A 43772-nucleotide genomic window follows, 5' to 3' on the forward strand; every position below is an offset into this window, starting at 1 on the left:
TTTTCTGCGGACTAAAGTCCGATGCTGCGAACCTTTATGCGTTCGGGATTGAATATCGTAGGGTGTGTCGCCATTTTCGATCTCTAGCATTCAATCGTAGATATCATGGCGACGCACCTTACTTTAGTCCTTCTTTTTCTGCGGACTAAAGTCCGATGCTGCGAACCTTTATGCGTTCGGGATTGAATATCGTAGGGTGTGTCGCCATTTTTGATCTCTAGCATTCAATCGTAGATATCATGGCGACGCACCTTACACATGAGTGGAGCAAGCAAGCCCAAAAATTATATCAATTTAAAAAATCCTTGCTACAATACTCTTAGTTTAGTTTGTTTACTCAACTATTATCCCTGGTGCGTCGCTAGCTCAATTTTCGGTCTTTTTTTTGGTACGAGGGATGGCGACACACCCTACCAATTTCTAAAGTCCTAACTACGAACCTTTCTGCTGACTAAAGTCCTCACTACAAACCAGGAGATTATGCAATAGCATCCGAACTGACAAGATTCTCGAATTGCGCCAGTAGCGTTCCATCAGTATTGTTTGCAAATCCAAAAATTATAGGTAACTGACCTGTTTGGGCGAGAACTTGTCTCACTTCTCGGTTAGAAATATCGGCTAGATTTTTGTTATTTAGAATGGCATTAATGGCAGCGATACCGACACCTTGACCAACTGCGGCGTTGAATTCAACAATTCTGCCGACAGAACAGGCAAACCCTTCAAATCCAGAACACGGACTGACCACTGCCAGGTTAGGAACGTTTTTAATTAATGCGTGGCGGATGCCAATATTGAAGGTAGGCTGTTTAAAACTCACACTTTTAAACCATCCTAGACTGTTTGCTTTCTCGCCAATACCCGGGATGCCTCCGCGTACATCAAAATGATAGCTAAATGTTGCCAGTGCCTCATTAGCCGGTACGCCACCAAGCAGCATTTGTGCGCCGGTTAGAGGTTCTACAACTCCCGTCACATTGCCGGCGTGTCTGATATACAATTCTGAGGCAGAAGTAACCGAAGTAGCCCCCAAACTCCTCAGCCAAGCTGCAAGAAATAACATTTCTCTTTGCATATTAGCCGTGGGTTTGCTCCCGCTTCTCGCTAAGGCTTCTGCTTCGCTGGCGGTGACTGCAAATAAAAGCGCATTCCACGAAAGTCTTTCATTTGGAAGTATTGCTATATTTCCCTCATCTAAAATTATGCCGGTTTCAGGAAAAGATAGCTTTGTTCCTCTAAAGGAGTGATAAGCTACAGACAGAGCCGGCGATCGCACATCGATGTAATCGCGGCCCGCCCACAGAGTTCTGAGATTGCCTCTGGTGTCGAGCATTTCCAGCCGGAGTTGTTCTGCTAGTTTGGCATCCTTCCCAGCCGCGTACAGCAAAAATTTTTGACTCTCTGAATCGGCGAGGTTTGTGAAGCGTTTTAGATAATTGTAATCGAGTTCTTTCAGTCTTCGGACACTGAGTCCTTGAGTTTCAAAAACGAGGGTGACTGGAAGTTCTGAGTTAGGCAGACCAAATGTTTCAAATCCCTTCAGCTTTCTCACACCTGCTGCTTGGGCTAATTCGCCATTGACGGTGGCATCAATAAATTGCTTACCTGCATAAACTATGCCTCTAGATGTGGTTATGCTGGCAATTCTTTGGCGTTCTTTATTTACTGATTGAATTTCTACTTTGCTGAGGAGATCGACCCCTGCTTGTGACAGCATTTCTTTCAGCGCTGCACTGGCTTTGCGGGGGTCAAGCGCGATCGCACTGACACCGGATTTTTGCAGGAACTCTTTATAGATTGCCGCCGGTGAACCAAAGGTATCTAATTTTAAAGATTGTTGAAGTTCTTGACCGATCTGACTTCTATCTAAATAAGCAAGACCGCCTCTTACCAAATGCCCGCCAATTCCTTCTTGCAAGTTTCCTTTAGACATCAGCAGAACTCGCGGATAACGTTTTGTCAGGCGGCGGTATTCTCTGGCCGCTGAGATAACAGCTAGAACTCCAGGAACTTCGTCACCAAATCCGATGACATCGTAAAAACGCAGATCCGTGACCATTATTTAATAACCTCTCCCGTCATTTTTTCGAGCTGGATCTCAATGTTTGCCGTCAAACTCTCTGTTTTTTCCAAATCTATCTCCATCTTTCCTGATTTTTGCGATAAATATTCACACATTCTTGGATGCAGCAACCGGGGTTTTTGCCGGAAATCCTTCGTTGAGGGCGATCGATCGGGCGTTGAAAAACCAGGTTCCTGAACGTCAAGAGTGCGTCAGTCTTGCACTCTTGACTGCAATCAGCTCAGATTATCAGGATCTATCCCCAACTCCCGCAATCGCTGAGCTAATTGTTCGGAACGTTCAGCTAGTCGATCGGCACGCTGGGATTCCTGTTGGGCGCGCTGGGATTCCTGTTGGGCGCGCTGGGATTCCTGTTGGGCGCGCTGGGATTCCTGTTGGGCGCGCTGGGCTTCCTGTTGGGCGCGCTGGGATTCCTGTTGGGCGCGCTGGGATTCCTGTTGGGCGAGTTGCGCTGATTCTTTCACCTTTTCTTCAGGAGTCAGATAACGTTTTCCATCGGCATCATACCAATACAACCACTCCCTTGTCACCCCAGAATAATTTCCCCTTTCACAACCAATTCCTAAACCAATCTCTGGCATCCAAACTGGATTTCCTGACTGTAACTCGTACTTTCCATTGACTAACTTGTGTACTTCCAAATGAGGTTTGCGACGGCGGCGGGAAGAATAAATGACGTAATAAAGTACGCCTAAAGCTTGATAAGTGTCTAATTTTGTGCTGTATTCCTTGCGATAAGTTGGGGAAACAACTTCTAGCACGAAAAGTGGCATGACATTTTCATCCCACAGCACGTAACTGGGGCGCAATTCTTCGTCGTAAAATCGTTCTACTCCTAAACTTAAGAAAGCATCGGGGACAATAGCCGGTTCGTCAGGATGATGATACACACCCATATCTATCCCAAAAAACCAGTCCATGCGTTCGGCCCAAAGTATGAGCAATATTGCTTTTAACAACCCTGGTATTAGTTCTTGCAGTTCGTTATCCACAGGCGTTTCATCCGAGTCGGGTAGTTCATCGGCGGAGGGCAAGTTCCTCGGCAAGTTGTACTGTAACATTGCGGCTTTCCTCAAAACTTACTAAGATTATAACCTTGATTTGTTTGGTTGTATTTGTGTGTTTGGTTGAGATTTTAATGAACCGCGAATACGCGTTAGGCGAAGCCGCGCGTAAGCGCTAGGACGCGAAGGAAGAAAAGGAATAGAAGGAAGAAGATAGGTAATCTTGACTTACTTACTTAATCTGAAATAATTTTTGTAAAATATCCGCTGAGACTTACGCGATCGACTATACTAAGCTAACGATTCGGTTCTAATGGGGAGCAGCCATTAGAGGAAACGGGGAAAGTTCGGTGCAAGTCCGGCGCTGTCCCGCAACTGTAATGAAGGTGATGTCGCTTTCTGAGTCAGGATGCCCGCCGATGTGTTGGTTTATATTGTCTCATCTGCGAGGTTCAGAATGAAGGCCGGAAATCGGAAATTGGTCAGCTTGGGATTGATGGCTGGCTTGAGTTGTTATATTGTCCTGGGCTCGGCAACGCCCGCCGCAGCTATGCACATTTCGGAAGGTTTTTTGCCGGTGCAATGGGCTGCGTTTTGGTGGATTGTGGCGCTGCCTTTTTTTGCCTTTGGGTTGCGTGCGATTACTCGCATTACAAAAGAACACCCGGAACTTAAACTGCTGCTAGCTTTAGCCGGTGCGTTTACTTTTGTACTTTCTGCTTTAAAAATTCCATCGGTAACGGGGAGTTGTTCTCACCCGACGGGTACGGGTTTGGGTGCGATTTTGTTCGGCCCTTCGGTGATGGCTGTACTGGGGGCTTTAGTGCTGCTTTTTCAAACGTTACTGTTAGCGCACGGCGGGCTGACAACGCTGGGAGCTAATATGTTTTCGATGGCGATTGTCGGCCCGTTTGCTGCGTATTTTATCTATCATTTGCTGTTGCGAACTGGTAGCCAGCGGGCGGCAATTTTTTGTGCGGCGGCGATCGCAGATTTGCTGACTTATGTGGTGACTTCGATTCAATTAGCGTTAGCTTTTCCCGCAGCAAGCGGCGGCTTTATGGCTTCGTTTCTCAAGTTTGCTGGTATCTTTGCAATTACTCAAGTACCGCTGGCGATTAGTGAAGGATTGCTGACAGTATTGGTCTGGAATTGGCTGCATTCTTACGGGAAGCCGGAGTTGGAAACTTTGAAATTATTGAGACAGGAGTCATAAGCCATGAGTCAAAAACACACAAGCAGTCAGCAAGCTACTTCAAAACAAAATTGGATGTTGGCGATCGCAGTTGTTGTACTTGCTGTCATTCCCCTAGCTTTTGTGCGCGGTGAATACGGCGGCTCGGATGACCAAGCCGAAAAGGCAATTACCGAGATTCAACCGGGTTATGAACCTTGGTTCAAGCACTTTTTTGAGCCGGCTAGCGGCGAAATTGAAAGTCTCTTATTTGCCACTCAAGCGGCGCTGGGGGCGGGTGTGATTGGATATGCGATCGGGCTGTACAAGGGACGATCGCAATCTCAGAAATCTGATGATAAATCGCCGTTGGAATGAACCATCAGATTGATAGTCTGGCTTATACCAATCGTTTGCGCGGGTTGCCGCCATCTCACAAGTTATCCTTTGCGATCGCCCTTTTAATTCTGTCTCTGGTTTCTGGGGCGATCGTCCAATTGTCGATCGCCCTTTGGTTAGCAGTCTGGATTGTCATCTATGCGGGCATTCCGGGGAAACTTTATCTGCGGTTGCTGTCGCTACCGTTGATGTTTTTGCTGACGAGTTTGCCTGCTTTGGCGCTGGGTGCGGTTGCGGGCGATCGTCTCCCCGCAATTGAGTGGGATATTTGGCAAGGTTGGGGCATTAGCACCGGCACTTTTTATCTGTATCTGAGCCGCACCGGAATTCATCAAGTGAGTCTCTTGTTTTCCCGTACATTGGCATCGACAAGCTGTATGTATTTCATCCTCTTGACGGTTCCATTTACAGAAGTCTTGCAAATTATCAGACAATTACGCTGTCCAGGGTTAGTCACAGAACTGCTATTACTAATGTATCGGTTTATTTTTAGCTTGTTGGCGATCGCCGATGAACTTTGGATAGCCCAAAACTCGCGCTGCGGCTATCGCACTTGGAAACTGGGAATGCGCAGTTTAGGCATTTTAATCGGACAATTGCTTCAGCGAACTTTGATAAACTACCGTCAAGTTTCCTTGAGTTTAGCATCGCGCGGCTTTAATGGAGAACTGCGCGTCTGGCATTCTTACCCTTATAAACCTTCGCCAAGATATACATTTGAAGCTGTGTTTGGCTGCACGGTTTTAACTTTGGTAAGCGCGGTATTTCAACGCTAAATTTATTGTTAGTCCTAGACGAATGGGCGCCCAGAAACCGGTTTTTTTTACCGAATCTGCTAGCTGTAACGCGTCTTTTCGTAAAAAACCCGGTTTCTTTGGTGGGAGTGGGTAAGTCCTGCATTATATTCACGATTAGTGGCGGTGGCGGTGGTGGCGATGCTGGCGGCGGTTAATATCAAGGAGACTTACGCATCACAAGCAAAGAAACCGGGTTTTTACCGAATCTGTGGGCTGTAAAGAAGTATTCTCGCAAAAAACCCGGTTTCTGAGCACCCGCGCGTCCAGGACTATTGTTGATAATTCTCGTATTCTCGTTAGTTTAGCGGGCCGGATTTGCATAAGGTCGATCGCACTTCCTGCAACAGCTATTACAAATATGACTTTTATGAACTTAATTAATGAATTATATGAATTGACGCGAACAGTAGTTGAATGAATAATTGCATTATCAACATACCGAAAAAAAAATTATGTATCAAGATACTAACAAAAAAAACAGCCCCCCGCCCATTGTTTTTATTATCGCCCTCGGCTTAATAGGGTTTGGCGCATACAAGTTTCTTCCCGGTTTATTGAAGGCCCAAACTTCAAATACACCTACATCTACATCTACATCTACACCGGGAACGATCGCACCCGGAGCGATCGCAACTCGCATCAGTTTAGGAAATCAGATATTGGTGACATCCCAAACCACAGCAGACAAACAAGCAGGTATTGAAGCTTTTGGCAAAGGAGATTATCCAGTCGCCATCCAGAAGTTTCAGGCTTCGCTGAAACAAAATCGCAACGATCCAGAAACCGTTATTTATTTGAATAATGCCACAGCCAGCAGTGGTTCTCCCTTAAAAATAGCTGTCAGCGTCCCCATTGGTAGTAACCCCAATGTCGCCCAAGAAATCCTCCGAGGTGTTGCCCAAGCTCAGGATGAAATCAATACTAGCGGTGGCATCAATGGCGCAAAACTGCAAGTAGAAATTGTCAACGACGACAACAGTCCAGAAGTTGTCAGAGAAGTTGCAAAGACATTGACAAAAGATCCAAGTATACTAGCAGTAATTGGACACAATGCTAGCAACGCATCTCTCGAAGCTGCTCCAATCTATCAGCAAGAAAAATTGGTAATGGTAACGCCAACTAGCTTTGCCAATAATCTATCAGGATTTGGCAGTTACATCTTTCGGACAGTTCCCGCTATTAGCGTAATGGCCGCTCCATTAGCAGAATATGCAGTCAAAACAGCAGGCAAAACTAATATTGCCATTTGTTATGATTCCCAAGCACCCGATAACATATCATTCAAAGATGAATTTGTGGCATCTCTTACTGCTGCTGGTGGCAAATTAGTTCCCACTATTTGCGACTTTTCATTACCCTCTTTTAATCCCGACAATGCCCTCGCCGATGCTGTCAGCAAAGGTGCACAAGGATTGATGGTAGCGCCCCACGTCGATCGCATCGATCGCGCCATCTCTCTGGCTCGCATCAATCAAGGCAAATTGCCACTCTACGGCAGCACTACAATGTACACCTTTCAAACGCTAAAAGACGGGCAAAAGAGCGTTGATGGCTTAGTTTTGCCCGTTCCCTGGCATCCTGAAACTAATCCCGGTAGCCGTTTCCCAGAAAATGCCCGCCAGCGTTGGGGAGGCATTGTGAATTGGCGAACAGCAACGAGTTTTGACGCGACTCAAGCTGCGATCGCTGGCTTGCGGCAAAGCAATACGCGGGAAGGATTGCAACAAGCACTCAGAAATGCGAGTTTTTCGGCAGCAGGATCGAGCGAGGATGTGAAGTTTTTACCCACGGGCGATCGGGCTGGTAAGCCGATTTTAGTGCAAGTTAAACCAGGAGGAAATACTGGCTACAACTTTGTCCCGCTGCGGTAAGTATGTTAAGTGCGATCTGGTTCATTCTTTGTGAAACAGGCATCTTGCCTGTTTATTAACGATTTTTAAGATAAACTGAAATGAGTAGATTAAAGGAGAGCCTTGTATATGATCGCGCAAGTTGAAACCAAAACCTACACGGCTGAGGAATATCTAGAAGCTGAAGTTAATTCTCAGGAGCGGCATGAATTTATCAATGGGGAGATTATTCTGATGGCTGGCGGCACACCGAATCACAATGAAATCACCAGCATCTTAAACGCTATTTTGAGGGTGAGCCTTAAGGGTAAACCTTACAGTATTTTTGCATCAGATCAGCGGCTTTGGGTTCCTCAGCTTAATAATTATACTTACCCAGATGTGATGGTGGTAGCGAAACCAGTCGAGTTGCAATCGGGACGGACGGATACAATTACCAATCCTCTGCTGATTGCTGAGGTGCTGTCTAAAGGTACTAGAGCTTACGATCGCGATGACAAGTTTGCGGCTTATCGTAGTATTCCGAGTTTTCAGGAATATTTGTTAATCGATCAATATCGGTTGCGGGTGGAGCAATACTCGAAAACTGATGCGAATAAGTGGATTTTTTCAGAATATGGTGTTATTGGCGATCGGCTGATGTTAAGCTCTATTTCTGTGGAGGTTTCACTGGCAGATTTATATGAAAATATTGAATTTACTGAATAGTCATATCATGTCCGGTCAATTGACCGCAATTTCTGTAGGGGCGGGTTTTACAAACAATCATTGCCTCAAACTAATAAGCTCATAAACCCGCCCTGCCATACATTTATGATGCTAGAGGACACGATCTTATTCAGCGATCGCCCCTGAATTCCTTCCCCTAACTAATAACCCGTGTTTCGGGGCAAAAATCATCGCCAACACAAACAGCAGCGTTTGCAGCACCACAATACATCCGCCAGTCGAACCATCAATGTGATAGCTGATATAAGTTCCCATGACGCTAGAAAATACGCCCGAAGCCATCGCAATTAGCATCATGCGGTCAAAGTTATCGCTCAATAAATATGCAGTTGCTCCCGGAGTTACCAACATTGCTACTACTAAAATAATGCCGACCGTCTGAAGTCCCGCAACTGCTGTGAGGGATAGCAGGGACAGCAGAACGTAATAAAGAAAGGTGATATTTAAACCGATCGATCGCGCGTGAGTTGAGTCAAAACAAAACAGGATCAAATCTTTGCGTAAAATTGCCAGCGTTACCAGAGTGATGACACTAATAATTACCGTTTGAAGAATGTCTGCATCCGAAATACCTAAGACATTGCCAAACAAAATATGCGTTAAATCGATCGAGCTTTTGACTTTAGAAACTAACACTAAACCTAACGCAAAAAATCCAGTAAACACTAAGCCGATTACCGTATCTTCTTTAACGCGAGTTTTCGCTTTGATGAAGCCGATCGCAATTACCGAACCCACCCCAAACACAAACGCACCCACCGCCAAAGGAATATTTAACACGTAAGCAATCACAACTCCCGGCATCACCGCATGGGAAACCGCATCGCCCATCAAAGCCCATCCTTTCAAAGTCATGTAGCAGGAAAGCGCAGAACAAACAATCCCTACTAAGGCGCTGACTAAAATTGCCTTCACCATGAATTCATGCTGCAACGGTGCCGCAAACCACTGAATTAAATCCATTACTGTTCCTCCCGATCGACTTGAGTTAACCGACTTTTGGCCGACGAAAAATCTCCAACAGAACCGCCAAAGGTGCGAGAAAGATTTTCCTCTGTAAACACTTCTGAGGTATTTCCATAGGCCAGAATACTGCGGTTAATTAATACTACTTGGTCGCAAAATGTGGTAATGGACGCTAAATCATGGGTTGAAACGAGAATTGTATGTCCTGCTTGACGCAGTTCTATTAACAGGTTAACCATCATTTTCTCAGTTTTGATATCGACTCCGGCAAACGGTTCATCTAATAATAAAACCGTTCCCTGTTGCGCCAATGCCCGCGCAAAAAAGGTGCGTTTTTTTTGTCCCCCCGATAACTCTCCGATTTGCCGATCGCGCATATGCCACATTTCCACCCGTTCCAAACTTTCTCGCACGGCTTGTCGATCGGTCGATCGGGGAATTCGCAACAGATTCATGTACCCGTAGCGTCCCATCATCACCACATCATAAACGTTCACCGGGAAATTCCAGTCTACCTCTTCCGACTGAGGTACATAGGCAACCAGATTGCTTTTTTGCACTTTGCGAATCGGCAACCCATTAATCAAAACTCGTCCGGTGTTTGGCTTCACAAACCCCATAATAGCCTTGAATAATGTCGATTTTCCCGCGCCATTCATCCCCACCAATCCACAAATTGTCCCCGGTTGGAGTTGCAGCGAGGCGCTGTGCAAGGCTACTTTGCCGTGATAAGCAACCGTCACATTCTCAATATCAATGCCGATTTCATTCATGTTCTTTTCTCCTTTACTTGCTTTGTAGTCCTTTTATCAGAGTATTGACGTTGTATTCAAGTAACTTAAGATAGGTTGATGCCGGCCCGTCGGAGGGAGATAGGGAATCGACATAAAACACCCCGGCAAATTTTGCGCCTGTTTCCTTTGCTACCTGAATCTGTGCCTCATTGCTGACGGTACTCTCACAGAATACAGCCGGAATTTGGTTTGCCTTCACCGTATTAATCACCCGTTCAACTTGTTTTGGTGTGGCTTGCTGTTCGGCATTGACCGACCAAATGTAAACTTCCTTTAAGCCGTAATCGCGGGCAATGTAGGAAAAGGCACCTTCACAACTTACTATGTAGCGTTTGTCCGGGGGAATGGCAGAGATAGCTTGTTTGAGTTTTGCATCGATCGCCCTAATTTGCTGGCTGTATTTTGCCGCATTCGCATCATAGTTTGAAGCATTAGCCTGGTCGAGATTTCCTAATGCCTTGCGAATATTTTCGACGTAAATCAAAGCATTTTGCGGCGACATCCAAGCATGGGGATTCGGCTTGCCTTGATAGGCATCTTCCGCAATATCGATCGGTTGAACTCCTTCACTTAGGGTAATGTGAGAAACTTTGGGAAGGCTGTTGTAAAATCGGGTTGCCCAGCGCTCTAAGTTCAAGCCGTTTTCCAAAATCAAATTAGCATCTTTCCCGCGTTTTAGGTCGCTGGGCGTAACTTCATAGCCGTGAATTTCCGCACCCGGTTTGGTAATAGATTCGACGATCGCCCGATCGCCCGCAACGTTCTGAGCCATGTCTGCCAGCACCGTGAACGTGGTGAGAATGACTTTTTTGTCTTGGGGTGTCACATTCCCGGCGATCGGGCTAGGAGTTCCGTTTTGCTCGGTCTCAGACCCAGCCGTCTGAGCGCTGCATCCGCTGAGCCAAATTCCTAGTAATAGCCCGAATATACCAATTTGATAGGGTTTCCATGCCGTCGAGTCACTGGGCCGATCGGTCTCACTCATTGTTGTTTTTTATAATTCTTTCATTGTTTTAATTTACCATAAAACCAGAAATAATGAAAACATTATGAAAAAGGGGAGAAATTGGCGATCGGACTAGCAGAATAGACATAGAAGTGAAAAGCCAGTCAAGGACAGGCATCCTACCTGCCCCACTTTTGAATGCGATAAACTTAAGCAGATAGCTTACTTAGAAGCGTGTAGTTGTTGGAGTATTAAAATTGGTTGCGGCAAAAGATTGCGAAAGGATGATTCAATCGCTGCAACGGTCAGTCTGTACGTGAAACAGCAAACGCTGTATGAAGCCTTGATACTAAATCCGGTTCTATTTTTTTTTGTCAAATATCCAAAATAGTGGTAATATCCAGTATATCGATCGGCTCTGATGGAGAACAGCCATCAGACGTAAGGGGGAAAGTTCGGTGCGAATCCGGCGCTGTCCCGCAACTGTAAGGAGATTCTTGCTTCTCTGAGTCAGGATGCCCGCCGATTTGTTTACAATCATGTTTTTCATCTGCGAGGTATGGATGATGGTGAGTTCAGTATTTTTACCAATAATCTGCTGTTGTGTTCCGTTTGCCGATCGTAGACAATAACGAAATTTTAGGCAGCGGGAAACAAAAAAAATGCGAATCGAAGATACTGTTTGGCAGGGTAGTTTTGGCTACTGGCAAAACTTGTTTATTCACCAGAATATTTTGCCGATCGGACATATTGCTTGGAATGGCTTTTTGCATCAAGGACGAGGCTTGGTTGCTTGCAAAATAAATACTCTCATTAACGGCTCAGTGAATTGGAGTGTAGATACTATAAAGTACGACCTGCTATTTATTTCCCAATTGTACGCAACTGCTTATTTGCAACAACTAAAAGTAGAGGAAAATACTGTTTCAAATCTGCTGCAAATCATTGCTAGCTACGAACCCAAGGAAGCAATTATATTTTTGTCGATCGCCAACGGTCAGATTGATATCAATTTGTTGCAAAACTTGGCAATTTCTCCTGTTGAGTGCTATGAACAGGTATGCAAGCGCTGGGAAGAATTTCAACTCTGCCCGAAATCCTAAAACTTACTAAATTTTCCGAATGTCGCAGCCAAAATCAATCGAAATTTCCAAAGTAACTCGCTACCAAAATGCAGCACTTAATTACTATTTGGGCTTGACAGATTCGCCCTACCTTCACTACGGCTATTGGGAAACCCTACCGGTGCCCGCTGATGAACTAACACTCGCGCGGCTGCGCGTCGCTCAGCAAGCTTATACTGTAAAACTGTTGGATGCGATCCCCAAAGGCACTCATACGATACTAGATGTGGGCTGCGGGATTGGCGGAAATGCGGCTTATTTGCTCGATCGAGGTTTTGCAGTCGAAGGGCTCGCACCCGATCCGTTCCAACAACAGCGATTTCTTAAGTGTACGCGCGATCGGACAATCTTCCACCTCACCAGGTTTGAAGACTTCAAAGCAACCCATTTCTACGATCTGATTCTCTTTAGCGAAAGTAGCCAGTATATGTCGGCTGTTGATATTGCTTCTGGTGCCGCCAAAATCCTCAATCCTGGTGGCTACGTGCTGCTTGCCGATATGCTGCGTTCTGATGCTAATTATCAAGAGGGAATGTTCTCTAATTGTCATGTTGTTACTGAACTTCATACAGCATTAAATCAGGCTGGATTCACTTTAGTCAAAACTGAAGATATTTCGGCCCATATTTTGCCGACAATCGATTTGTATGTCGATACTTTCCGCAGGTATGGACTGAATACGATGATCTATGTTGCAGATTTAATTGCGATCGCAGTTCCGCCAGTCCATAAATTCCTGCGCTGGATATTTCGTCGCTGGTTCAAGAAGCTGGTGGTTGAAGGATTGGAGGCTGGCAAACTTTTTGAGCAGCATTTGTGTTATGAAATTCAACTTTGGCAGTTGTCAAAAACCAATAAAAACTGACACAAATACAATGGAAATTGGTAATCGGTAATCGGTAATTGGAGGCACGGCCTCCGGGTATTTATTCCCAGGCAGAGCCTGGGAATAAGGCTATAAAAAATAAAAAATAACGAATATGTCTGAATGGATTCTCGAATTCGATCGCACTTCCTACTCATATCCCTGCGGTTCGCGAGTGGCAATTCAGGGTTTAAACCTCAAAGTCCCCGCCGGGAAACGCTGCGGGCTAATCGGTCAAAACGGCTGCGGCAAAACTACCTTTTTTTTGTTAGCAAATGGCTTATATCAACCGCAACATGGCTTCATTCGCTGGCAAGGTGAACCATTCCGCTACGATCGCAAATCGTTGATGCAACTGCGCCAACAAATCGGACTCGTCTTTCAAAATCCCGAACATCAATTAGTAGCTTCCACGGTAGAAGAAGATATCTCCTACGGATTGTACAATTTGGGTTTGGCAGAATCCGAAGTTGCTAGAATGGTGCAAGAGGCGATCGAGCAATTCGATCTAAGCGAACTCGCCTGCGAACCAATTCACAATCTCAGTTTGGGGCAAAAAAAGCGGGTGTCGATCGCCGATATCATGGTTCTCAAGCCCAAACTGCTGCTGCTAGATGAACCTACCGCCTATCTCGACCCGCGTCACACCCGACAACTGATCGGTTTACTCGAACAAATTCACGCCACTGGAACCACCATCCTTTTAGCAAGTCACGACCTCGATTTCATCTACCGCTGGGCTGATTGGGTGTTTGTAATGGATCGGGGAAAATTGATTTTAGAAGGAACACCGGAAAGTGTTTTTGCTCAGCGGGAGACTTTGGAACAATTGCAGCTTGGCGTACCGCTGGCGATCGAGCTTATGGAGCAAATAAGGGCAATGTTTCCCACAGACGATCGCTCAAAAATGCCCGCTTTCGAGGAATTGCAACAACAAATTTTACAAAGCCGCAGACTTTAGTTATTTGTTATTTGTTATGTCTTATTTATTATTTATTATTTGTTATTTGGTGAATTAAACTCTTGTGGAACAGGCATCTTGCCTGTTCCTAAAAATCGTGCAAGATGTAAGTTCCTATTATTTACCAGAAAGAATTGGTTTAAAGCCCAAAGCCCGATCGGGAAAAATTAAAAGAAGACTATTCATTACTCCAATCCTCTTCATTCCAGGTAGAGGTCGCTATCTGGCGGTCAACTGTCAACTGTCAACTGTCAACTGTCAACTGAATAACTTAGGTCGTACCAACTTTGCAGCGCCAAGCGGTGAACTTCGCGCCAACTAATATTTTTAAGTCTGGCAATTTCCGCGCAATCTTCGTATTCCGGCTGCACGTTAACAATTGTTTGTCCAGACTTCGCAACTTTTATCTTGACTTCGCCGTATTCTGTTTGAACTGTCTGGATTTCTCGGTGCAGAATAGTTCTCTGTTGAGTCGATCGCCTAATTCCCAGAGTAGTAGTTTCCCGAAAGATAACTGCTTCGCAATCATCCTGAAATTCGGGATGACAAATCGCAGTTAACAAAACCCCCAACCGCGACTTTTTCATCACAATTGGCGCAGTAAAAACATCCAGAGCTCCGGCCGCAAACAAAGCATCAAAAACATAGCCGATCGCCTGCGGACTCAAATCATCAATTTGCGTTTCCAAAACCGCAATAGTTTCTATAGAATTGGGCATTGGGAATTGGGCATTGGGCATCGGGAATGGAGAATTAGTAGCCGTCTTTCTCCCACTCTCCCACTCTCCCCCTCTCCCCCTCTCCCCCTCTTCCTTCTCCCCAATCCAGAGGCGCAAAATATTAGGAATTGCCAGATTGCGAGAACCTGCACCCAAACCGATCGCCTGAATTTGCATCGCTGGCGGCGGGCCGAAAGCAGAGGCGAGAGTACAGGCGATCGCAGTTCCCGTAGGAGTGCACAATTCGCGATCGATCCCGTTGCTGTAAACCGGCACTCGGTGCGTTTCCCACAACCGCATCACCGCCGGCGTCGGCACCGCTAACTTACCGTGTGCCGCCTTCACCGTACCGCCACCAGTCGGCATTGCCGAAAAGTAAAACTCATCAATATCCAACCAATCCAAACCCAAACAAGTACCGACAATATCAATAATTGCATCCGTCGCCCCCACCTCGTGAAAGTGAACCTCGCTTGCGGGGATACCGTGTACGGCAGCCTCTGCATCTGCTAATTTGCGAAATACCGCCAAACTCCACGCTTCCACGCGCGGAGGCAATTTTGCAGAGACAATGATCTGCTCAATTTCTGGCAAATGGCGGTGATGAGTGTGGCTAATTTCGGCATCTGCTTCGCCGTGACTGTGAGAATGTTCTTCACCGTGATGGTGGTGGTGGCGGGCGTCAAAAGTCGGGGATTCCGTTTCCGAGGGATCGAGTGTGGAATCAGCGGGATTTTCGGGTTTTAACGACAAATCCGCAGCTAAATCGACATGAAATTTAGTTGCTTGTTGAGTATTCCGGTGGACTAATTCCGTCCGCAACTGGTACTCTGTCGAAATGCCGAGCAAATTGAGTTTTTCGATCAGGTAATCTAAAGGAACGCCGGCGTGGACGAGAGCCCCAAGGCACATATCGCCAGCAATGCCGGTGGGACAGTCAAAATAAGCTATTTTATTCATTATTAACAATTAATTTTTAGCATTGATTGTTTCATCTTACGCCTTGCACCATTGTCAATAAGTCTTGGACTGGCGGGCAGGATGCCCACCCCACAAGAAAATTTACTCTTTGTGGAACAGGCATCTTGCCTGTTCTTGACAATGCTGCAAGATATCGGTTTCACTCGATATTTCGATCGCCCACTTAGCCTGCAATATCTTAACATGGCAACTATTTACCAAGTGCATCCAGTTGCACCCCAAAAAGACAGGATCGAAAAAATTAAAAAAGCTCTGAAAGATGGGGCCGTGATGCTTTATCCGACAGATACAGTTTACGCGATCGGCTGCGATCTCAACTCCAAATCTGCCGTAGAACGAGTCAGGCAGATCAAGCAACTATCCAATGATAAGCCTTTAACGTTCCTGTGTTCTTCTTTGTCAAATATCGCAGAGTATGCTGCCGTCAGCGATGAAGCGTACCGAATTATCAAACGATTAATACCTGGGCCTTACACGTTTCTGCTACCAGCTACAAAGTTAGTGCCGCGGTTGGTAATGAACCCAAAACGCAAAACCACGGGAATTCGCGTTCCCGATCGCCCGCTTTGCTTTACACTTGTGGAAGCTTTGGGAAATCCGATTATTTCAACATCCGCTCATATCACGACAGACGATGAAGGTGCAGCATCCGTGCCGGCAGCAAAAGCAGAAAGCTTTGGCAAAGCCGAACTATTTGACTGTTTTTCAAAGTTAGTAGATGTCATTGTTGATGACGGTTCCGATCCGGGTTATCAAGTTTCTACCATTCTCGATTTGACAGAAAGCGAACCGATTGTTGTTCGCCGCGGTTTGGGTTCGGAAGCTGTCGCCGTTTGGGAAAAAGATTAAAATTGCAGCGTCAACTTAAGAAGACTGGGCGGTTGAAACCGCGCCTATACAAACAAAACCCTAGAAGAGCGGGTTGAAGAACTGCCTGTTAAAATTACGGTATTATCTTCAGTCCGCGGAGGCGGACTTCGTTTGTGTAGACGCGGTTTCAACCGCCGAGTCTTATCTTCTTCGTTTGTGTAGACGCGGTTTCAACCGCCGTCTTATTTTGTCCAAATCGCGGCTGACAAACTTGCGAGTAAAACTTAAGCCTCTACCTTAACTCCTTTCCAAAAAGCAATATATCCTGCAATATTTTTAGCAGCATCTTTCGGAGTAGGATAGTACCAAGCAGCATCTTTATTAACTTGTCCGCCGACTTCGACACTGTAGTAACTAGCGACACCTTTCCAACCGCAAGTAGTGTGAGTGCTGCTATCCTTGAAAAACTCGCGTTTGATGGCATCCGGGGGGAAGTAATAGTTGTTTTCTACGACTTCGCATTTGTCGCTTTCGGCCAGGACGGCACCATTCCAAATTGCTTTCGGCATCAGTTTCTCTGCTTAAATTGAGATTCTCAATTATTGTAACTGTATTTGTGCTCAAAAGGCATAGAATAGTTGAGAAGCCAACAACCAACTACTGCAAATGTCACGGTCGAATCCGCCAATATCTTCTGTGCCGCTGTCCCTCGAACAAGCTCTTAAACATTTTTTTGGCTATGACTCTTTCCGCCCGGGGCAGCAGGAAATTGTCGAAGCTGCTTTACAAAAACGGGATATGATGATTGTCATGCCGACTGGCGGTGGCAAGTCTTTGTGTTTTCAATTACCAGCTTTGTTGAAACCGGGATTGACTGTGGTTGTTTCGCCGTTAATTGCTCTGATGCAAGACCAGGTGGAAGCTTTGCAGGATAATGGAATTGGGGCGACTTTTCTCAACAGCACTTTGAGCGGGATGGAAGCGCGATCGCGCGAAACAGCGATTCTCGAAGGTAAGATTAAATTGCTCTACGTTGCACCCGAACGCTTGCTCGGCGAGAGATTTTTACCGTTTTTAGATATAGTAGCAAATAAGTTAGGAATTTCGGCATTTGCGATCGACGAAGCCCACTGCGTTTCGGAATGGGGACACGACTTTCGTCCAGAATACAGGCAAATGCAGCGAGTGCGCGATCGATATCCCGACATTCCCATTATGGGGCTAACCGCCACCGCCACCGAGCGCGTCCGCCAAGACATCATCCAGCAGCTAACTCTGCGAAATCCCTACATCCACGTCGCCAGCTTCAACCGCCCCAATTTATACTACGAAGTCCGCCAAAAAACCAAGCACAGTTTTGCCGAAGTTTTGCAAATCATCCAAAAAAAAGGCGGTTCTGGAATTATCTATTGCCTCAGCCGCAAAAAAGTTGACGAAGTTGCCTATAAATTGCAGCAAAGCGGCATCCAAGCCTTACCTTACCACGCCGGCATGAACGATGGCGATCGCGCCACCAATCAAACCCGCTTCATTCGCGACGACGTGCAAGTAATGGTAGCAACAGTTGCCTTTGGAATGGGAATTAACAAACCCGACGTGCGGTTTGTCATTCACTACGACTTGCCCAAGAATTTAGAAGGATACTATCAAGAATCCGGCCGGGCTGGCAGAGATAACGAACCATCCCATTGCACCTTATTTTTTGGATTCGGCGATGTCAAAACCATCGAATATATCATCGAGCAAAAACCAGATCCGCAAGAACAGCGAATTGCCCGCCAACAGTTGCGCCGAGTAATTAACTATGCAGACTCCAGCGATTGCCGCCGCACAGTTCAGTTAAGTTATTTTGGCGATTCATTTCCCGGAAATTGTGGCAATTGCGATAACTGTTGCAACAAAAAACCAGTAGAAGACTGGACGCTTGAGGCAATGAAATTTCTTTCTTGCGTCGCGAGATGCCAAGAAAAATTCGGCATGAATCATATTATTGACGTGCTGCGCGGATCGAGAAGTCAAAAAGTATTGCAATATCAGCACAACCAACTTTCTACCTACGGAATAGGCAAAGATAGAAGTGCCGACGATTGGAAAAAATTGAGTCGTTCGCTGTTAAATCAAGGTTTGTTAGACGAAAGAACGGATGGGTTTCCAATTTTGAAACTGAACGAGAAAAGTTGGGAAATCATGAAACGTCAGCGCACAGTTGAAATCGCCATTGAACCGCAGCGAGAAATACAGGGGAAAGTTCGTTCTTTGGCAGTAGAAGTCGAAGGTTTATTTGCCATACTGCGGACGCTACGCAAGCAAATTGCCGACGAACAATTTGTGCCGCCTTACGTAGTTTTTGCTGATAAAAGCTTGCGAGACATGGCCGAAAAACGCCCGCAAAATCTCACAGAATTCGAGGAGGTTTACGGCGTTGGCAGCAACAAACGAGATAAGTACGGCAAGGTTTTCTTAGAGGCGATTCGCGCTTTTTGCCAAGAACAAGGATTGCCAACTAATGCTGCATCTTCTAATGTTACTAATCTTCCAAATATTTCCAACGTTGCCTCTTATTCCCAGATGCAAACCTGGGAATTATACCGACAAGGTTTGACAGTTCAAGCCATAGCCAATGCGCGGGGGATGAGTCCTAATACTATTTCTGGGCATCTCGTAGAATTGATGGATATGGGATTGGAAGTTGATATAAATTTATTAGTTGAATCGGAACGCCAGCAGGCGATAGTGTACGCAATTGAAGTTATGGGGGATGAGAAACTGAGAGCAATTTATGAGTTTTTGGAAGAACGTTATACCTTTGAGGAGATTAAGTTTGTCCGCGCTTGGTGGCGGCAAAATTATGTCGGTTTTTAACCGCAGATGTAGGCTGATAAACGCTGATGGACGCAGATAATTAATAGATAGGAGGGGGAAATGAGAATTAAGAAAGTAGCTTTTTGGGATAATTTACGAGAGTGGCGTTTTGAACCGATCGATTTTTCCAATTTAGCTTTATTAGTTGGCGTATCTGGTGTCGGCAAAACACAAATTTTGAAAGGAATTTTGAGTTTACAACAGATAGCTAATGGTGCTTCATTAAACGGTTTAGGATGGGACATTACATTTTCGACAGTAAACAATGTAGAGTACCGCTGGCAAGGCGAATTTGAAACAAAAGAAAATCTGCCCTTCATTCTTAATGATGACGGCGAAACTAATGAATTTAGAATTGTTAGTGAAAATTTATTCAGAGAGGGAAATGCAGTTGTACAAAGAACACCTAATGAAATTATATTTAAAGGCAAGACAACGCCCAAATTGTCTCCGTTCCAAAGCGTAGTTAAAATTTTAAATCAAGAAGAAGATATTTCACCTGTTCACCAGGGTTTTAATAAAATAACTAGCAATAATTCGAGTCCAATAGATTATTACGATATAAACTATACAATGATATCAAGGATACAAAAAGGTGATATTTTATTAGATGATATTAAGGAAAGCGATATGCCGATCCAGATAAAATTAGCTTTTATTTGTCGCCTTTTTTTGGATATTTTTCATAAAATAAAAGGCATATTTATACAAGGTTTTCCTCAAGTGGAAGACATAAAAATAGAACCAGTACAAGATGAGGAATCATCATTTATTACTTTTCCAATTCAAATAAAAGAAAAAGGTGTTAACAATTGGATTTTCCAAAACAATATTTCTTCAGGAATGCTGAAAACTCTCATTCATATTAGCGAACTGTACTTGTCGCCCGAAGGCACGGTAATCCTGATTGATGAATTTGAAAACAGCTTGGGAATTAACTGCATTGATGTTGTGACAGATTTGATTGTGGAAAATAGAAATATCCAATTCATTCTTACCAGCCACCATCCCTACATAATCAATAATATTGGGATGGAACACTGGAAAATAGTCACTCGCAAAGGTGGGATCGTAACTGTCATAGATGCTAAAGATTTGAACTTGGGAAAATCGAGGCATCAAGCTTTTATGCAACTGATTAATCTTGAAGAATACAGCGAAGGAATTAAAGTTTAATGAATCTGTATTTTTTAGTTGAAGGGAAGCAATCGGAGAGAAAAGTTTATCCCGCTTGGTTGGCTCATCTTTTACCGGAATTGCAGCGAGTTGACAATTGCGATGATGTGAATGAGAAAAATTATTACCTGATTAGCGGGGAAGGATATCCTTCATTAATATATGATTTTATTCCGCGTTCGATCGCCGAAATCAACTCAAACGGAAAATACAGCTATTTTGTAGTATGTCTCGATGCAGAAGAAAATACTGTTGCCGAACTCACAACTGAAATTTATGATTTTTTAACTCAACAAAAATTGAAATTAAACAAGGCAGAACTTGTGCTGATATTTCAGAATCGCTGCTTGGAAAGTTTGCTGTTGGGCAATCGCAAGATTTATTCCCGAAATCCTCAAAACAAACCTTTGCTAGATTATACTAAATATTACGATGTTTCAGTTAACTGTCCCGAAAATATGGGCAGATATCAAGATTTTAATACTCACGCTCAGTTTCACGGAGCTTATTTGAGAGCGTTATTTGAAGCTAAAAATATTACCTATTCAAAAAAACGACCGGGAGATGTACTCAAGCCATTTTATTTGGAACAGCTATTGACAAGGATTCAAGTTCACCCAGAACAACTGACTACTTTCCGTCAGTTCATCGATTTTTGTAATAAAATTAAAACCAAATTGCAAAATTAAACGATCGCACTTAAAAGCCAATAAAAACCTAAAACTACCATAAATCATGCAAATTACGATCGACCTTCCCGACAATCTCCCCCTGACTGAAGCCGATGTGCGACTCGAACTCGCGATCGTACTTTATCAGCAGCACAGCCTCAGTCTCGATCGATCGGCTCAACTCGCTGTAATGTCTGTGGACGGCTTTTACCAACTATTAATCGATCGCCATATTGTCACCCCGCCCGCAGATCCCGATGACGATCCTGCCGAACTCGTCCTAGCCAGCCTCCGTAACTCCCTCCAGCAAATTAAAGAAGGCAAATTACATCCAATTTCCGAACTGTGGGATGGCATTATCGATCGCGTTTGAAAAAGCAACCAAATTCATAATAATGCTAGACCGATCGCACTCAAAGCAACTACTATCAACCTTGGTAAATTCATCTGTTTCTGTGCAACTATAATTTTCATCATTTTGTATCCCTAAGTTTCTAAATAGACAATGGCAGGTTGGCAAACTGTCACGATACTGCCATAAAGTTGTAAAATAGCTGCGATCTTAAACTTATAGTCAATAATTTTATCTGGATAAACTGAGGAAAATACCCTATGAACGGCACAGCATCTTACACATTGTCTCAACTGACCGATCGCGATCGCGCTAACCTCAGCAAGCTAATCGATTACACTTCCATCCAATCAGTACCCGAAATTTGGGCGATCGTCAAACAGCGATTTCCTCAAACCGTCGCCCTTCACGATCCCCATACCCAGCCCGAAATCAAACTGACCTACACCGACCTCTACCAACAAATACAGCAATTCGCCGCCGGCCTCCAAGCCCTCGGCATCGAACCAAACCCAGGAGAAGCCATCCCTCTCCGCGTCGCCCTCTTCGCCGACAACAGCCCCCGCTGGCTGATAGCCGACCAAGGCATCATGATGGCTGGGGCCGCCAACGCCGTTCGAGGCGCCACCGCCGACCCCGAAGAACTTTTGTACATCATCCAAGACAGCGGTAGCAGCGCCTTGGTAGTCGAAAACCGGGCATTACTCAAAAAACTGCAACACCGCCTCCCGGATTTGCCCATCCAACTCGTCGTCCTCCTCTCCGATGAAGAACCCGAAGCCAGCCCAACCCTAAACACAGTCAAATTTTCCCAAGTCATGACCACAGGGGCAAACCGCCCCCTCAAACCCTCCAACCATACGCCTCAAACCCTCGCCACCCTCCTCTACACCAGCGGCACCACTGGCAAACCCAAAGGCGTTATGCTGACTCACGGGAACCTGCTGCACCAAATCACCACCTTCGGGACAATTCTCCAGCCAGAAGCCGGCGAATCTGCCCTCAGCATCCTGCCCAGTTGGCACGCCTACGAACGCACTGTCGAATACTTCCTGCTTTCCCAAGGATGCACGCAAATTTACACCAGCATTCGCTATTTCAAACAAGACTTGAAAACTTGCAAACCCCAGTACATGGTCAGCGTTCCGCGCATCTGGGAATCGATTTACGAGGCAGTACAAAAGCAATTTCGGGAACAGCCTCCCAACAAACAAAAATTGGTGAATTTCCTGTTATCTGCCAGCCAAAAATACATAGAAGCCCGCCGGATTGTCGAAGGATTAACTCTCAATTTACAACCTGCCTCAGTTGCTGAAAAATTCATCGCCCGGATCAAAACCATTCTGTTGTCGCCCGTTTACGCCCTTGCCGAAAAACTCGTTTACCAAAAAGTCCGGGAAGCTACGGGAGGACGTTTTAAGTGGGCAATCAGCGGCGGCGGTTCTTTGGCCGCGCATTTAGACAATTTCTTTGAAATTGCGAATATCGGTTTGTTGGTGGGATACGGTTTGACCGAAACATCCCCGGTTTTAACCGTCCGCCGCCCTTGGCACAACCTCAAAGGTTCAGCAGGACAGCCTATTCCAGGTACGGAAATTAAAATAGTAGACTCGGAGACTCGGCAACAACTGCTTCCGGGCCAGCGCGGCTTGGTATTGGCAAAAGGGCCGCAAATCATGGCGGGCTATTATCTCAATCCCCAAGCTACCTCAAAGGCGACCGACTCGATGGGCTGGTTCGACACCGGCGATTTGGGCTGGCTGACACCGGGAAACGACTTAATCTTGACCGGGCGGGCCAAAGATACGATCGTCCTCAACAACGGCGAAAACATCGAACCCCAGCCCATAGAAGACGCCTGCGTCCGCAGCCCCTACATCGACCAAATTATGCTAGTAGGTCAAGACCAGAAATCCGTCGGCGCCTTAATTGTCCCCAATGCAGAAGCTGTGCAGAAATGGGCAGAAACTCAGAATCCCCCATTACACGAAATTGACTGGAATAGCAAGACAATTCAAGATTTATTCCGCAAAGAATTGAACCGAGAGGTGCAAAATCGCCCCGGATACCGCGCGGACGATCGGATTGGCCCGTTCCGGTTGATTCAGGAGCCATTTTCGATGGAAAATGGAATGCTGACCCAGACCCTGAAAATTAAGCGCCCGGTTGTGACGGAACACTACCGCGATATGATTGACGGGATGTTTTGAAAATATTCGCAGGACTTGGGGAATGGAAAAGAAAAAATTATCCCAACACCCAAGTCGCGAGTCCTCAGTCCTCAGTCCTCAGTCTTGAGTCATGAGTCCTTAGTCCTCAGTCAGACGGAAATATTTGCGAACTAATGACTGATGAGTAATGACTATTGACTAATGACTAATACCTAATTCCCAATAGACAAGCAACAACTTTATGGAACCACAATTACTCTTGAAGCGATCGATTAACGTTAAAGTCGTCGTTACTCCCCGCTGGAAAGAAGAAGCTCAACAGCAACTCCAAGCCCAAATCAACCAAATAGATTCTCAGCTACAACAGCTAGAAATGCAAGGGCAGCGGATGGTTTCAGAAATCCAAAAGCAAAACCTGCACCCCCCAGGCCCGCAAGTCATGCAGCAAATAGAAAACATTCAAGTGCAAGTGAATCAAAGAAAAAGCGAACTGCTAGAACAGAAAAACCAAAACCTGCAACAGCTCCAGCAAGTGCAGGTGCTAGACCTGGAACAAGAAGTGAGTCAAGGTCAAATTGACGGCACGTTCACTGTGGGGCTGGGAGAAAACTTGATTCAAAAAATGCAAGTAGAAGTTCTCCTCCGCGACGGCATAGTCGAAGAAATTCGAGGTGATATTTAGAAATTAGAAATTGGTAATTGGTAATTGGGAAAAAGGTAATTGGTAGGAAATTTTGAGTCAACAGTCACACATCTTCGGACTAGAGGCTGGCATAATAATAATTACTGCCGGTGGCCGATCGCCAATTATCAATTGCCAAATACCGATCGCCAATTACCAACTCACAAGGACTTTTTACAGATGATTCGCGAAGTTTTCATGCCAGCCCTGAGCTCTACCATGACAGAAGGCAAAATTGTTTCCTGGGTCAAATCCGCAGGGGACAAAGTAGAAAAAGGCGAAACCGTGGTAGTGGTTGAATCCGACAAAGCAGACATGGATGTCGAGTCTTTCTACGAAGGCTATTTAGCAATAATTATCGTACCTGCGGGCGAAGTTGCTCCGGTGGGAGCAGCCATCGCCCTGGTAGCAGAAACAGAAGCCGAAATCGCAGAAGCCCAGAAACAAGGAGCCGGCGCCCCAGCAGCCTCCGCCCCAGCAGCCTCCGCCCCAGCGCCTGTCGCAGCTACAGCATCAGCGGGTTTGCAGCAAAATGTCAGCCGCCAAAACGGCCGCAGCATCGTTTCTCCCCGCGCTCGCAAGTTAGCCAAAGAGTTTAAAGTAGATTTGAATTCTATCAAAGGCAGCGGCCCCAACGGCCGCATTGTCGCAGAGGATGTGGAAGCAGCAGCCGGAAAAGCCCAACCCGCTCCGGTTCAGCAACCCGTAACAGTCCCCGCAGCACCCGCAGCCGCAGCGCCCGCACCCGCAGCAGCCAAACCCGCACCCGCACCAGTCCCGGCGATCGCACTTTCGGGCAACAGAGTACCGATGAACGCGCTGCAAAATGCGGTGGTTCGGAATATGGAAGCAAGTTTGAGCGTGCCTTGTTTCCGCGTCGGCTACACAATTACTACTGATAATCTGGACAAACTCTACAAACAAATTAAGTCGAAGGGCGTCACGATGACGGCTATGCTGGCGAAGGCTGTAGCAGTAACTTTACAAAAACATCCTCTGCTGAATGCTTGTTATGTGGAGTCGGGAATTCAACACCGCGCTGATATTAATGTGGCGGTAGCGGTGGCGATGGACGGCGGCGGTTTGATTACGCCGGTGCTGCAAAATGCCGATCGCCTGGACATATATTCGCTCTCCCGCAGTTGGAAGGATTTAGTCGATCGCGCTCGCACCAAGCAGCTAAAACCTGACGAATACAGCACTGGAACTTTTACTCTTTCCAATCTGGGAATGTATGGAGTAGACAAGTTTGATGCGATTTTGCCGCCGAATCAAGGCTCGATTTTGGCGATCGGCTCTTCCCGGCCGCAAGTCGTAGCAAACGAGGATGGTTTGATGGGAGTCAAGCGGCAAATGCAGGTGAATATTACTTGCGATCACCGGGTGATTTACGGTGCTGATGCGGCGTCTTTCTTGCAAGATTTAGCGAAATTGATCGAGACAAATCCTCAGTCTTTGACGCTTTAGCGATCGTCCTAAGCTGTTACGCATTTAAACCACTAACGAGGCCTGTAGGGTGCGTCAGCTAGAACACTTACGCTTACAAGGGAAACGAGAAAGGGCTGACGCACCCTACAATACTATTTTAAATGCGTAACAGCCTAAATCTCCCTTTTACTCTTATTGGCAGGAAAGGGGGATTTAGACTTAGCTTTTAATGAGATGTCTAATTTCGGAATGATTTAACCGCAGAGACCGCAGAGGACACAGAGGAAGAGAAGAGAGAGATGAATAATCCCGATACCAACGGATTTGATATTACTCGTTAATACGATGAAAGTGCAAGTTTTGTCTATTCAACCTGCGAGCGAACCTAATACTTACCAGGTTTGGGTGTCAGTTGGTACGGATACACACAAATTTATTTTTACCACAGAAGTCAATCAAGTGGGAGAACATTTACTTCAGACTACTCGCGGCGAGCGCACTTTTTCAGAAGTTTTCCGATTTAATCAACGGGTAGCGATGAATGTGACAAATCTCGTTGTTAAGTGCTACAATCATGAAACTATAAATCTTCCGGCAGATGTTGGCATTTTTGTCACTCCAGAAACAGCTTTATCAAAGCAAAAGCAATTTGAAAATAGCAGTTTAGCAGACACTGACTCGCAACAATCCAAAGCAGTCGAGCGAGAAACCCGTCAAAAAGCGATCGCGATTGTTGAGAAGTTACCGGAAGCTGTGCTTGATGAAGCTGTTAAGTTTCTCGAATCTTTGTATGTTAAGGGCCAATACGGTTCACTTAACACTGTTAATTCCCCGGAGATCCCCCTAAATCCCCCTTAAGAAGGGGGACTTTGAGCAACTTCTTGTCCCCCCCTTTTTAAGGGGGGCTAGGGGGGATCGGTCTTATCTGAACCGTATTGTGTTAAGGGCGAGCCAGTCGAGTAGCGATCGTACTTTTTGTTGTGAGAAATTCAGTCGCGTTTCGCACAGTGTAAATATACAGTCAACAGTCAACTAATTACTCGATCGCACAGTCAAAACTTGCGGCGGCGTCGCATCCGGCGGATACAAGAAATCCACCTGCACCAAACGGCGTTCCCCCGGCTTCATATTCACATTCACCAAAGGTTCCCCCTGCTGTCCCCGGCGCTGCACGATGTGAATGTAGCGCGTCAAAGTCTTGCCCGTATCATCATTAAACATCACCCGCACCGTACCTCGGAAAAATATCCGATTTTCAGGAGGATCGTAAAACATCAATCCCCCCGATTCTGTATTTGCCTTAATCGGTGTTTGCATTTTAATGCTAACAGATTGGGACTCACGAGATTTGTTGTAAAGTGGAAAAGTTAAGTTGTATTGAATCCCGTAATTACCGTGAGCAAAATAAGCAGTATCGGGATAGCGAGCTAACATTTTAGCACTTTGAACTTGACCTGTTCCAAAAGTACCCGTATCAGTAGTGCTCAGAGCGTAAGAAAATGACTCGCCGCGCTTGGGAACGGTTAAATAATCGGTTCTCGGATTGTCAGTAATTCTGGCTTTCCACTCGGAACCTTCAGCTACTCCCGCAACGCGCCCGTAAATTTTTTGCACCCGATTTTCGTCTCTCGGAGTTGGTGCTAAATCTCTCGGGCCCGCTAAACCTTTGGTATTTAAAATATTTTCCCACTGTTCTAATGTGGGATATTGCTCGACTCCTTCTGGAGTGGGAGCAAACATTGCTAAACTAGCTACATAAACCGAATTGCTGCTCGACATTCGCATTAAAGTCGATCGACCGTTGGAAGAAGGGGTGACATTCCCCACGGGTATCGGCAAATTCATCAGCATTCGGCTCTGATTGGCCGGAATCTCGATCGCAGCCGGCAAAATGCTTTGTCTGTATCCCCGCAGCACATCGCTGGTGATGCGGCTTCCAGGCCCCGCAAACACAGTGCCGAATCGATTCTCTAAATACGACGGCAAATCGACAAATAAGGCATCCGGCCGAGTTAAATAGGTCGCTCCTTGCAATACTTTTAAAGTAACAGGTTCCGAGTTGGGATTGCGGACAATTATTCCTTGAAATAAGGTGCGAGTGTCTTCGCGATTTTTAGCTTTAGCAATGTGGTGGGCGAAGATGTCAAATCTGCCTTTGAAGGCAAAGTTTAAGTGTGCAGAAGGTACTTGTTTTGCTTCCTGGGGAAATGTGGAGAGCAAAATGCCTTCCGTTTGCACAACTTCGGGGCTGTTGCTGTTGAAAACCGGGATGTTGTCGAGTTTTCCGGGCAAAACGCGCACTTGTTGGGGCACCGTCACAGTGTTCAGCGGGGCGGTTTTTGACGGGGAAGGCAAATCTAGTTCGTTTTCCGGTATCGAAAATTCTCGCTGGATGATGACTTGTTGGGTCGGAGGTGTCGGGATTGTTTGAGCTAAGGGTAGAATTGGCAAAAACATTGCTGTGAGCGCGTTTAACTGAACTTGCAGAAGATTGCTCGGACATAGCAACCGACACAAAACTTTACCACAAGTTGGTTAAGGTTTGTAGTGAGGACTTTAGTCCTTTGTGAAAAAACAAAAGTCCTCGCGACAACAAATCTGTCAAGCTAAGGTTTGCAGCCAGGACTTTAGTTTTTCCCCCGACTTCGGCAAATTTTAAATGACAATAATTTTAACCAATGACGACGGCATAGACGCTCCGGGCATTCAGGCACTTTTGCAGGCTGTCAGCGACAAGACAATTATGGTAGCTCCTCAAGGGCAATTGTCCGGCTGCGGGCATCAGGTGACGGCTCACAGTCGGATTCATGTCGATCGGCGATCGGAATTTGAATATGCTGTAGGGGGAACACCGGCAGACTGCGTTCGCCTCGCTCTCAATCACGTTTGTCCGAAGCCGGATTTGGTGCTTTCTGGCATTAACGCGGGCGGCAATTTGGGGGTTGACGTGTACATTTCCGGTACGGTTGCTGCTGTGCGGGAAGCAGCCATGCACGGTATTCCGGGTATCGCAATTTCCCACCGGATTAAAAGGCCGCTCGAAATAGACTGGGATTTAGCGACTCGCTGGACATCGCGGGTGTTGGCGGATTTGCTGAAGCGGGAACTAAAGTCTGGGTGTTTCTGGAATGTGAATTTGCCGCATTTAGCGCCCGGAAGTGCGGAACCGGAAATTGTGTTTTGTCGCCCTTCGACTGAGCCACTGCCGTTGGTTTACCGCCAGGAGGGAGAATACTTTTATTATGCGGGAGAATACGGATCGCGCGATCGGGCTGCGGGGACTGATGTTGATGTCTGTTTTGGCGGTAATATTGCGGTGACTGAGATATCGCTGTGATGCTATTTGGCGCTCTAACTATATGTTTTTATCGATAAATTCTTAACAAAGCGCGTTAAATGCGATCGGCAATGCAATAGTTTGATATTCCTAGCTAACAACTGATTTGAATATACTTTGGGTTAAGCGCAGCAGATACCCTAAATAAAATATCGTGTCCTCTCAATTACTCATAATAAACAAGGTTCGATCGTTCGGACTTTAGTCCGCAGGCGATCGGGACTTGCATTCCGAGCGAGCGAACCAATTTTATGATAGTAGTTCGAGCGGACACGAGTTCATGAATCGGTTTGAGAATTATCCCATTTTGGGATATTTCCATCTTAAAAAATTATAGTAATGACAATTGAACCAAATTAATCGCAATCGCGAGAGTGGCAGCTATCTCTACTTGCGGCCGTCCGTGCTACCATAATTTTTTTTGTCATCCTTTGGCTTAGCAACACCATCCGGTTGTTTCTTTGGCTTTTTGACTTCTTTGTTGCTTTTTCTCTCTTTTGACATAATCATTCCTCAATTTTTACTCATAATAACATAGATTGAAACATCTGCCTAACTGCAAGTAAAGAAAGTTGTTTCATACAGATATTACTCGCTTTTAGTTTCGTACAATCTGCCGTAAATTATCAACTAGGTTTTGCACAATTAGCATCTACCGTTAGGCATATCAATAAATCCCTCAGAGGCCCAATGTCTGAAATTTCTTTTAACCGGACAGTTTTGAGGTCGCAGTCTTAAACCCTTGGTTTTCCCGAAAGCCTGTAGTGTGCCTCGGCAAGCGTTGCTTTTGTACCGATCGCCCTAAAACCCTTATTCTACGGTTTGCTATCAAAAACTGTCGCTACACGTTGCAAAAAGAACCAAGTATATTTAGAAATATAAAGTTAAATTTCAGCTTTCTTCAAAGTGCGATCGCATCCGCTCGGTTAGATATAAAATAGTTATAAAGAGTGCGTATTTAATAAATTTTCGATATTAGGAATGTGACCCGTATGAAAGTAACCGGGCTGCTCAAAGACTACGAAAATGGAAACAGAGACTTTGCAGGCGCCGACCTCAGCGGAGTTAACCTCAGCGGAGCTATCTTGGACGGAGTAAACCTTTCGAGGGCTAACCTGTCGGGAGCTAATCTGAGTCGGGCGCATCTCACCAAAGCAGAACTCAACGGCGCAAACCTTTACAGGGCAAATCTGAGTTTTGCGAAAATGGGCCAAGTCAGACTAGCAGACGCAGAACTCACGAAAGCCAATCTCAGCGGAGCTTTCCTCGTCAAAGCAAAACTGCCCAGGGCCAAGTTGAGCGGCGCCCTACTCATAGGTAGCAACCTGCACAGTGCCACCCTCTGGAACGCCAATTTGTGTACGGCCGATTTGCAATTCATCAACCTGCGGGGCGCGAACCTCACGGGAGCAAACCTCAACTGGGCAAACTGCGGAGGGGCAAAACTCAGCGGTGCAAGGCTCTTTGGCGCTCAACTAACAGGCATCAATCTCAGGAAAGCTTACATCAACGGCATCGACCTGAGCAGGACGGATCTCAATGGCGTCAACCTGAGCGAAGCCAAACTCAACGGGGTCAACTTGGAAGGCTCGAACTTGTTAGCAGCCAATCTCAGCGGGGCTCAGTTGCGGGGCGTCAAGTTGATGGGAGCAGATTTAACCGGGGCAAATCTGGTGGGAGTTTCTTTGGTGCAGGCAAATCTCGATTGGGCTAGGCTGTGCTATGCAGACTTGAGCGAAGCCGACTTGAGCGGGGCAACGTTCACGGGAACCAACTTTGAGGGTGCTCTGTTAGCCGGATCGACAATGCCCCTATCTGTGAGCCAGGATGTCTGCTTAACTGCGGGGTGTTGTGTCGCAGCTTAGTTAACGGAAATAATCACTCTCGCATCCGAGCCGGCGACTCTCGTATTGGTTTAACTTTTGATGCAGACATCATTAGACCTCTTGCAAAAATCCTTTTAATCAAATTCTGGAACGGGCTCTGGGGCCCATTCCACAAGAAAAAAATTTTTGTGGGATGGGCCGGAGATCCCGTCCTAGTTATTTTTGCAAGAGGTCTATTACTTTTGTGAGAGTGTTGCATCGGCAAGAAATTTACCGATATTTCCGAGAGTTTGTAGCATCACAATTGAGATCACCCGATTAATTTCGAGACTCGCAAAGCAGAGGTAATGGCTCCTTCGTGCAAACCATCCCCCAAATAAGCTCCCGCATGATAAGTGTTGTTCTCGCCATTAGTCTCTATAACTTCATCTCGATATCGAAAAGACTCGACAGTGTACAGCGGCGTGTGATGTTTCTGAATGTGAATAATCTGCTTTTGGGCGATCGACTCCTCCAGTTGAAACGCTAAGCTGTACTCTCGCGGCGACTTGATGCCGCAAAGCTGATTCAAGCTCGCATTATAGCCCCATCCCTTGTCCGTCTCGAAAAAATCAAATTCTGATAACTTGCGGATACCGTAGCGATCGTACATTGAAGTATCCGAATGCAGTACAGTGGTTGCATAATTGGCTTTCCACGCCGAAAACCGCTTTGTTTCCGCATCCGTCGGATCGGACAACAGCCTCATCACTCGATCGGGCGGCATCGCAAACACCACCTTATCAAATTCCTGAGTCTCCCCATCAGAAAGCACAATTTTTACAGCATCAGCACTTCTGAAAATTTTTGCAATCTCCACATTCAGCCGTATGTCGCCCTTAAATCGCTCCAGAATCTTTTCAATGTAAGAATACACCCCGCCTTTAATCCTCACCCAGTTGACCGAGGCATAGGCGCGTAGCATCGGCATCGCCAATTCTGCCGGAAAATTGTCGAGCAATTCAAACGGTATCGAGTAGCTGTACATCGTCAGCAACTTCAGCCAATCATTGCGGACGCACGAGCTTTTCAAACTCTGAGAAAGCGGCATATTGTAGAAATCGTGCTGTTTAGCAAACCGCATTTTTAAAATAAATCCAGCCGAACGAGCGTACAGACTATCGAGCCGCAAATACTCAATCAGGCGTTGGATACCGGTGAAATTCTTTTCGATAGATACTCGCGACAAAAAGTGACCGCCATCTTTAAAAAACAGCGCTGAACCAATCTGCACGGGTTCTAATTCAACGCCTAGCTCCTGCATAAAAGCAACGAAATTGTAAAACACGGTTGGAAATTCCAGCACTCCATTTTCTAATATTTCATTGCACTCAGATTGATTGGGCGCAACATTTTTGTTGAGCGTCCGAATGTGTCCGCCTAAAATCGGCTGACTTTCCAACACAGTGACGTGATGTCCCTGTTTATCGAGCCAGTAGGCTGCTGCCATACCGCTCGCTCCGCCCCCAACAATTGCAATTCTCATAGTTCACTCCTAGATTGATAGAAGACTGGGCGGTTGAAACCGCGTCTATACAAACAAAACCCGCCTCCGCGGGTTGAAGAACTGTGCGGTTAAAATTACGTTATTTTCTTCAGTCCGCGGAGGCGGACATCGTTTTTGTAGACGCGGTTTCAACCGCCGTCTTATCTCACCCTAAAATCGCATCGCCGGATAAACGTTGATAAAGCAGAGCCCCCGTCCAAAATGTCGGCGCAAAGCCTGGATAGCCCGAGGAAGCGTTGCAGAAATAGAAATTGTTGAGGGATGTTTCATGATTTAGCCGATCGACTCCCATGTTTTTCGGCGTCAGGGTAGAACCGTAGGAATTGCCGTTAGGACACCAGCAAAAGCGCTCGTTAGTCGTAGGACTTCCGGTAATATGAAAAATCATGTGTTTGCGGAAATTCGGAACATAGTGTTTTTCAACTACGTCTAAAATCGAGTCTAAAATCTCTTGTTTCTTCTGTCGGTAAGCTTTGCGATCGGTTTCCCAAAGTTGCTTAAAATAGCTGTAATTAGCAACAGTCAGAAATTCGACAATTTGACAATCTTCTGGACAATCCCGCCGCGCTTCCGTCAGTAAAGTTGGCGTTGTAATTGCAAAACTCGGACGAGAAAAATCATTTCGATCGTACATTTGAGCAAAAGCTTCATTTAGATCCAAGTGTTCCGAATGAAACGTATTCCACTTGCCAAAGCCGTAGTTTCGGAGGTCGATATCTTTGACAATGCAGTACACCATGTAGTTAGATGCAGAATACTCGTAGTTGAGTTTCCGCCGCACTTTTTTAGAGAAAAGTTCCTCTCCAATCATCTTGGCCGCTCTTTTGGGATCGAGGTTACAAATCACCGTATCGCCCGTGAATTCATGGGTTTGATGGGTGGTCAAATCCATCGCTTCAACTCCCGTTACAGTTCTATCTGTTACCCTAAAATTCGTAACTTCATGGTTTAGTAGAACTTTCCCCCCGTGGGATTCAATGACTTTAACTAAAGAATTGATGACATCTTCAAAATGCTGCGTCGGGTAAAATGCACCTTCTTGATAGCCTCTAAACAAGGCAATCCAAGCATAGAAAGAAAGCTGATTTGGAGGTAGCAAAAAATCCGGCCATTGCAGGGCTAATAGGGTTTGGGCGGCTTGCGGGAGTTGGAACTTGTCGAAAACGTCCTGAAGTGTACTGTTGAGGTGTTGGACGGCGCAGAATACGTCACCGAAATTTTTGAGCAATTCAATTGGTTTGACGGGAGGAGCGAGTTTTCTGAGTCCCGCGCCGGTTTTCTCGACTTCGTTGACGAATTGGCGAATTCTCTCGCTCGCTTCGGGAAACAGCGCCGACAATCTGCGGATCAGTTCCTCTGGTTCCGAGGGAATATCTAGCGCGTACCCCGGCATTCTCATGTGGTCGTAGCCATTCGGATCGTACCGCTCAAAGGTGACATCTCGATCGAGACCGAGTTTTTTGAGAACTCGATTGACTGTATGTCCTTCGCCGCAGTCCCAAACGTAGTGAAATTGGGCATTAAACGTGTATTTTTTGGCCATCGTAAAGGTGTGACCAAAGCCTCCGGGGTGCTCGTGAGCTTCGAGGATATGTACGGTTTTGCCGGAGTTTGCCATTAAAGCTCCGAAAACCAGTGCTGATAAACCACTGCCGACGATGAGGTAATCTGTTTTCATGGTAAATTTCCTCGATCGATTGAATCGGGCGATCGTTGTCTATCTAAACTAACTCTCAATTCTGAGGAAATTCTGAAGAGGGCTTACCACGCTATTTGTGGGGTACGCACTGTTATGCCTTTTTGGGCGAGAAGCCCATCCCACAATAGTGTGAAGCATCTAAATTTTACAGTCAAGATTGTACAGTCAAGTTTGAGCTAATTCTTGTGGGGTGGGCGTCCCGCCCGCCCAAAAAATACAATTTAGGTGGGCTTACTTACAGCTTATTTGTGCGGCACAATCACATCAAAAAAAGCATCATCCAAATCATAACCAAACATCTGCGACATCGCCATCAACTTCGATTTACTGGGGATTCCCTGCTGATTCAACCAATCAGTCAACACAAAAATTTTGTTCATCAAAAACATTTCCAAAGCTTCAGGATTGTACTGAATTCCTTCACTGCGGTGGAACTGGTGCGGCACCAACATCGCCGCATAGCGCGCCAATTCTCCCGCTTTCCAATCCAACAAAAATGGCAGCCAAGGATAACAAGCATCCAAGCGAATAAACCACAGCCGCACCTCGGGAATTTCCGAAATTTCTCGCGGATCTAATTCTTCGCGCGGATACTCAATTTCAAATTGTAGCTGCTGTTCGTTTTGGGCGATCGCTCCTTCGGCCAGCCACTTTTCGATCGCAGTCCGCACCGGAGACAAATCTAAACTGTTTATGCGATCGGCATCTATCGCTATCATAATACTCATAAAAAGTCAACCCTATAGCAGTAAGTTATATCAAATCCGGTCGATCTACCGCGATTTACCGTTGGGCAGGGGCGGGTTTATGAGACTATCGATCTCAACCAAATATTGTTGGAAAAACCCGCCCCTACAGGTTATTGAGAATGGTGTCACATCTCATATCTATCCTACCTATAATATCACTACCAATGTCCAATTATCAATATTATTAATTAGCAATGCCCGATGCCCCATTCCCGATGCCCAATTCCAATTATCCATTTTTCCCAAACTTGCTATCCTGCAAAGAATTGCCAATCCCCTGGATAATTCCCCGCCCGATCAAACCAATTCCTCGCCCTATAACCTGAGTCAAAACGTAAACAACCCCAGCACCCAACAGCGAAATCACCGCGCGAACTCTAGGTGCGATCGCATCCCTGGTTTCCAGCAGCAAAGTCAAGGCTAACTGCCACCCAGACAACTGTGCTAACTCCAGATTTCTCGGAGCATAAATAGAAATTTTCTTAATTCCAGAATCGCCCAAAACAAACAGCCAAAACCTGCTTTCAAAAATAGCTTTCGGTTCCACAAAATAGCTATTCCAGCTATATCTCCACGACAAATCATTCCGAAATCTCTCAATTTCTCGCGTCGAAATCAACTTACCATCGTAAAAAATTTGCTTGATTTCTTCAATATTTGCCAAATTATTTAGTAGAGGCTGTACCACTCCGCTAGCAACTTGAATTGCCAAATTTTCCAACAAAGCTTCAGCTCGCTGCATCGCTTCCGGGCTGCCAGCAACACAAGAAATATTGTCAACTGTTAGAGGAATTTCAAATAGCAAATGTCCAAAAAAATCAACTGTCATCGGTATTTTGTTAAGGATTTCTGTTGCAACTGCATCAGCATCTGCAAGCAACACCGGCACAACTTCTATACCGCTGCCTGCCAAGATATCAGCAGCGCTTTCACCTTGACTTTCCGCCAATTTCAAGCTTGTTTGACTGCCATCAAAAACCCGGGTTTCTCCCGTTTGCAGTGTATAGTATCTGCCAAAAAAATCTATGATTGTCGTCTCCCACAAATCCCGCAAAATAGCAGGCATTTTTTCCGACAATTGAGTTTGCTGCACTTGCCCCAAGCGCAATTCCTCCAGCAAATCCTGTAACTTCCGCAGAAGGGAACTCATCAATTCGCGCTTTTTGGTCGATCGCAAAATATCGATTTCCAAAGGCAAGCCAGTCAAATTGACCAAATCAAACTGCAATTTAGCAGCCACCGAGTCAAACAAGCTACCTTGCCAATTAGTTGCAACCACCAAAGATTCGCCCGAAACTGGGGAATTTGCTAATTGCGATTGAGAATTATTTAACAAATTTTCCCGTCTTCCTTCTGCCTCTTCCTTCTTCCTTCTTCCTTCTTCCTTCTTCCTTCTTCCTTCTTCCTTGTCCCCTTTTCCTTCAAATAATAACTGACTGACAATCCAGCGAGCGGCCAGCAATTCTCTGCGGCGCCCATTGAGTACAACCCCATCTAAAATAGAGGGCAAATCTGTCGGATCTGCGGCTCTAACCTCTTGCAAATCAGCTTTGACAACCGCCAAAGCTGCATCTATTTCCCGCAGTCCAGACAGACAAAAATAAGCCAGCATTTTTTTGTGTACTGGCGTATCAACTGTCGGCTCATCTGCATTTTTCTCTGCAATTGCAGGGGAGTTTTCTACTGTTTGAACCACCGCTGCATTTAGTTCTATTCCCGAGTTAGCTGCCGTATCTGTCGCCCAATAAGTGCAACCAGATGCCACCGCGCGAATAGCTTCGATTGTCAGGGAAATATCTCTACCTTTAGGACAATAGCCATTCGCGCCCGCAGCCTGTATGACCGCCAACAGCTCCGGTGTCAGCGGCCCCCCTAGCACCAACAGGGGGAGATTGGGGTACAAACTTTTGAGTTCGCGACAAAAGACCAGCGCCTCTGTTTGGCCCGATCGCACATTTACCGTCTCAAAACCCAAAATTACCAAATCAGCGGGCTTCTTGGCTGTTCCAGAGCCGATCGAGCGAGCTTCTAGAACTCGCAAAGCTTCGGTTTCCGTTGAAACCTCTGCGACAACTTGCAAGTCTGGATACTGCTCGCAAGCAACTCGCAGCCCCAGCCGGAAAATGGGGTCGCCATCGATCGACAGCAGTTGGAAATTACTCACTCGATTTTTGATTTTTGATTTTTGATTTGACAGGCCGATCGCGCGAAAACCCAATTACTCCGGGAGCAAATTAGCATCAGGAGGCCCAGCCTGTTGAGGAATCGAGGGCGGCGCGGGTTCCGGAGCCGGAGCCGGAGCCGGAGCAGCAGGTTCCGGAGCCGGAGCCTCTTGTCTGGCGGGCGGATAGTAAGGTTCCGGTTCCCTCGCGGGCGGATTGTAAGGTTCCGGCTCTCTCGCGGGCGGATTGTAAGGTTCCGGAGCCGGCTCGGGCGGATAGTAAGGCTCCGGAGCCGGAGCCGGGGCCTCTTGTCTCGCGGGCGGATAGTAAGGCTCCGGAGCCGGAGCCTGCTCGGGAGGAGGCGCGTACTCTTCCTGTCGCGGAGCCGGCGCGTACTCTTCCTGTCGCGGAGCCGGCGCCTCCTCCCGAGCCGGGGCTGGCGCGTACTCGCGAGCGGGTTCCGGCGGCGGTGCAGTGTTGGCTCTAAGTTCGGCACTCCAGCGCCCGATCGCACCTGTTGCCTCTGAATACAGCGCCCTACCGTAACCGATTTGGGAAGCCGTATCGATCGCCGCTCCTAGACTGCCTTGAGACGCCAATTCCGCAGCTCGATCCAGAATCGGTCGGTCTTGAGCAACTTGCAGTTCGCTCACCCACTGATAGACATTATCCTGAGCTTTGGCGTACAAAGTTCTACCGCTTTTAATTTCCGAAGCTTTTTCAATAGCAGCGCTAAGTTTTCCTTGCTTCGCTAGGGCGATCGCTTCATCTAAAAAAGGCTGATCTTGAATAACTTCTATGCGTTTCGTCCACTGAGCCAAGAGAGTTTGCGCCTCTATCCTGCGGGGACGGTTTTGAGCAACCAGGGCTACCTGAGCCATGCCCCCCTTAAGTCCTTCAACCGTTTGCGCTTCTGCCAACTGCTTCGCCAGCGTCAGAAAAGATTGGTCTTCGATCCGCTGAATTTCCCGGCGCCAAGCAGCCACCAATGTTTGAGCGTGAACCCGCCGCGGCTGTTTGGGCCCGATGGTTTGCGCTTGCTCGATCGCTACCTGAAACGCCCCTATCTGACCAAAACTAGCGATCGTGCTCGCCACTTCCAGCCGCAGCAAATCTTGAAACTGCACCTGCAAATTTTCAATTTGAACTTGAGCTTGCTTGTACAGAGGGCGGCCCGGAGCAATTTTGCTAGCAGCCCCCTGCCCTTCCAGCAAGCTAAAAATGTGTTGCGCCAGCGGTGTTGATATCGACTGGTTCCACGTCACCGCCTGAGCCCTACCCAACTGCATCAAATCTTGAGCTTCTGCAAACAGCGGCGAATCCTGCGGCACCACAGAAGCAGCCTCGATCGCCCCCGGCAGGTCTTTTTCCCCCAACCGCTTAGTAGCCATTGCCAGCAAAGTCCGGCTCCAGCCCTCAATTTCCTTCTCAGCTTTAGCGCGGGCAAAAAGCTGCGAGTCAATTTTGCGAGCCAGGACGATCGCCTCAGCGAAATTTTGCGGAGTTCCGTCCTTCGCCAACTCTCTAGCTTCTTGCAAGCGCTGCCAGCCGTTTCTTTCCAAAGAAATCTGCCCTATCAGCTCGTTGTAACGCTTCTGACTCCAGAAAACATTTTCCAGCTTAAACAGAGCTTGAGCGTAATCCCACGCCTTCTTTAAATCCTCACTTTTCAAAGCTGCTAGGGCTGTATCGTAGAGTTTTTGGCCCTCCTGCCAATTTTTTTCCCAAGCAGCCACAGCCTCCTTTACATCTGGGTAAGACGGACTGGTTTTCGGAATTTTCGCCACAATCTCCAGAGCGCCTTTCAAATCGCCCCTCTCAATTTTTACCCTAGCAAATCCCAGTATGGCTTTCGACCATTCCCCGATCAAATGTTGACCCTGCGAATATAGCGGGTGTTCTTTCGGCCAAGCCTGCACCAGTGCCATTGCCGATTCTATCTGCTCTAGCTTGCCGGACTTAGCTGCTTGTTGAGCGCAGTAAAGTCGCTCTCCGTCCGCCGCCAGCGGCGACAGTTGCTGGCAATTGGGAGGCGGCGGCATAGTCAGCAACCACAGAAATGCTGCGGCACCCGTTACTCCAAATCCCACCAGGAGACTCAGCCAGATAAGCTGCCACTGCCAAAAAGTTCTTTTGCCCTCTATCGGCAGCGCCGTTACTGAGGAACTCGCATCGCCTGTCACCTCTGCACTCAAATGTGCCGTCGGTTTGGGGGATGGGTTGTATTGCGGTGGTGTGTGGAATTGGTCAGATTGTCGTCTCGCCATTACTTCAGCCTGTCCTGTAATGCGCACTCTTCACGTGACACTCCCACATCAAATCATAGATTGTGATGTCGGCTTCTGACTCCTGTTAAGGAGATCGAGAACTTCCTTCGAGGTACTGGCAATCTTTCCCTCTACGGCGTTTTATAGTGAGGTTTATGTCCAGCCCCACTGGTTGCTTCGGAGTGTTCTAGGCTCTCGAAGCACGTAAATCATACCAGTTATCAAACAATTATTCACAGATCCCGAGGCAGTTGAGCAGAAAAAACACTATAAAGCTCTCGTCATATCGTTTCAGTTTACACTCAAATAATAATTGGACGAGTGGAGTGCGAGCATTCCTCTTGGCTTTGCGATCTCAATAGCGAGCGGGACGCTCCCTTGCACGGTATAATGTCGTAGGTACCGGATTTGAGATCAGTCGATTTGAGATTTGAGATTAAAGAATTGACTCCGCAGATGAATTTGGGGAGTTAAACTACAATCTCAACTTTTACGTATAGCGGGTAGAAGTGATTTTTTGGATTTAGTTCTAAATTTTATTCCCGATCGCCCAACTGGCGATCGAGTTTCATTTTTCTCTGCACTATTCCGAATTCCGGGACACCGCGGCAAAAAAGCCCGATCGAGCGCTGCTAAATACTTGAATCATTTTCTATTACCTACACCCTAGCAAAAACATGGGTTTTGCTGACAGCAGCGGCTGCTTTATCGGTTGCGAAGCCTTATGCGTATCGCTGACACTCTATGCTTCCGTGGCGGACTCTGCCGATCGATATCCGTAGAAATCTATCCGGTAGTCTACAATTTTGACACCAGTTTGCTGTTGGATTTGTTCGATCAATTCGATCGGCAGTTCCACATGAACGTCAAGAATCTGAGCCGTATCCAGACAGTTGACATGAGAGTGAGAGTCGCTCACATTCCCGTACAAGCGTCCCTCCGATCGTTCTATGCACTCAATAATCCCTTCTCTCGACAAAGCTTCTAGATTTTGATAAACCGAAGTATGCCCGATCGAATGCGCTTGTTGGTTCAGGCGATCGTAAATTTCGCGAGCCGAGAGGTGTTCTTTTGCCTCCCACAAAAGTTCTAGAATAAATCGACGCTGGCGGCTCAAGCGCATTCCCATCGCCTGACAGCGGTTTAAAGCATCTTCTAATGAACGAATTGGTTTCACAGCTACCGCCTTCTAAAGCCTGCTCGATTTTTAATTCTGGTACAATGTTGCACGCCGATATATCCACTAATTCTAACGCAGGGTTGCCCAACAGTAGAAGATAGAGGGCAAAAATCTCGAATGAGTGAATTTTTTGTAGTTGCTGCTGAACTTTGGCTTCCAGCACGCACCACAAAATTTTCCCTCTCAAAAATATTGCTGTGATTCTATCTTCTACTGCAACAACTCCTAGTTCGAGGATTTGATGGCGTGAACCAGTAACTTGGCGATTTCCGAGAGTTGTTTTTTGTTAAAGGTTTTGAGCAAAAGCTTGACTACCGCCTTCGGTTCGGCCGGAAGTGCTACTTGCTTCGACACTGCTGCTGGGGCTGCTGGGGCTGCTGGGGCGATTGCCTCTGCTGGTTTGGGGCTTGCTGCCAAAAGTAGCAAATTTTTACTCGGAGCGATCGTCTTGACTTTCCCCCCTTGCACCAAATCCCCAGCTTCCTTGAGTTCTTTGATAATCAGCGGAGCTAAGACTTTATAAGAGTTTTTGGGATTAACGATCGCCGCTCTAGCTGTTTTAACTAAATTTTGCCAAGTCTCAATTTTACCTCCCAACTTATAGAGGCGAACGCACACAGCCGTCAACTCGGAGCGACTAGCAGCCGATTCTTTCTGCTTGAACACCTGCAACATTTCTTTAAGTAAAGTCATCACTTCAACAGCAAAATTCGCCGGCACAGCACCCGATGTTTGAGCGGCGGGCGCACCAGACCCAGCAGCAACCGCCCGAACTTTGCCAGACGCCAAGTTATTGAGGTGAGTTTCCAGTTGAGCAAAAACAGGCATCACCTGCTGTACGAGTTTTTCTCCCTCTTCATTCCTCAAGCCAAAAGGCCCCTCCAATCGCCCCAGTAAGTCTTTAAGCGTATCAACTCCCTTTAAAAAGAGGGATTCTGCCGTTTGGTCAACTTGCTTGACGGGCCCGTCCTTAAGCACCTTAAAACAATCTTCCAAGCGGTGAGCGGTTGTTTTAATGCTATCTAAGCCGAGCATGGCCGCCCCTCCTTTCACGGAATGGGCGGCTCGAAACATCTCTTGGAGGCTTTCGGGGTCTTTCATCGTGGACTTCAAATCCACTAAACCATTTTCTAAAGTATCGAGGTGCTCCTTAGCCTCCTCTATAAACAAACGCATAATTCGGTCTTGCTGATCTGACACGACAGTCCTCCTAACAATCTGTGCACCCTCCAGAAAGCACCCTCTTCGCGGGAGAAAACGCGACTCCTGGCTAAAGTCGGAAGCTCCCATGCAAAACATTCTAGCCTGCCTCAGCTAGCAGACTGACAATACTGGTGTCGGGGCAGTCTTAGCTCTAAAACTGATGCCGTGGAGATTGAACCTAAAGTTCTGAGGGAGTATCTGGAGCGATTTCAATGCCCATTCCTTCTTTCATCATCTGCTGATCCGTAATCAAATCGCTCAATTCCTTGACTTCGACGCCGATGTTTTGGCAAGCCTGTTTCAGTTCCCGCTCGAAGGTGTTGAGGTCGCCTCCGTAGCCGCAAAGCTCGGCGGCTGTGGCGATTCCTTGTTGGGCGTTAGCTTTGGCGCAGTCGATCAATTCAATGCCTTTGAGGGGTTGGGAGGATGCCATAATTTCAAGCCGCAATTTATCTTTTCTTCCACTGTACCTAGAACGTTGAGGTCGATCGATCTATCGAAAGGCATGAAAAATTCTGCCTGTGCTGCGCGTTACCAATTCATTATCTTTGGGATTTCCTGAAAAGATAGGAGTTAAGATTTTCTAACCCTTACTGTGCCTAACTTAGGCTAGATTACTGTGAGAAATGTTTCCAAATCTCAAATGCACTGGGTCTGGAGCGTCCGGCACCGCGTGTTTGTGTCTGTTCTGTTTGCTATAGCAGTCGGTGTTTTCCTGCCGCCTCACTATTTCCTCCTGACTCGGATGCTGTGCATTTGGAACGCGGGCGCTGTCAGTTTCCTGCTTTTGACTTGGATGCTGATGCTGCAAGGCACTCCCGAAATGATGCGCCACCACGCTCAGCAGTTGGACGCTGGCCGCTTAACAATCTTAAGCACGATCGTGGCAGCGGCTTGTGCTAGCTTGTTGGCGATCGTCTTCCTGCTGCGCGATACCAAAGGCTTGCCCCCGAATTTGCTATTTCTGCACTTGGGGCTTTCTGTCCTCACAATTGTTGGGTCTTGGATGCAGGTACACACTATCTTCACGATGCACTATGCCCACAGCTATTACCGAAACCGCAGCAAACAGCACGGCAGCTACTCGCAGGCGAATGGTTTGGATTTTCCGGGCGATGAGGAACCAGACTACAAAGATTTTTTATATTTCTCCTTTGGTATTGGCATGACTTGCCAAGTTGCAGACGTGCAGATCACTTCTCGTTCCATGAGGTATCTCGTGCTTTTTCACAGCGTGCTGTCGTTCTTTTTTAACACCGCTATTCTGGCTATGAGTGTCAATATTATTGCGGGATTGAGTTGATAGGATTCAGTAGCAGATGCTGCATTTTTTTATTGATTGGCCATCGATCTTGTTTTTAGCGATGGGTGCTTATTGCCCGAATTATAGAGTTAGACGAAAGAAATTATGGCTAATCACCCAAGTTTGCATAACTCCCTAAAAAATGTTAGTCTAATAACGAGTTCTACGAAAAATTTCCGCCTATCCACATGATTTGGGGTATGGTGCGGAAACTTTCAGCCTAATAATGGTTGGGCTTTGGCTAACCTAAATTTTGTCTAGTTAAAATTGATACGTTATACTTGACTTAAACTTTTGCTATGAGCAATGCAGAATCATCAAATATCCAACTTGAACTAAGCTTGTTAAATAATGGGCTAGATTTTATTCTCAAGGGCATAGACGAGCTTTTTGATGATGATTACGTCCTGAGAGACTATTCGACTGCGGTTGATATTGGCACGAGTAGTTACAAGTATGGTGTTCTGAATCTTTTTTCTGGTTTTTTGCTACTTCTTAAAGAAAGGCTTTTTCGTCATATGCCAGAACTCATCTACAAAGGAAGTCTAAAAGATATAAAAAACAAGCTTAGTTCAGGAAAAATTCCTAATACCGTCGATCTCGATGAAGCCTTAGAAAGATTAGAAATCGGTCCTAAATTTGCATTTTCCGAGCAAGATGTAAAGTTAATTAGATATGTGCAAGATGTGAGAAATAAATTTGAGCATTACAAAATTTCGGTTGACAACAAGTACGAACTGTGGTCGAATCTATCTAAGTTTTTGGAGTTGATTGATAACTTTCTTGTTGAGCAACTTCACATAAGTATTGAAAGATCACCAGAAGCCTTAAAAATTAAGGAAAAAATACACAAAATAGATTCAGTCTGGGAAAGAACTCACTGTAGTTTAGACTAAAAATGAGCTCATCTAAAAGTAGCTGCCTTTGAATATAAGGCAAGCTGTTGCTCAAAAACT

Annotated in this window: 38 protein-coding genes and 2 riboswitches; of the genes, 22 read left to right on the forward strand and 16 right to left on the reverse strand. The window is 46.3% G+C overall.

Going from position 1 to position 43772, the window contains the following annotated elements; all coding sequences use genetic code 11:
• Positions 1 to 478 precede the first annotated feature (478 nt).
• Positions 479 to 2059 carry an FAD-dependent oxidoreductase gene (locus QUB70_RS13425; RefSeq protein ID WP_332980969.1) on the reverse strand — a complete coding sequence of 527 codons (1581 nt, stop codon included), beginning with the start codon at positions 2057 to 2059 and terminating at the stop codon, positions 479 to 481.
• Between the two features lie 239 nt (positions 2060 to 2298).
• Positions 2299 to 3144: a Uma2 family endonuclease gene (locus QUB70_RS13430; protein ID WP_332980970.1), complete on the reverse strand. Its 846-nt coding sequence runs from the start codon at positions 3142 to 3144 to the stop codon at positions 2299 to 2301.
• Between the two features lie 231 nt (positions 3145 to 3375).
• Positions 3376 to 3522, forward strand: a riboswitch (cobalamin riboswitch).
• Positions 3523 to 3544: 22 nt separating this feature from the next.
• On the opposite strand from QUB70_RS13430, the gene QUB70_RS13435 reads away from it, so the two are divergent.
• The 5 genes from QUB70_RS13435 to QUB70_RS13455 all read left to right on the forward strand — a co-directional run bounded on the left by QUB70_RS13435 (position 3545) and on the right by QUB70_RS13455 (position 8015).
• Positions 3545 to 4303, forward strand: coding sequence for an energy-coupling factor ABC transporter permease (locus QUB70_RS13435; protein ID WP_332980971.1), 759 nt, complete (start codon positions 3545 to 3547; stop codon positions 4301 to 4303).
• A 3-nt stretch (positions 4304 to 4306) separates the two neighbouring features.
• Positions 4307 to 4639 (forward strand): energy-coupling factor ABC transporter substrate-binding protein, encoded by a 333-nt coding sequence (locus QUB70_RS13440; protein ID WP_332980974.1) that lies wholly within the window; start codon positions 4307 to 4309, stop codon positions 4637 to 4639.
• Positions 4636 to 5436, forward strand: a complete 801-nt coding sequence (gene cbiQ / locus QUB70_RS13445) for a cobalt ECF transporter T component CbiQ (protein WP_332980976.1) — start codon at positions 4636 to 4638, stop codon at positions 5434 to 5436. The genes QUB70_RS13440 and cbiQ overlap by 4 nt, the downstream gene beginning before the upstream one ends.
• 473 nt (positions 5437 to 5909) lie before the next feature.
• Positions 5910 to 7328 carry an ABC transporter substrate-binding protein gene (locus QUB70_RS13450; RefSeq protein WP_332980978.1) on the forward strand — a complete coding sequence of 473 codons (1419 nt, stop codon included), beginning with the start codon at positions 5910 to 5912 and terminating at the stop codon, positions 7326 to 7328.
• 108 nt (positions 7329 to 7436) lie between these two features.
• Positions 7437 to 8015 (forward strand): Uma2 family endonuclease, encoded by a 579-nt coding sequence (locus QUB70_RS13455; protein ID WP_332980979.1) that lies wholly within the window; start codon positions 7437 to 7439, stop codon positions 8013 to 8015.
• A 126-nt stretch (positions 8016 to 8141) separates the two neighbouring features.
• On the opposite strand, the gene QUB70_RS13460 is transcribed toward QUB70_RS13455, so the two are convergent.
• The 3 genes from QUB70_RS13460 to QUB70_RS13470 are packed head-to-tail and all read right to left on the reverse strand — an operon-like array spanning position 8142 to position 10781.
• Positions 8142 to 8999, reverse strand: coding sequence for a metal ABC transporter permease (locus QUB70_RS13460; RefSeq protein WP_332980981.1), 858 nt, complete (start codon positions 8997 to 8999; stop codon positions 8142 to 8144).
• Positions 8999 to 9775, reverse strand: coding sequence for a metal ABC transporter ATP-binding protein (locus QUB70_RS13465; protein ID WP_332980982.1), 777 nt, complete (start codon positions 9773 to 9775; stop codon positions 8999 to 9001). The genes QUB70_RS13460 and QUB70_RS13465 overlap by 1 nt, the downstream gene beginning before the upstream one ends.
• A 13-nt stretch (positions 9776 to 9788) precedes the next feature.
• A complete protein-coding gene (locus QUB70_RS13470; protein ID WP_332980984.1) occupies positions 9789 to 10781 on the reverse strand; it encodes a metal ABC transporter substrate-binding protein in 993 nt (330 codons plus the stop codon).
• Between the two features lie 357 nt (positions 10782 to 11138).
• A riboswitch (cobalamin riboswitch) is annotated at positions 11139 to 11283 on the forward strand.
• Positions 11284 to 11404: 121 nt separating this feature from the next.
• Here QUB70_RS13470 and QUB70_RS13475 point away from each other — a divergent pair.
• The 3 genes from QUB70_RS13475 to QUB70_RS13485 all read left to right on the forward strand — a co-directional run bounded on the left by QUB70_RS13475 (position 11405) and on the right by QUB70_RS13485 (position 13692).
• Complete coding sequence (locus QUB70_RS13475; protein ID WP_332980985.1) at positions 11405 to 11845, forward strand: hypothetical protein; 441 nt, start codon at positions 11405 to 11407, stop codon at positions 11843 to 11845.
• 19 nt (positions 11846 to 11864) lie between these two features.
• Positions 11865 to 12731 (forward strand): class I SAM-dependent methyltransferase, encoded by an 867-nt coding sequence (locus QUB70_RS13480; protein WP_332980987.1) that lies wholly within the window; start codon positions 11865 to 11867, stop codon positions 12729 to 12731.
• 115 nt (positions 12732 to 12846) lie between these two features.
• Complete coding sequence (locus QUB70_RS13485; RefSeq protein WP_332980988.1) at positions 12847 to 13692, forward strand: energy-coupling factor ABC transporter ATP-binding protein; 846 nt, start codon at positions 12847 to 12849, stop codon at positions 13690 to 13692.
• A gap of 251 nt (positions 13693 to 13943) precedes the next feature.
• Here QUB70_RS13485 and larC read toward each other — a convergent pair whose 3' ends face one another.
• Positions 13944 to 15371 carry a nickel pincer cofactor biosynthesis protein LarC gene (larC, locus tag QUB70_RS13490; protein ID WP_332980989.1) on the reverse strand — a complete coding sequence of 476 codons (1428 nt, stop codon included), beginning with the start codon at positions 15369 to 15371 and terminating at the stop codon, positions 13944 to 13946.
• A gap of 204 nt (positions 15372 to 15575) precedes the next feature.
• Here larC and QUB70_RS13495 point away from each other — a divergent pair, with 204 nt between their 5' ends.
• Entirely contained in the window at positions 15576 to 16241 is a 666-nt protein-coding gene (locus QUB70_RS13495; RefSeq protein WP_332981027.1) for an L-threonylcarbamoyladenylate synthase, read from the forward strand.
• A 245-nt stretch (positions 16242 to 16486) separates the two neighbouring features.
• Here QUB70_RS13495 and QUB70_RS13500 read toward each other — a convergent pair whose 3' ends face one another.
• Positions 16487 to 16771, reverse strand: coding sequence for a DUF427 domain-containing protein (locus QUB70_RS13500; protein ID WP_172186059.1), 285 nt, complete (start codon positions 16769 to 16771; stop codon positions 16487 to 16489).
• A gap of 97 nt (positions 16772 to 16868) precedes the next feature.
• On the opposite strand from QUB70_RS13500, the gene recQ reads away from it, so the two are divergent.
• The 8 genes from recQ (at position 16869) to QUB70_RS13540 (ending at position 26402) form a co-directional block, all read left to right on the forward strand.
• Positions 16869 to 19064 (forward strand): DNA helicase RecQ, encoded by a 2196-nt coding sequence (gene recQ, locus QUB70_RS13505; RefSeq protein WP_332980993.1) that lies wholly within the window; start codon positions 16869 to 16871, stop codon positions 19062 to 19064.
• Positions 19065 to 19124: 60 nt separating this feature from the next.
• Positions 19125 to 20240 carry an AAA family ATPase gene (locus QUB70_RS13510; RefSeq protein ID WP_332980995.1) on the forward strand — a complete coding sequence of 372 codons (1116 nt, stop codon included), beginning with the start codon at positions 19125 to 19127 and terminating at the stop codon, positions 20238 to 20240.
• Complete coding sequence (locus tag QUB70_RS13515; RefSeq protein ID WP_332980997.1) at positions 20240 to 20929, forward strand: hypothetical protein; 690 nt, start codon at positions 20240 to 20242, stop codon at positions 20927 to 20929. The genes QUB70_RS13510 and QUB70_RS13515 overlap by 1 nt, the downstream gene beginning before the upstream one ends.
• 46 nt (positions 20930 to 20975) lie before the next feature.
• The gene (locus QUB70_RS13520) at positions 20976 to 21284 is read left to right on the forward strand and encodes a UPF0175 family protein (protein WP_332980998.1); all 309 of its coding nucleotides are present in this window, start codon (positions 20976 to 20978) and stop codon (positions 21282 to 21284) included.
• 239 nt (positions 21285 to 21523) lie between these two features.
• On the forward strand, positions 21524 to 23473 hold the full coding sequence (locus QUB70_RS13525; RefSeq protein ID WP_332981000.1) for a long-chain fatty acid--CoA ligase: 1950 nt from the start codon (positions 21524 to 21526) through the stop codon (positions 23471 to 23473).
• 202 nt (positions 23474 to 23675) lie between these two features.
• Positions 23676 to 24116, forward strand: coding sequence for a YlqD family protein (locus QUB70_RS13530; protein WP_172186046.1), 441 nt, complete (start codon positions 23676 to 23678; stop codon positions 24114 to 24116).
• Positions 24117 to 24296: 180 nt separating this feature from the next.
• Positions 24297 to 25583 (forward strand): dihydrolipoamide acetyltransferase family protein, encoded by a 1287-nt coding sequence (locus tag QUB70_RS13535; protein WP_332981028.1) that lies wholly within the window; start codon positions 24297 to 24299, stop codon positions 25581 to 25583.
• Between the two features lie 321 nt (positions 25584 to 25904).
• Positions 25905 to 26402 (forward strand): hypothetical protein, encoded by a 498-nt coding sequence (locus QUB70_RS13540; protein WP_332981003.1) that lies wholly within the window; start codon positions 25905 to 25907, stop codon positions 26400 to 26402.
• A 174-nt stretch (positions 26403 to 26576) separates the two neighbouring features.
• Here the strand turns inward: QUB70_RS13540 and QUB70_RS13545 are convergent, their stop codons facing one another.
• The gene (locus QUB70_RS13545; protein ID WP_332981004.1) at positions 26577 to 28001 is read right to left on the reverse strand and encodes a DUF3370 domain-containing protein; all 1425 of its coding nucleotides are present in this window, start codon (positions 27999 to 28001) and stop codon (positions 26577 to 26579) included.
• A 202-nt stretch (positions 28002 to 28203) separates the two neighbouring features.
• Here QUB70_RS13545 and surE point away from each other — a divergent pair, with 202 nt between their 5' ends.
• Together surE and QUB70_RS13555 are read left to right on the forward strand one after the other, a co-directional pair.
• Positions 28204 to 28881 carry a 5'/3'-nucleotidase SurE gene (gene surE / locus QUB70_RS13550; protein WP_332981005.1) on the forward strand — a complete coding sequence of 226 codons (678 nt, stop codon included), beginning with the start codon at positions 28204 to 28206 and terminating at the stop codon, positions 28879 to 28881.
• A gap of 992 nt (positions 28882 to 29873) precedes the next feature.
• A complete protein-coding gene (locus QUB70_RS13555) occupies positions 29874 to 30746 on the forward strand; it encodes a pentapeptide repeat-containing protein (protein ID WP_332981007.1) in 873 nt (290 codons plus the stop codon).
• A gap of 271 nt (positions 30747 to 31017) precedes the next feature.
• On the opposite strand, the gene QUB70_RS13560 is transcribed toward QUB70_RS13555, so the two are convergent.
• The 5 genes from QUB70_RS13560 to QUB70_RS13580 all read right to left on the reverse strand — a co-directional run bounded on the left by QUB70_RS13560 (position 31018) and on the right by QUB70_RS13580 (position 39130).
• Positions 31018 to 32232: an FAD-dependent oxidoreductase gene (locus tag QUB70_RS13560; RefSeq protein ID WP_332981009.1), complete on the reverse strand. Its 1215-nt coding sequence runs from the start codon at positions 32230 to 32232 to the stop codon at positions 31018 to 31020.
• A 166-nt stretch (positions 32233 to 32398) separates the two neighbouring features.
• Positions 32399 to 33931 (reverse strand): phytoene desaturase family protein, encoded by a 1533-nt coding sequence (locus tag QUB70_RS13565; RefSeq protein WP_332981011.1) that lies wholly within the window; start codon positions 33929 to 33931, stop codon positions 32399 to 32401.
• 263 nt (positions 33932 to 34194) lie between these two features.
• Complete coding sequence (locus QUB70_RS13570; protein ID WP_332981012.1) at positions 34195 to 34680, reverse strand: CRR6 family NdhI maturation factor; 486 nt, start codon at positions 34678 to 34680, stop codon at positions 34195 to 34197.
• 250 nt (positions 34681 to 34930) lie between these two features.
• Positions 34931 to 36865 carry a DUF3685 domain-containing protein gene (locus tag QUB70_RS13575; RefSeq protein ID WP_332981013.1) on the reverse strand — a complete coding sequence of 645 codons (1935 nt, stop codon included), beginning with the start codon at positions 36863 to 36865 and terminating at the stop codon, positions 34931 to 34933.
• 54 nt (positions 36866 to 36919) lie between these two features.
• Complete coding sequence (locus tag QUB70_RS13580; protein ID WP_332981015.1) at positions 36920 to 39130, reverse strand: hypothetical protein; 2211 nt, start codon at positions 39128 to 39130, stop codon at positions 36920 to 36922.
• 517 nt (positions 39131 to 39647) lie between these two features.
• Between QUB70_RS13580 and QUB70_RS13585 the strand changes: the two genes are divergently transcribed.
• On the forward strand, positions 39648 to 39800 hold the full coding sequence (locus QUB70_RS13585) for a hypothetical protein (protein ID WP_332981017.1): 153 nt from the start codon (positions 39648 to 39650) through the stop codon (positions 39798 to 39800).
• 72 nt (positions 39801 to 39872) lie between these two features.
• Here the strand turns inward: QUB70_RS13585 and QUB70_RS13590 are convergent, their stop codons facing one another.
• The 3 genes from QUB70_RS13590 to QUB70_RS13600 all read right to left on the reverse strand — a co-directional run bounded on the left by QUB70_RS13590 (position 39873) and on the right by QUB70_RS13600 (position 41946).
• The gene (locus QUB70_RS13590) at positions 39873 to 40307 is read right to left on the reverse strand and encodes a Fur family transcriptional regulator (RefSeq protein ID WP_332981019.1); all 435 of its coding nucleotides are present in this window, start codon (positions 40305 to 40307) and stop codon (positions 39873 to 39875) included.
• A gap of 228 nt (positions 40308 to 40535) precedes the next feature.
• The gene (locus tag QUB70_RS13595; protein ID WP_332981021.1) at positions 40536 to 41609 is read right to left on the reverse strand and encodes an Hpt domain-containing protein; all 1074 of its coding nucleotides are present in this window, start codon (positions 41607 to 41609) and stop codon (positions 40536 to 40538) included.
• 82 nt (positions 41610 to 41691) lie between these two features.
• Complete coding sequence (locus QUB70_RS13600) at positions 41692 to 41946, reverse strand: hypothetical protein (protein ID WP_172192057.1); 255 nt, start codon at positions 41944 to 41946, stop codon at positions 41692 to 41694.
• A gap of 210 nt (positions 41947 to 42156) precedes the next feature.
• Here QUB70_RS13600 and QUB70_RS13605 point away from each other — a divergent pair, with 210 nt between their 5' ends.
• Together QUB70_RS13605 and QUB70_RS13610 are read left to right on the forward strand one after the other, a co-directional pair.
• On the forward strand, positions 42157 to 42816 hold the full coding sequence (locus QUB70_RS13605) for a DUF1345 domain-containing protein (RefSeq protein ID WP_332981023.1): 660 nt from the start codon (positions 42157 to 42159) through the stop codon (positions 42814 to 42816).
• A 299-nt stretch (positions 42817 to 43115) separates the two neighbouring features.
• Entirely contained in the window at positions 43116 to 43712 is a 597-nt protein-coding gene (locus QUB70_RS13610; protein WP_332981024.1) for a hypothetical protein, read from the forward strand.
• Positions 43713 to 43772 lie beyond the last annotated feature (60 nt).

The organism is Microcoleus sp. A003_D6 (genome assembly GCF_036702825.1).
Classification (GTDB): Bacteria; Cyanobacteriota; Cyanobacteriia; order Cyanobacteriales; family Microcoleaceae; genus Microcoleus.

Excerpts from the sequence above, each read along its gene's own strand:
- QUB70_RS13605 (WP_332981023.1), top strand. The coding sequence starts at position 42,157 with ATGCACTGGGTCTGGAGCGTCCGGCACCGCGTGTTTGTGTCTGTTCTG.
- QUB70_RS13475 (WP_332980985.1), top strand. The coding sequence starts at position 11,405 with ATGCGAATCGAAGATACTGTTTGGCAGGGTAGTTTTGGCTACTGGCAA.
- QUB70_RS13460 (WP_332980981.1), bottom strand. The coding sequence starts at position 8,999 with ATGGATTTAATTCAGTGGTTTGCGGCACCGTTGCAGCATGAATTCATG.
- QUB70_RS13480 (WP_332980987.1), top strand. The coding sequence starts at position 11,865 with ATGTCGCAGCCAAAATCAATCGAAATTTCCAAAGTAACTCGCTACCAA.
- QUB70_RS13485 (WP_332980988.1), top strand. The coding sequence starts at position 12,847 with ATGTCTGAATGGATTCTCGAATTCGATCGCACTTCCTACTCATATCCC.
- QUB70_RS13520 (WP_332980998.1), top strand. The coding sequence starts at position 20,976 with ATGCAAATTACGATCGACCTTCCCGACAATCTCCCCCTGACTGAAGCC.
- QUB70_RS13535 (WP_332981028.1), top strand. The coding sequence starts at position 24,297 with ATGATTCGCGAAGTTTTCATGCCAGCCCTGAGCTCTACCATGACAGAA.
- QUB70_RS13425 (WP_332980969.1), bottom strand. The coding sequence starts at position 2,059 with ATGGTCACGGATCTGCGTTTTTACGATGTCATCGGATTTGGTGACGAA.
- surE (WP_332981005.1), top strand. The coding sequence starts at position 28,204 with ATGACAATAATTTTAACCAATGACGACGGCATAGACGCTCCGGGCATT.
- QUB70_RS13525 (WP_332981000.1), top strand. The coding sequence starts at position 21,524 with ATGAACGGCACAGCATCTTACACATTGTCTCAACTGACCGATCGCGAT.
- QUB70_RS13545 (WP_332981004.1), bottom strand. The coding sequence starts at position 28,001 with ATGTTTTTGCCAATTCTACCCTTAGCTCAAACAATCCCGACACCTCCG.
- QUB70_RS13570 (WP_332981012.1), bottom strand. The coding sequence starts at position 34,680 with ATGAGTATTATGATAGCGATAGATGCCGATCGCATAAACAGTTTAGAT.
- QUB70_RS13470 (WP_332980984.1), bottom strand. The coding sequence starts at position 10,781 with ATGAGTGAGACCGATCGGCCCAGTGACTCGACGGCATGGAAACCCTAT.
- QUB70_RS13580 (WP_332981015.1), bottom strand. The coding sequence starts at position 39,130 with ATGGCGAGACGACAATCTGACCAATTCCACACACCACCGCAATACAAC.
- larC (WP_332980989.1), bottom strand. The coding sequence starts at position 15,371 with ATGAATAAAATAGCTTATTTTGACTGTCCCACCGGCATTGCTGGCGAT.
- QUB70_RS13530 (WP_172186046.1), top strand. The coding sequence starts at position 23,676 with ATGGAACCACAATTACTCTTGAAGCGATCGATTAACGTTAAAGTCGTC.
- QUB70_RS13500 (WP_172186059.1), bottom strand. The coding sequence starts at position 16,771 with ATGCCGAAAGCAATTTGGAATGGTGCCGTCCTGGCCGAAAGCGACAAA.
- QUB70_RS13595 (WP_332981021.1), bottom strand. The coding sequence starts at position 41,609 with ATGTTTTGCATGGGAGCTTCCGACTTTAGCCAGGAGTCGCGTTTTCTC.
- QUB70_RS13610 (WP_332981024.1), top strand. The coding sequence starts at position 43,116 with ATGAGCAATGCAGAATCATCAAATATCCAACTTGAACTAAGCTTGTTA.
- QUB70_RS13450 (WP_332980978.1), top strand. The coding sequence starts at position 5,910 with ATGTATCAAGATACTAACAAAAAAAACAGCCCCCCGCCCATTGTTTTT.
- QUB70_RS13515 (WP_332980997.1), top strand. The coding sequence starts at position 20,240 with ATGAATCTGTATTTTTTAGTTGAAGGGAAGCAATCGGAGAGAAAAGTT.
- recQ (WP_332980993.1), top strand. The coding sequence starts at position 16,869 with ATGTCACGGTCGAATCCGCCAATATCTTCTGTGCCGCTGTCCCTCGAA.
- QUB70_RS13510 (WP_332980995.1), top strand. The coding sequence starts at position 19,125 with ATGAGAATTAAGAAAGTAGCTTTTTGGGATAATTTACGAGAGTGGCGT.
- QUB70_RS13465 (WP_332980982.1), bottom strand. The coding sequence starts at position 9,775 with ATGAATGAAATCGGCATTGATATTGAGAATGTGACGGTTGCTTATCAC.
- QUB70_RS13435 (WP_332980971.1), top strand. The coding sequence starts at position 3,545 with ATGAAGGCCGGAAATCGGAAATTGGTCAGCTTGGGATTGATGGCTGGC.
- QUB70_RS13495 (WP_332981027.1), top strand. The coding sequence starts at position 15,576 with ATGGCAACTATTTACCAAGTGCATCCAGTTGCACCCCAAAAAGACAGG.
- QUB70_RS13560 (WP_332981009.1), bottom strand. The coding sequence starts at position 32,232 with ATGAGAATTGCAATTGTTGGGGGCGGAGCGAGCGGTATGGCAGCAGCC.
- QUB70_RS13565 (WP_332981011.1), bottom strand. The coding sequence starts at position 33,931 with ATGAAAACAGATTACCTCATCGTCGGCAGTGGTTTATCAGCACTGGTT.
- cbiQ (WP_332980976.1), top strand. The coding sequence starts at position 4,636 with ATGAACCATCAGATTGATAGTCTGGCTTATACCAATCGTTTGCGCGGG.
- QUB70_RS13440 (WP_332980974.1), top strand. The coding sequence starts at position 4,307 with ATGAGTCAAAAACACACAAGCAGTCAGCAAGCTACTTCAAAACAAAAT.
- QUB70_RS13455 (WP_332980979.1), top strand. The coding sequence starts at position 7,437 with ATGATCGCGCAAGTTGAAACCAAAACCTACACGGCTGAGGAATATCTA.
- QUB70_RS13430 (WP_332980970.1), bottom strand. The coding sequence starts at position 3,144 with ATGTTACAGTACAACTTGCCGAGGAACTTGCCCTCCGCCGATGAACTA.
- QUB70_RS13600 (WP_172192057.1), bottom strand. The coding sequence starts at position 41,946 with ATGGCATCCTCCCAACCCCTCAAAGGCATTGAATTGATCGACTGCGCC.
- QUB70_RS13555 (WP_332981007.1), top strand. The coding sequence starts at position 29,874 with ATGAAAGTAACCGGGCTGCTCAAAGACTACGAAAATGGAAACAGAGAC.